Here is a 57671-nt window from a genome sequence, read left to right on the forward strand (position 1 = left end):
AGATCCGTGAATTGGTAATACTGATTTTGTACTTTTTGAAAAAGAAGTAGAAGAACTGTCCTACACATACTCTAACGAAGGCGACTGCTGTGGTAGGCGTAGCGATGAGACAAAGACAGGCGAACTTCCTGTCTCTGGCTCCTCGCGAAAGCCATCCACCAGCGCCGTAGTGGGGACAATGGACTTGCCACTTACACTGTCAGCTAAACCATAACCTCCTGGATTAAACAGGAACAGAAAAAGCACGTGCAAGAACCACAACTTAGTGCCGCTTATTACGTACTTTAAACAGAAGCGTAATCCGACAGCACTTTAACGAGTAAAAACAACTACTCGAACTGCCCTACACCCAATCCAACGAAGGCGCCTGCTGTGGTAGGCGTAGCGAAGAGACAAAGACAGGCGAACTTCCTGTCTCTGGCTCCTCGCGAAAGCCATCCACCAGCGCCGAAGTGGGGACAATGGACTCGCCACTTACATAGGCAGCTAAACCACAACCTCCTGATTAAACAGGAAAAAGAAAATGCACGTGCAAGAACTACAACCCAATGCCGCTTCTTACGCACTCTTAATAGAAATGTAATCCATGGTCACTTACGCACTAATTCCTTTTGAAAAAGCTACCCGAACTGTCCTACACCCAATCCGACGAAAACCCCTACATTTCACTGTACATTCTTTTTACAATCGTTCAGAATATACAACTATAGAAAGGAATGTATACCGTGCGTGAATTATCATTTCGTTTATTATCCGTTTGGATTATTTGTATTTTATTTACCGGCTTTTTCGCCTATATTGCCAGATCCATTCACTTGCAAACAATCTCTAGTTTTGATGAACCCATTATAGACTTCGTGCAAAGCGCAGAATCCCCAGGACTGACGTCTATTATGAAACTGTTTACTACCATCGGTTCTACAACATCGGTTACTCTATTGGCCATACTGACGCTCGGAGTTCTGTTATGGAAGAAACATCGTGCGCAAGCAGTACTATTCGGCATAGCACTGGCTGGGACAGGCATTCTTAATCAAGTACTCAAGTTCATCTTCAAACGAGAACGTCCTGATTTTAATCGGCTGATCGACATTGGTGGCTATAGTTTTCCTAGCGGACACACGATGATGGCGTTCAGTTTCTATACGATACTTGCTTACATCATATGGAGAAATTTAAAGACTACAGGAAGCCGAATCGCTATCACCATTCTTGCAGTTATAATGATTGCAATGATTGCAGTCAGTAGAATCTATTTGGGTGTTCATTTCCCAAGCGATATAGTCGGTGGCGTACTAGCTAGCTCAGTCTGGTTGTTCGCATCTATTGCCTTATACCAGCGTTTACAGCGCTAATAACTGGGTAAAAGACATAGAAAGATGAATAAAGGAGGTTATGTGAATGTGGAAGGATTTTAAGGAGTTTGCGTTTAAAGGGAATATTTTCGACTTGGCAATCGGTGTCGTAATTGGTGCGGCATTCGGCACGATCGTTTCTTCTTTAGTTGAAAATATCATGACACCACTTATTGGAATCTTATTAGGTGGTCTGGACTTCTCTACATTAAGTTATACAATTGGTGATGCTGCAATCAAATACGGTCTATTTATTCAATCTATCATTGATTTCTTGATTGTTGCAGGTTCGATTTTCGTCTTCTTACGAGTACTAATGAAGTTGAAAATGAAGCCAGCAGATATAGCTGAAGAAGAAGAGGAAGAAAAACCCTTAGATATAAAAGAGGAATTACTTACTGAAATTCGTGATTTATTAAAAAGCGAACGATAAAATTGCGAACACTCATTCATCTGGTCGTCCAGCCGCCACAGTTGTCTTACAAAGTCCATTGCAACGCGCCTGTCAAGGTGTTACAATTATAGGCAGGATACTGATCAAAGGAGTGGATATTCATGTGGTTCGTCTATATCATGTATGCATTGTTTGCATTTATTCTTGGTGGAACAGTACTTGGACTAGTCCGTACGTTCAGCAGTAATAACTAATACAACTTAACAGCAGTGAATGAGCGGGCTATGGCCTATTCATCCACTGCTGTTTTTATATACATGGGCATCACTGACGAAACAGAGAAATCATCCACGAGGTTGCATCTATTCCATATACATCGCGAATCTCATCGATTTCTTTATGGGCAAGAACTTGACCTTCTTTTAATACAATCAACTCATCCAACAACGGCTCTACTTCCTTGATCTCGTGAGTGGAGAGTAAAATAGTTTGCCACTCAGTATCCGTAAAACGAATGAGACCTCTCGCTATATCTTCCCGTACCATTGGATCCAATCCCGAAAACGGCTCATCTAGCAAATAATAGGCTGCATTTCTTCCAAGCGTTGCAGCAATCTTCACTCGACCCCTATTGCCCTTTGACAGTGTGCTGATTTTTACTTCTAGTGAGATAACAAGGTATTCAGCAATCTCTTGCGCTTTCTTCATGTCAAAATCCTCAAATTGCGAATCGTAGAATTCAAATAATTGTTTCACTGTAAAATAAGGATAAAACAAATCGGTATCCGGCATATAAGCTACAGACGAAGCGACTCTCCTCGTAATTTTATTATTATCTAAAATCGCGAGTCCAGTAGTAGGTTTCAATATTCCTGCTAATACCTTTAGCAACGTTGTTTTTCCACTGCCATTTTCCCCTACCAATCCAATGATCTTTCCACGAGGCAATGCAAGTGATACTCTGTTAAGTGCCCGTTTAGATCTATACTTTTTGGAAACCTCCTGCAATTCAATCATCCTGTTCACCCCTTCTCTGTAAATAGTGAACCATCTCGTTCGTCGTAAAGCCTAACGATTCCACATTTTGAATGAATGACTGGACGAGTTGTTCTTTCATTTCTTCACGAAGTTCTAGAATTCTCATCTTATTTTCCGTCACGAATGATCCCTGCCCCCTTCTCGTTTCAGTAATTCCCAAGTTTTCCAGTTCCTTATAGACCCGTTGCATCGTGTTGGCGTTCACACCTACTGAAACGGCATAGTCACGGACAGATGGCAACTTCTCCCCTGCTACAAGCGTGGCTCTTATGATGTCACCGATGATGTGTTCAACGAGCTGTTGGTAAATTGGTTTGTCTGGAAGAAACTCCATACCCATCGTTACACCCTCACTTTCTTCTCAAATAACGCAGATCCTATCATTAATAATACAAAGCTGATGATTAGATAAAACACTACATTCCCTAATGAAAAAGCAATACCATTTGGCACAAAGCCCATGAAGAAGTAGCTTGTATGTTCATTGTAAAATGACTCATTTGTTAATCGCACAGGCACTATCGTACGGAGCCAGTCAAAGAATCCATTCAGTCGTAGTTGTTCCCATAAAGTTAACGTGATTATAAAGAATATAAAAATGAGCGGTACAGAAAAGAAAAGGATTATCGAATTAACCACTTTATACACACTCCAGAAGAACCAGCCGACCATTGTTATAAAAACTAATTTAATGGATATCGCTAGCACTACACTAATTAAAGCCAATACCCCACTCCAAGCCAATTCCATCGTCCAATCTCCTATGACATAAAAGACGATACTTGCAAGAAAACAACTAAAGAACAAGCTACCAAGGGCTATCAAAATAGCAAACATCACTTTAGCTCCAACTAGTTGAACCATAGGATGCGGGGAGTGCAACCACATCTCCAAATTCTTCATTTCTTTCTTTAAACTGACGAACAACATAAAGGCACCGCTAAATACGTGCAGAGCAAACCAAGTGCCGACAATGATATGTGTATTGTCGTAAAGTGTATCCGGATTCCCTACAAAATTTGTAGTCAAAAGAGGCGCTAAGGTAATCATCACTACGTCCAACAGCAAGATCAAAGCCAGCAACCATTTCAACACAATCCACTCTTTATTCATTAATCCACCAAATACCGTATTCCTCATAAAACCAGCTCCCTTCGTTCTAGTGTATTAGTTATATAGTACACTATGCAAAAAGAATTAACAAGGTGATTACTTTAAATAAAAAACGCAAGGTAGAAACGAGAAATCCGTTTCTTCCTTGCGCTACTATTAATGTTTCATCAATCTCCGCTGCTTACGAAGTTCACGTCGTGCCGGTGCGGTATCGAAAAGACGTTTTTCTAATTCCGTTTCAGGATACACTTCCGCCACTGGTATCGGACGATTTGTGTCATCTACCGCTACCATGGTGCAAAATGATTCCGTCGTCAACCTCACTTCACCTGTTACCAAGTTTTTGGAATGAACGGAAATAAAAACTTCCATAGATGTGCGACCAACGGAAGTAACTACCGCTTCGAGTTCAATGACATCGCCAAGCAAGGCTGGAGAAACGAAATCGACTGAGTCGATCGAAGCGGTGATTGCAGCTCTCGTCCCTGCGTGTTTCATAGCAGAAATAGCTGCGATCTCATCGATATACGAGAGGACTTTTCCTCCAAAGATTGATTCAATATGGTTCGTGTCCGGCGGTAAGACCAGCTTACTTTGGATTGTTCTCGACTCGCTCATCGGTTTTGGTTCTGACATTACGACAACTCCCTTTTTAGTACGTTCATTCAAGTATACATAAAAGAAGGGAGTCAATGCTAATACTTGCTTGATGTGTTGCGTATTCGATTAAATAATCCTACGCACACTACAGACATTTCCGGCATATGCGGACTTCTTTAACTCGATTTGCTCAATTAATTTCCCAGTTGAAGGTGCGTGAAGAATTATTCCGTTACCCACATACATCGCTACATGATGAATACACTGCTCTTCATTCTTGAAAAAGATTAAATCACCTTTTTGCCAATCTGCAGAATCGAGTGAGACTGATCTACCCTCTTCTGCCTGATCAATCGCATCACGCGGCAAGCAAACTCCACACGCTTTCCATATAGTACGGATGAATCCTGAGCAATCAAATCCCCAGGCAGACATGCCACCCCATAAATACGGCAAGCCAATGAAGCGTCTTCCCACTGTTAGCGGACGGTGAATCGATTCTTCTCCCACGCGCTCGACATCAGATGCATTTAATAGTTTCCAACCATGCGGTGTCCATACACGTATCTTCTTGCCGCGTCGTTCAGCGAAAGGGAAAATTGTATTGAAAGAAACTCGTAAAAAGAAGGCACCTGATTCGTCAAACAGAGCTGCTTTTGAATTAGTTACTCTGACAAACTCTTCTGTCTGTAGTCGCTTCTTCATGGAAAGTTGTACTAGTGGCACCCAGCCAGGATAGCCTCGCGGATTTTTCCGAGTCGACTGAGAACTAGCAATGATACGTGCCCAGTCACCAACCACTTCTTCGACAATTACAGATTCACCGTATAATAATTGGGTTTGAATTTGATCCTTGTCACTCAGCGCTAGACGTTCTTCATAAGATAACTGGGATAGCCACCTATCGATTTGTACGGGATGATCCAAAGCAGGAAGATCAGCCACACGAGGAGAATCAGGATCAGTCCATACTGTCGCAACGCTTACCGCGCACATCCATTTCTCATTCACATGCATGCTCCTTCACCCATTGCATCATCCGTTTCGAATCAAATCCTAGTCCAGACTCCTTACTAAATTCCATATGCGATCCGTGATACAGCACGCCACCCGCAGAAAACTTCTCTGCCAATAATAGTGGTGCGTCTAAATCCACTCGCGTTATATTCGGCTGACTCGCTGCGATATGGGCAGCTGCCGTCACACCAATTGCTGTCTCCATCATACTTCCGACCATACACTCTACGCCATTTAGTTCAGCCAATGCATTGATTTTCAAGGCTTCGCGGATTCCCCCCGACTTCATCAATTTGATATTCAGTACATCCACTGCGCGCATCTCCAGCATTTTTTTTGCATCCCTTGCTGAAAATAATGATTCATCTGCCATGATCAGCGTGCTTGTCTGTCTCGTCACGTCTCTCAAGCCTTCTACATCATATGCGGCAACTGGCTGTTCTATTAATTCCAAATCTACTCCGTCATCTTCCAACTGGCGAATGAGGCGAATGGCTTCTTTTGGTTTCCAACCTTGATTGGCATCGAGGCGAATCGTGATATCTTGGCCGACGGTTCGACGAATAGCGTGAATCCTTTCTCTTTCCTGTTGAAAATTACCTGTACCTACTTTCACTTTTAGCGTATCGAAGCCTTTGGCAACATGTTCTGCCGCTTCCTTGGCCATATGAGCAGGTTCTCCGACACTGACTGTCAAATCTGTTTTCAAGTTTTGATGGTAGCCACCCAACACTTGTACTAAAGGTAAACCGCAAAGCTGTCCGAATAAATCATTCACTGCCATATCAACTGCAGCTTTTGCACTCGTATTACCTATAATAGCTCGTTGTATTCTCTCCGTTAATACTTCCCGCCGTGAGATGTCTTGGCCTATCAATATGGGCGTAAAAACGTGATGGATGACATAACGAATTCCACCTATGGAATCTCCCGTTATGACGTGTGTCGGCACCGCTTCTCCCCAGCCGATTAGGCCGTCGTCAGTTGTTAATTTGATAATAACCGATTGCACAGTTTGAACCTTTCGCAATGCCGTGATAAACGGTTTACGTAATAAGGATGACACGAGGAATGTTTCCACCGTGCGAATTTGCAATTACTCCACTCCCGGTAAAATAGTCAGCGTCTTACTATTTGCATCCAAACGTCCTTTCACACCAAATGGAATCGCTATATTCGGTTCGCAATGGCCGATACGGAATCCTTTTACGACAGGCTGATGTAGTTTGCCAAAATAATGGTCAAACACTTCATCCATTGTCAGTGAAGCATTCGGCTTCGTTGGTGTCGATTTCGCGAAATTACCAATCACGATACCTGCTGCTTCGCGAAGCTTACCTGCGAGACGTAATTGATTGAGTAAACGATCCACTTTATAAGGCTCTTCACCCACATCCTCAATAACAAGCAACCGATTATTCGTCTTTATCTCAAATTCACTGCCTAGGCTGTTGACTAATTGCGTCAAATTACCACCGACCACTTCGCCTTCTGCCACACCGCCTACAAGTGTTTCGAGTGGCGAGATAGCTTCAGAATAATGAACTTCTACAGGCGTAAATAATTGCCCGAACATTTTGCCTGACATTTCATGAAACTCTTCTTTTGCGACACATGATGCAAGCATCGGTCCGTGGAATGTAACGAGTCCTGCCCCCTGACGAATCGCGGTATGTAGATACGTAATATCACTGAACCCCCAAAACACTTTTGGATGGTCGTGGATCAAATCGAGATCCAGTTGTTCTGCGTAGCGCGCCGAACCGTAACCGCCACCCGCACAAAGAATCCCTTTCACTTCGGGATCTTTAAACATCCCATGCAAGTCAGCAAGCCGTTCTTCATCAGTCCCTGCCAAATAACCATGTTTCTTATACACGGACTGACCTACTTTATAGCGCAGACCCAATTGCTCCAAAAATTGAAATGAACGCTCCAATACTTCACGTTCTACAGGACTGGCAGGTGCCACGATCCCAATTACATCACCTTGTACTAAATGTGCTGGACGAATCATTCTACTCATCACCCTTTCTACGTCCTACTTTATCATATTCAGGAAACACTACCTTCATCACGAGATTTATAAGACATTTGAAATAGATTGTGGGTAATCTTTGAGTTATCCCCTTTATGAACAGCTAATCCCCAGATGTTGTGCATACATCATACAAAATTACTTAAATAACAGAAAAAGTTATTCACAATTCTCCTATTGTGGATAGTTTTATTTATACAAAAAAACGGACAACTGAAATGTATCAGTTGTCCGCAAAATGATTAGCTATTAGTCAGTTGATTTTTGGATGCATTAATTAACGTCCGAACCTTTTCGTATTCTCCTTCATGAAGTGCCGTCACGATCGCACTTCCAACGATGACGCCGTCGGCAAGTCCGCCAAGTGTGCGAACATGTTCCGGAGTAGAAATACCGAATCCTGCGAGAACTGGAACGGAACTTGCTGCCTTTAGACGCTCCAAGTGACCTTCAAGTCCTTCTGTAAATGATGAACGGACACCCGTGATGCCGTTTACTGTCACTGCGTAAATAAATCCTTCTGCTGCTTTCGCGATGGCTTCAATACGCTCAGCTGGACTGGTTAGAGAAACTAATTGAATTAACGCTACTTCGCTGTTTTTCAGTGCTTCTTTTAGTAAACCACTTTCTTCGAGTGGTAGATCCGGAACGATTAAACCGTAGACACCGCTTGCTTCACAATCTGCCGCAATTGATTGCAAGCCATAGCTAAGCACAGGATTCAAATACGTCATGATTACTAGGGGAATCTGAACTTCTTCTTTGAATGAAGCAAGTTCTGTCATAATCTTTCGTAATGTAATGCCTTCAGCTAACGCACGCTCACCAGCTTGCTGAATCACATCACCGTCAGCTACCGGATCGGAAAATGGTATACCTACTTCAATAGCCGTTGCGCCCGCTTCTTGCAGGAATAATATCGTCTTCTTTAACGTCTGTAATCCACCGTCACCCGCCATTATATAAGGTACAAATGCTTTATCTCCTTGTTCATTACATTGCACAATTGCTTGTGTCACTAGTTTTTTCGTCATATGGATTGACCTCCCAGCGCATCACGTACTGTTTGCATGTCTTTATCGCCACGCCCCGATAAACAGATAACGAGTAGCTCATCTTCCTTCATTTCTTTCGCTAACTGCACTGCATAATAAACAGCGTGTGCACTTTCAAGAGCTGGAATAATTCCTTCTACACGTGACAGTAATTGCACCGCTTCAAGCGCTTGCTGATCCGTGACAGAATCATACTGCACACGCTTGATATCAGCTAAATGGCAATGCTCAGGTCCTACTGCAGGATAATCGAGGCCCGCGGAAATGGAATGCGCTTCTTGAATAAATCCATCCTCGTCTTGCAATACGTACATATACGCACCGTGCAATACTCCTTCTTGTTTACCTGCAATGGCTGCTGCATGTTTGCCTGTTGAAATACCGCTACCCGCGGCTTCTACTCCGTACAACTTCACGTCTTGATCATCAACGAATGGGTGGAACATACCGATCGCGTTACTACCACCACCAATGCAAGCTACAACTGCATCAGGCAGACGTCCTTCGTGCTCCACGATTTGCTTACGTGTTTCATCACCAATCACTCGCTGGAAATCACGAACGATTTGCGGGAATGGATGCGGGCCTAAAGCCGATCCAAGAATATAATGTGTATCTTCTACATTGGAAACCCAGTAGCGCAATGCTTCATTGACTGCATCCTTCAATGTACCTGAACCTTTATCAACGGAAACTACTTTCGTACCGAGCAGTTCCATGCGGAAAACATTCAGTTCTTGACGACGGATATCTTCTTTGCCCATGAATACAACGCATTCGAGACCGAGTAACGCACAAGCAGTAGCTGTTGCCACACCATGTTGACCCGCTCCTGTTTCGGCTACAATTTTCTTCTTACCCATACGAATCGCAAGCAACGCCTGGCCAAGAGAGTTGTTAATCTTATGAGCACCTGTGTGATTCAAATCTTCACGCTTCAAATAAATTTTTGCGCCACCTGCATGCTTCGTCAAACGCTCTGCAAAAAACAATGGAGTTTCACGACCTACAAACTCTTTCAAATAATAATCCAATTCCTTTGAAAATGCGGGATCTTGCTGCGCTTCTTCGTAAGCAGTTTCTAACTCCTGCAATGCTGTCATCAATGTTTCCGGAACGAATTGACCCCCGAATTTACCGTAGCGTCCTTTAGTTTCTGTTGTCATGACGATCTCTCCTACCCTTCGCTGTATGAATAAACGTTTGAATGCGTTCCGTGTCTTTTTGCTTCTCTATCTCTACTCCACTTGATACATCGACCATATATGGTTTCACTTGCCCTAGCGCTTCCTGTACATTTCCTGCATGCAGTCCTCCAGCTAAAATAATTTGTTCTTTTGATACTCCTGCATTTTCAAGTAACGACCAGTCAAATGTTTTACCACTACCGCCTTTATATTCAACACCTGGTGTATCAAATAAATAATAATCCACGTCATATGTGGTAGCGAGTTTTACGTCGTCTTCATTTTCAATAGCAAGTGCTTTAATAGAAGGTAATCCTACTTGTTGAATGAAGGCAGGTGTCTCATCGCCATGATACTGGATGTAATCGAGCGGCACCTCATCGTAAATCTTTTGTAACTGCTCTTTCGTTTCATTCACAAAGACTCCGATCTTTAGTACGGACGATGGAATGAGTTTCGCAAGTTTCTGTGCCTGCTCTACTGTCACTTCCCTACGGCTTGGTGCAAATACAAAACCTATAGCATCAGCGCCCGCATCCACAGCAGCTTGTACATGTTCAGGCTTCATCAGCCCGCAAATCTTTACTTTTGTCATGGACGAGCCACGCGCTTTTCCACTTGTAATGCTTGCAGGGCTTCTTTTACTGAATCACTGCGCATCAAAGATTCTCCGACAAGTACTGCACTTGCTCCAGCTTTTGCTGCACGCTCTGCATCCTCAGGTCCCCAGATTCCGCTCTCACTGATGAACACACGCTCTTCATCAAACGGGAAGTGCGATGCGATCAATTCTGTCTGTGCTAGATCCACTTCGAATGTATGCAAATCACGGTTGTTGACGCCGATAATTCTCGCGTCAATCGATAATGCGCGTTGCAACTCTTCGATGCTATGCACTTCTACTAGCACATCCAAGCCTTCTTCGTTGGCATACGTATACAGGCTTCCGAGTGTTTCATCATCGAGTGCAGCCACAATCAATAATATGACGGATGCACCCGCGCTTTTCGCTTGGTCAATCTGTATTTTATGAATCATAAAGTCTTTGCATAATAATGCGATCGGTACAGCATCCGCTACTGCAGACAAGTCTTCAAATGATCCTTTAAAGAATTCCTTATCCGTCAATACGGAAATACACGCAGCACCAGCTTCATAATAAGCTGTCGCCTGTTCAACAGGGTTCGCACCTTCTGCAATCAACCCTTTAGAGGGAGATGCACGTTTCATTTCAGAAATGACTTGTAGTTGTTTCGCTTTCACCAGTGTTTGATAGAGTGACGGACGTGTAATTTCCCGTTCCGGAAACGTCACGTTACTCGCTAGCAATTGATCTACTTCTATTTTCTTCTGTGCAATAATTTTATCTAAAATCGTCATTGGATAACCGCCTTTTGCCGAATCTTTTCGCTGAATGCGACGACGGCATCTAGTTTTTCTAACGCTTTGCCTGACAGGATACTTTCCGTAGCAACTTTCACGCCTTCTTGGATTGTGGTAACTTGGCCATTTGCAAATAAACCAATTCCTGCATTCAACACCACTGTATCAAACTTCGGGCCTCGTTCCCCACCTAAGATTGACCGAGTAGTCGCAGCGTTTTCCACAGCGTCTCCACCTTTAATCGCTGACAACGGTGCATATTCAAGCCCTACATCATCCGCAGTCAATGAAAATGGAATTAAATCACCATGATCGAGTAATACAAATTCATTCTGGCCCGCAAGAGACGCTTCGTCCATTCCGCCTGCCCCACTCACGACAATCGCTCTTTCACGTCCTAGCATTCTGAGTACTGACGCATATTCCATAATGAAATCCGGACGGTTAATACCAGTGAATTGAGTTTCAAGTGATACGGGATTCGTTAAAGGTCCAACTAAGTTGAAGATGGTCGTCTTCCCGATTTTGTTTCGTATAGCTCCAATCCGTTTCATTTTCGGATGAATAGATGGTGCGAATAAGAATGCAATCCCTTGCTGTTCCAGTAAATTCTGCATATCAGGTATTTGGAAGTCGGAATGAATGCCAAGTGCATCCAGGACGTCCTGGCTTCCTGATGCGCTCGAAATTTTACGGTTACCGTGTTTCGCAACTTGGACCCCAGCACCCGCTAAGACGAATGCAGCTGTCGTACTAATATTGAACGTATTGACACCGTCTCCACCCGTTCCGCAGTTATCCAGATAACGCGCCTCTGTAGGCGTCAGGTCATTTGCATATGATTTCATAACAGCTGCCAACGCAGCTACTTCATGTGATGTTTCACCTTTTTTCGATAACGCGATCAAAAACTGTGCAATTTGATCTTCATCTGTCGCTTCATTAAACATCAGCTCAGCTGCTTCTCTCATCTCTTCATACATCAGGTGGCGTTGCTTCTCTACTATGCTTAAAAACCTCTCCATACTCATCTCTTCCCTTCTCGTCTGGATGTTTACGCGATCTCTCGATAAGGCTTGAGCCTGCCAATTACTTGGTCATTTCTGTTGCTTCTAGTAAAGAACGGGCTTTATTGGATGTTTCTTTATATTCTAACGAAGGAACAGAGGCTCCTACTATTCCAGCGCCTGCCTGAACATACGCTTTGCCTTCTTTTACGAGCATTGTACGGATCGTCAATGCGAAGTCGATATTACCGTTAAGACCAATATACCCGATAGCACCTCCGTAAATCCCACGATGCTGATCTTCCAGCTCATCAATCATATCCATAGCAACCGGTTTAGGGGAACCTGTTACAGTCCCTGCTGGCATTGTCGCTTTCAGTGCATCCAGTGCATGTAAGCCTGGCGCAAGGTCACCGGTCACTTCGGAAACTAAGTGCATAACATGTTCATAGCGAACGGTTTCCAAATAATTTGCGACTTCAATCGTTTCAGGACGACAGATTTGTTGCAGTTCTTTCTTGCTGACTTCCACTAGCATATCGTGTTCGGATAACTCTTTCGGATCATTGCGTAATTCGATTTCAAGCGCTTTGTCTTCCGCTTGATCTCGTCCTCTTCTGCGAGTGCCTGCAATTGGGTTCGTTAATACTTTATCTCCGGTTACACGCACGAGACTTTCGGGTGACGTTCCGATTACTGTATGATCTTCAAACTCCATGTAATACATATAGGGAGATGGATTACGGCGACGCAGTTTACGATACAACGCAAACGGATCACCTGTAATATCTGCTTCAAAGCGACGTGACAGAACGACTTGTTCCGCCTGTCCCTCTTTAATCGCATCTATGACAATTTGGACACGACGCTCAAACTCTTCTTTGGAAATGGCACAACGATAATCAGAAAGGGAAACACTATCTTCTTTATCGACTGAACCATTGACGATCATATCCTCGATAGCATCCAAGTCAGGTGCTTCGTATACTGGATTGATTTCTGTATGCAGCAACGTCACTTCGTGCAATTGATGGTCATAGATCACGATAGTATCGTAAATATTGAAGTAGACATCCGGCATCTGGAGGTCATCAGCTGTTCGCTGTTCACCATTTCTTGCTGCTCCATACCCCACATAACCAACCGCACCGCCTGTAAACGGGAAACCTGCATCTTCCGTAATACGTGGCATGAGACGCTTCAATAACGTATAAAGATCCCCTTCATGCGTATACGTTCTATTCGTTGAGTAGACAATCTCTTCTACCACACCATCCCGACCACGATAGGCTTTTTGAGGATTCAGTCCAATGAATGAATAGCGTCCTGACCCACCTGCTTGCGAAGAGCTCTCCAACAGGAACTTATGATTTCCTTTCAATCTTCTAAATATCAAAATAGGGGTTAAGGAATCTCCTTCAATCTTTCTCGTCGTTACCCGTAAGTTCTTCTGCTCTGTCATCATGATCATTCTCCTCTTCTCTATGGACTACCGTATAATTCATGTGATTAAATAGAAAAAGCCCTCTGCAAACAGAGCCAGTTAGCCTGTTGCAGAGGACGATTATGTAACCGCGTTGCCACCTCAAATTGAAGCACCGAAGTACTTCCACTTTATGTGTTTTCACACTGCCCTTAACGCGAGCAAACGTCTGTTTTTCATCAAAACAGCTGCCATAAGTCCATTCACGAACGATGTGTATCAGTTTTCACCAGCCACTGACTCTCTAGGAAGCACATGCAATCGCTACTCTTCTTATTCATATCTTTTCGCTATTCTCTTCTCTGCTAACTCATCTCATCTGCCGGGACGATTCCGCTATCGAAACCTTCTGTCCATCTAGTTATTATATTTATCTTAATATGCAGAATCTTTAATGTCAACAATTTCTTACGGAAAAAATGCTATAATTAGCTTATTGCGACAAGTGCGGGAGGAGAATCTTTATGCGAATCAATAAATTTCTAAGTGGTGCAGGAATTGTATCCAGACGAGGTGCAGATCAGTGGATTGCTGACGGTCGCGTGAAAATCAACGGACAACTCGCGGAACTAGGAAGTAAAGTCGAGGTCGACGATCAAGTAGAAGTCGACGGCAAGCTAGTCGAACAAGAAGAGCAGTTAGTTTATATCGCACTGAATAAACCAGTAGGTATCACTAGCACAACAGAACGTCATATTGAAGGCAATGTTATAGACTTTGTTAATCACCCATTACGTATTTTCCACATCGGACGTTTGGACAAAGATTCAGACGGTTTATTACTATTAACGAACGACGGCGATATCGTCAATGAAATCCTTAGGGAAGAATATGGTCACGAAAAGGAATACATCGTTACAGTGGATAGTCCCCTAACCGCTTCGTTTATTTCACAAATGGAAAACGGAGTGAAGATCCTCGATACTGTAACGAAACCTTGTACGGTGAAAAAGCTCGGGCCTAAAACTTTTTCTATCATCTTGACACAAGGTTTAAATCGTCAAATCCGTAGAATGTGCGCAGCGCTTGGCTATCATATACGTCGCTTGCAACGTGTACGAATACTTACTATTGAATTGGGTGATCTCCCAATTGGCGAATGGCGTGAACTAACAGATGCAGAGCGTAATAAGTTATTCAAAACACTTCATTACGAACCGAAAAGATAAAAAGATCATGGAAGAGCTTTACAAAGCCTTCCGTGATCTTTTTTACTATGCAAGCACTCAAATTCCAACACCTCTAATAACCTATATATATTCCCTTCAATAACTAGTTCAAAACTCTCTCATTCATGCTATAATCAGACAGTTAATATATTTAATTCTATCTATTAGGTATTTTTATTTAATTTCATAATACTTAGCATTCAAATAAAGGTCTATTCTATTTCCATAACTGCTTTTAAGAAAGGATGTGCATTTATGCCGTTACATACTCCTAGTATTTCTTCACATCTATCCACGCTACTTGATGAAAAGTTCTGCATATCACTCATTGACTTAAATGGTCATCTGACCTATGTAAATCAGAATTTTTGTGAGCTGACAGGTTATAGCGAAGAGGAGCTAATTGGTAGAACCTGGGCAATGTTAAATAGGGAATTCTCTATTGAAGAGACGCTTTATACGCTTTCGAAGCATTTTATCCATGAAACCGTCTATCAAGAATCTATACAGATTTACTCTAAGCCAGGCACAGTACACTGGTTGGATATTACTATTGTACCCATTTATGATACTGCCGGAAATTTAACTAGTTATCTCTCTCTTGATATAGATGTAACCGGATCGAAATTGGTCTCAAACGAGTATGACAAAACACGTGCCGACTTGCAAAACTTTAAATATGCACTAGATGAATCAGCAGTAGTCGTCATCACCAATCCACAGGGTGTAATTACGTATGTCAATAACCGCTTCTGTACCCTTTCGGAGTACTCACGTAATGAGCTGATCGGCAAAACACATAGGGTAGTCAACTCAGGCACACATCCTAAAAGCTTCTTTGCAAATATGTGGAAAACAATTCAATCCGGTCGAGTATGGAGAGGCGTAATCCGTAATAGGTCGAAGTCCGGAAATCTTTATTGGGTCCATACGACAGTCGTTCCGTTTATTGGTTCTGATGGTAGACCGTTCCAATACATTTCTATACGCCAAGACGTGACTTCCCAAATGGAAGCAGAAAAGTCATTAGAGTTAGCATTAAAAAATGATTTTACTACGACAGTGAAAAACCTTCAAAACGCTATTTTTAAATATTCTTTTGATGAAAATGATCAAATCAATATTACATTACTAGAAGGAAAAGTAGCCGAACAACTTGGAATTACTGCAGATATGCTTAATCAATTCACATCCAGTAAAAGTTTCACTTTGTCTACATTCAAACGACAGCTTCTTGGGGCTTTACTTGGCCGTGTTGGACAGTTTGAAATTGACTATCAATCTAGAACCTTTCTAGTTTATTTGTCTCCTATTTTCGAAGGTAAGAATGTAGTCGAAGTTGTCGGTACCGCCAGTGACATTACCGACCGGAAAGAAGCTGAACGTTTAGTCGAACATATGGCATTTCACGACCATCTAACCGGATTACCTAACAGAAGGTTACTTAAGCAGACAGTAGAAGACTTGATTAAGAATCGTTTAAACAACCGGGAACCTTTTGCTCTGCTTTATATGGACCTGGATCGATTTAAAAATATTAATGATTCTATGGGTCACTATGTAGGTGACCAATTGCTAAAAGCGGTTGGTGCAAGATTACAGACGCTCGTTAGACAAAATGACTTGGTCGGTCGACTTAGTGGAGATGAGTTTCTTATTCTATGTTCTTCCACGACGAAACAAGGCGCACGAATGGTCGCCCAGCGAATCGTCGATGAAGTATCAAAATCATTCCTCATTGATTACTTGGAAATCTTTATTGCGCCAAGCATCGGAATCAGCATGTTCCCAGACGACGGAGCCCAATACGATACACTTATTCGTAATGCGGACTCTGCTATGTATTTAGCAAAACAATCGGGTAAAAGCACATATCAATTTTTCACAGAAGAACTTTATAAAGACTTGATGGAACGAACTTTAATTGAGATGGAATTACGCCAAGTCCTTCATAAAAAGGAATTGTCTCTACATTACCAGCCGCAATATGAATTTAATACAGGAAATATGATTGGTGTAGAAGCATTGGTACGCTGGCAACACCCTTCGCGAGGGATGATACCTCCTGGTCAATTCATTCCGATAGCAGAAGAAACTGGGATGATTCTTGCTATTGGTTTGTGGGTGCTAGAGACTGCTTGTAGACAAGCTAAAGAGTGGCAAGACTTAGGCTACACTTCACTATTAATGAGCGTCAACGTTTCCTTACGGCAGTTTAAAAGTATTAGTTTTGTGACCGATGTCAAAGACACCCTTCATAAAACGGGTCTGCTGCCACGCTATTTGAATATCGAAATTACAGAGAGTATGACCTCCGATGTTGACTATTGCCAAAACATTTTACAAGATCTTCGTGAAATCGGCATTAAAATTAGTATCGATGATTTCGGAACGGGTTATTCCTCATTAAGTTATTTAACTAAGTTTCCTTTAACTCATCTTAAAATTGATCAATCTTTTGTTAGAGAATTACATTCAAATTCAGTTATTGTCAAAGCTATTATTGATTTGGCTAAGAACTTACACTTACGAGTGATTGCGGAAGGGGTCGAAACTCACGAACAGGCCGAATTTCTTCGTAAACTTGAATGTGATGAAGCACAAGGTTTCTTGTATTCGAGACCTGTGCCTCCCGATGAAATTTTACAGTTATTCACTACTATAAAACCATAATATGTAGCCAACAGACAGACGTCTGCTGGCTATTTTTTTATAATGACAGCTGATGAACTACTTTTCATCGACATATTACTAGAAATATTATTCTTCCTATTAATTTTGTGCTATAGTTTTCTTTATATTTAAATTATTTTGATATACATAGATAACTAGTTACAGGGAGTGATGTGAATGGGTACTACACAAATGCGGTATTCAATTACCGCATTGGCCGGATTTCAATGGCTATTCTTTATGTTCGCTAATACAGTTGTAATACCCATTTCAGTCGGTACTGCTTTTGAGCTTGAGCAGATTGAAATCGTTTCAGCCATACAGCGTTCATTTATTTTTACAGGAATGGCTTGTTTACTGCAAGGAGCACTTGGACATCGACTGGCATTGATGGAAGGTCAGTCGGGTTTATGGTGGGGTGTTGTACTTAGCTTGGCCGGAACTGCCAGCGCGATGGGCTTAAGTTTAGCTACGGTTGGCGGCAGTATTGCAGTAGGCGCCATGATTTCTGGTGGACTGGTTGCTACTCTCGGTATGCTCGGCATGGGTGAAATTCTGAAGAAATGGTTTACACCCGCTGTCATGTTCGTGTTTTTACTACTATTGGCCAATCAATTGATTACCATCTTCTTAAAAGGAATGATCGGTCTCAATGACGGTGAATTTATTAGTCTGTCGAAGACTATATTTTCATTCGCTCTAGCAGGCCTCACGATTCTGGTTCATGTCAAAGGAAAAGGGATCATCAGTAGCTTGAATCTGCTCATCGGTATGACGGTAGGTTGGATTAGCGCTGTGCTGATTTTCCCGCAAGCAGCTACTGAAACGATTAAAACCACGCCATTTATCCAATGGTTTCCTTGGGGTGAACCGACACTCGAAATCGGTATAGTGGTTACAGTGGTTATTACAGGTTTATTGAATACGACGAACACAATAGCCACTCTAAAAGGTGCGGAAGATATATATGAAAAAGAAACAACTAAAAGTCAGTATAAAACTTCGTTCCTCATTACAGGTGGACTGAATATCGGAGCGGGTGCGCTGGGCCTCGTTCCGTATGCGCCTTATGCGTCTTCCATTGGGTTTCTGCAGTCCAGCGGAATAAAGGATAGAGCTCCTTTCTTTATCGGTTCCATACTGTTCATAACCCTTGGGCTCGTACCGCCATTAAGTGCATTCTTTTCCACTATCCCTCAAAGCGTAGGAAACACGGTATTATTTGTAGCCTATTTACAGTTATTCCGTTCTGCCCTACGAAACGTGGAAGGATTAACTTTCGAACCTAAAACTATATATCGAATTGCATTACCTGCACTTCTCGGATTATCTATCATGACATTGCCAGCCACTGTATTTTCTACACTTCCTGAGCTAGTTCAACCTCTATTATCAAGCGGATTATTAGTGGGTATCCTAGCTGCGCTCTTGATGGAATTAATTTTCTGGATGGGTCAGCGGTTCAGTCATTCTACATGAATATACAAACAGCCTTGATCTACATGTTCAAGGCTGTTTGTACGTATAGACTAAAAAGCGCTCTGCTTTGTCATGAATTTGCAAATGTGTAATCGGTATCTCTGCCACTTTTTCGAATAATGGGTGTCGATGCATGAAATAGACATATTCATCAGTCGGATAATATAGAATGATTTCCAATGCGCGGGGGGTGTTTTCTGCTGACTTTAGAATCCGTTGAACAACAGATCGAAAAATGTCCAAAGAAAATGGATTGAAAAAATAGAACGTCACCGCATCTGCCGGAATGATGTAACTCTCTGCTATACAGCATTCAAATGAAATGGATCCAGGCCTCTTAGGGAAGGCTTGTCGATACTCCATTAGGTTAGTCATTGCATTTTGATGTAACACACCATTCATTTCTATACCTATCGTGTCCAAACAAAAAAGATGGTTTACATAAAAAGGAACTCTCCCTTTTCCACATCCAAAGTCGATCAAGCTCCCCTCTTTTAAAAGGTCATGTTCAGTAAATAAATAATCTAGCATCTCGTAAGGCGTCGCTTCATAACGATTATAATGAGATGACTGATGAATCCACTCTTTAACACCAAGTGTTTTGATGTGTAAGCGTTTATCCATAGATTGCTCTTGCATTATTCTAACCCCTTTCCATTCATCTACTGCTAAAGAAAACCTCGGCATATTACTCATGCCGAGGTTCTTCGGAAACGACGATGGTCTTATTACGTCCTGTACGTTTAGCTTCATACAGGCTTCGATCAGCTAACTCGATAAGTCGTGCTGGGTGGTTTGCGTGAAGTGGGTACGCGACTACCCCAGCTGAAATTGTAATGACTTCACCACAAGGACTAACTGTGTCCTCCAACTTTTCACGAAGGCGTTCCGCCCTTAGATACGCAGTGACTTTATCCGACTTCGGCAATAAGATGACGAATTCTTCTCCACCGTAGCGACAACAGATATCTTGCTCGCGAACGGTTCGTTGCATCAAGTCCGCCAAGTAAATAAGTACTTCATCTCCTACTGCATGACCGTAGCGATCATTGACACGTTTAAACTTGTCTATATCAAAAATAATTAGAGCGAATGGCGTCCCATCGTCCACCCATTGCTTCATGTAACTATCCATCATTCGGCGATTCATTAACTTCGTTAAAGGGTCCGTTGTTGATTGATGAATGAAATAGTTCATCTCGTTCTTGAAGTAATCCAAACTATGTAACATAGCTCCTTTTAATTGTCTCACTTCATAGTACCAATCAGAGATTCCTTCCATCTTTTCTTTTTGATCAGACTCTGTACTACTTTCCGTATAGTATGCCAACTTCTGGAGAGGCAGAGCGATCTTTCTTGAAAGATAGCTCACTAAAAAGAATGAAAGGAGTAGTAACGGAAGAGACTTTACTGCCATCTCCAGCACCATTTTTTTTGCTGGAGCAACAGAAATATCTAGTTGTCTTTGCGCTACGATTCCCCATTCAGCAATGGGTACATAGGCATATCCGGCTAACATAGGTATCCCCTTTGTGTTGACTAGCTGTGTAAAGTCACTTTCCCCTTTAATTACTTTTTGAACCGCTAAGTTGCTCGAGACATCCTCTTTCAAACGCTCTTTTTCTTGATGATAAATTAGTTTGCCTGCATAGTCTACTACATATACATATGAACCATTTTCATAATAATGGTTTCCTAAAAGCTTCTCTAATATATTGGGCTTATCGAGATAAATGGCGCCTCCTAAAAATCCTTTATACTCGTCACCTTCAAAGAGTGGAACACTGATGAATATAATTGGTTCTCCTTCAATTCCAACGTAAGGGTGAGAGACTATTTCCCTCTTTTCCTTAATTGCTTGCATTGCTCCAATCGAAGTCAACTTTTCCCCAACCAACTCAAGACTCGGAGAGGAAGCACCTAGTATGGTGCCTTCTGGAGAGGCAATCGCGACAGAATCAAATGTATTCGTTTCTAATCTAATCCGCTCTGCCACTGCATTTATTTGCGTTTGTGAAGAAGGGTCATCCAGGAGAGTTAACACTACTTCCGCATTAACTTCTAATGTGTTTAATATTTCACGTAAATAAGTATCTGTAGTAGAAGTCAATTTTTGGACATATGCGTAGTTCGTTTCTAAAGTTGAATTGATTAAGGTTTTTTTATGCACTTGATATGCTACCGTAGTACTCGTTAGAAAGGTCAACACAATTGCCAATATTGCCATGACTTGAATTAAGTTTTTCAAGGACCATCTCATCTGTCTCCCAATCTCCTTTTCCCTGTGGTGCTATCCTCCTATTATATCATAGAGTAAAGAGATTTTATGGGATATTTCAAGCTTTATAACATAATATACCAATACCTGCTGTTCACTCTTACTTTGATTGACATTACTTAATAGGATATCCCAACTCTATACCCCTTATGATCTTGTTTACATAGTTCATCATAAGCGAATGCAGCAGTATCACCAGTAGAGATCTGGGCACCATCAATCGGCAAGTACTCTCTTTCCGTCCGATAATTGCCGACCGCTTCCCCGTCAGGTAAATAGGTTGGGCAAACTATCGTCCAGTCTAAGCCGGAATCTTTCAACATAGTAAATACTTTATGGTGCTCCTCTGCGGCAAATGTCAACTTTCGATGAGATTCATTCGATTGGTAACGTAACTTGGACGGTTCTGTTCTGCTATTTAATATACCCGCTGTTCCAATCGTTACGATTCTTTTGATCCCGTGTTCTTTCATCCCTTCAATAATAGCCGGAATCGCTTCTGTCAGTGTGGTTGTTTTATCAGTGCCAAGCGCACTAACGACTGCGTCAGCCCCAACCAATGTATTTTTCACTACAACCGGATCCCGTACGTCACCTGCAATGATCGTCAATTTTTCTTGAGGTTTGCACTTCTCAGGCGATCGAACTACTGCCGTGACCTCGTGATCGTCAGCTAATGCACGACGAACGATCTCACTTCCTGTACGGCCTGTTGCTCCAAATATTACAATCTTCATCTACTACATCTCCTATGTTCAATTTATTGTTAGAAACTTCTCATACTTTATACTTTGTGCTATGAGAAAAAACTAGTGAAACCCCGCAACGATAAGCGGTGCTTCTCTAATTTTAATATGATGTAAGCTTCGCCCAGCGTTGCAATGCGTAAATTCCTCGTTGGAAGAATGTCAGGTTATTTTGGTATTCTTCTACGTCTAGAGTATATAGCGCGTCTTCGTTTTTCCATATACGATCGAAATAGGCGTTGATTTCATCTGTCAGCTCGCTGTCAGTTGGTGCTATAATACGCAGATTCGCTTCCAAGTTGTAATCACGTAACGTGCGCTCCGTTATATTCGAAGAGCCATTTGTAATATACGTATCTTCTGCGGTCTGTACGGTTACCAACTTAGTGTGATATTGACCGATTACGGTATTGTACCAACGTACTTTGATTTTATCGTCTGTGTTTTCTCTTATTTCTTGAACAACTGGACGATTAGGTAAACCTGATTTTTTACTACCGAATGAATTTTCGTTCGGATCCAAGACAATCTCTACATTTACACCCCGATTGGCTGCTTCTTCTAAAGGCTGGATTACTTGTTGCTCAGAAAGATAAAACATGCCCATACGGATCATATCATCTTTTTTCGCTTTTTTAATATCGCTCACTAAGGCATCCATTACCTTACTTTCGGTCAAGTACTGGACTTGATAAGGTCCCTTTTGCTCTTCCGCTTCGATACGTGGCAACTTTCCACCCGATGAATACTGAAGCACAGCTTCTTCCGATTCCAATATATCATTCTGGATTGGGCCTTTCACTTTAAATGCCACATTGCCGTGACGGCCACTCGCTGCGTGAGGATTAGAAGAGGTAACTAACGCTGCTTGTTCTGTCACGAGTGTCTTTCGATGATTGGCTTTAACATTCAACAACTTCAGATAAGATGAAAACTTCACGTCAGGCGCTTCACTTGCCAAGAAGTTGGGGAAACGGTTTTTCCCATTAAAATCAAACCACTGAAGAAAGATGCGATATACCCCAGAATATAGGGGCATCGAATCACGCAATGGCTCCAAGTCTGTATACACTACTTGTACGCCTGCTTTTTCCAATGCTTTAAACCATTCCGACTCATAGGATTCATAGCCGGTATTCACTGGATCCGTTATGTAGACGATCGGCATATCAGGAAACTCTTCTTTTTTCTTCACTAATACATCTGTTAGTTGATCTGCAATTTGAGGAAAGTCTTCCTTTTCATCATAGTAATCATCCATTAAAAAGAAGTCGAGTACGACAAACTCTTGTGCATCTTCAATCATTTGAAATACTTCTTTGAATATGCGAAGCTCTGATTGGTAGTGATCTTTTAACTTCGTCTTGGAGTATGTCAAATCATAAATGAACTCTACATCTTCTACTTGATGAAGGTCTCCTTTATAGGAAATACCAGGTGGCAATGGCTTATATGTTTGCCAAAGCATGACACCTGCATAAAGTAATGCAACAAAAAGCAATACATAGGAAGCTATGCGCTTTTTGGTCATTTTACGTTTCTCTTTCGCCACAAGCTCTCTCCTCCTTTCATTAGTCCATTTGATTTATGTGTCCCTGAACACTTCTTATTGCGATATTATGCTTTATATAATATCCCCTCTCTATCTTGCAATAAACTGTATAAATCTACTTATTTCATTGAAAGATAAGGCCGTTCAGCATGCCACTCGATCGTTACAGGAACCTGATACGTTTCGGATAGCAGTTCATCCGTCAAAACTTCTTTTTTAGGGCCACTCGCTACAATTTTTCCTTCTTTTAATAATAATGCGTGAGTAATTTCGGGAACGAGCTCTTCTATATGATGTGTGACATAAACAAGATGCACATTACTTTTTGTAGCCGTTTCAAGCGCTTCAAGAAATTGTTCTCTTGCCAAAATGTCCAACCCCGAACACGGCTCGTCCAAAATCAATAAATCTGGATCACCCATTAAAGCCCGCGCGATCAGCACACGACGTTTTTCACCTTCAGAGAGCAGTCTGAATTTCTTGCCTTTGACATGCCCCAATCGAAATTCCTTCACTAAATAATCCGCACGTATCCAGTCTTCAGCTATTATTTTATCGTAGATGCCAAAGCTCGCAAATTTACCACTGATGATGATCCGCTCGATCGATTCATTCCAGAAATAGTCCGAGAACTTTTCTAAAGAACTACTGACAAAGCCAATTTTTTTACGTAATTCAGGTAAATAGGAACTCCCAAACCGTTTGCCGAGTACTTCCACCTCACCACTGGAAGGAATTTCATATGTAGAAATAATGGATAATAGCGAAGTCTTACCAGAACCATTAAGCCCAAGCATCCCCCACTGCTGCCCTTGCTCAATCTCCCAAGTTATGTCTTGTAAGATTTGATTGTCTTCTCTTTTGAACTGAACGTCTTTAACTTTTACAATCGCCACGTACATTCTCCTCTCTATGATAAAAGACCGGTTCGCGCTAAATGCTACGAACCGGCCTTTTCTTCTATTCGTTCTTTTCTTTTTCTACTTCACGATACTTTTTCTTTTCAAGCTCTTGATATTTTCTGTCGTTTTTTTCTTTTATCCTTCTCGCTTTTTCTGCTTCTCTACGCTCTTTCTTTTCTTTTTCACTTTCTTTCCGTTTACGTCTCTTTTTGACTTCGCCCTCTACGTGTTCAAATTGGCGAATATCCGTCGGCCTGACAGTAATCGGTTCTCTAGCCAGTAGCTTGGCCAACGAGAAGATCAGTAATAGAAGAAGTAAGGTAAACGGTAAGGCAGATACGAGTGACGCTGATTGCAAGGCTTCTAATCCGCCTGCATATAATAATACAGCCGCGATTGCAGTCATTAAGAATCCCCAGACAAATTTCACGATTAATGGAGGGAACAAACTACCACGCGTTGTCATACTCGCTAGAATATACGTTGCTGAGTCAGCAGACGTGATCAAGAATGTAAAGATTAGCACTATAGCCAGAAACGATACGATACCTGTCATCGGCAAGTGTTGAAGCGTCGCAAAAATGGCCGACGTAACATCCTTGTCTACTTCTTGTGCGATTTGCGTACCATTACGCAAGTCGCTATAAAGTGCAGTTCCACCAAGCGTAGCAATCCACATACAAGAAAATGCAGGCGGGATGACCATGACCCCCATGATAAATTCTCGGATTGTTCGTCCCTTCGATACACGTGCAACGAATGCACCGACGAAAGGTGACCAAGCGATAGTCCAAGCCCAGTAGAATATGGTCCAGTCTTTCACCCAAGTGCCGCCTTGATAAGGTTGTAAACGTAAACTGTACGTAATAAAATTATTAATATAATCCCCAATTGCTAGCGTAAAGGTTTCCAATATAAATACTTTTGGTCCTACTATAAAGAAAAATAGCAATAACGCAATCGCCATACCCAAGTTAAAGTTACCTAGATATGCGATACCTTTACTCAAGCCTGTAGAAGCACTCGTCATGTAGGCGACGAACACAACAGCAATAATTAGTAGTTGAATCGTAAACGTACTCTTAATATTAAAGACATACTCCAGTCCACCACTCATTTGTAAGACACCCATACCTAATGAAGTGGCAATACCCATGACAGTTGCTATAACCGCAAATGAATCGATGCCCGTCTTCACATGGCGATTACTTCCGATCAAAGGCTCAAGCGCCGTTGAAATCAAACCATCCTTCTTCTTTCGGAATTGTAGAAACCCAATAACCAGCCCTACTAAACCAAAGATGGCCCATTGTGAAACACCCCAGTGGAAGAATGAATAACCCATCGCAACACGTGCTGCTTCTTCCGTCTGTGAATCAACACCTGCAATAGGCGACTTGAAATAGTGACTCATTGGTTCCGCCACGCCCCAGAACACCAACCCTACACCGAAACCAGCAGAAAAGAGCATGCCGATCCATGTGAAAAATGGATATTCTGGACGTTCTGTATCTCCACCCAAACGAATAGCCCCGAATTTACTAATTGCCAGTCCTACTAAAAATATAATGACAATAAATACAGTAAGTAGATAGAACCACCCAAAGTTATCTGTCGTGAAATGATAGAGCCTTTCGGAAACCACACCAAAGGGACCCGGTATCGTTGATCCTAATATGACGAGGATCAATATAAATACGGCAGAAATAGAGAACACGGGATTTTTCCAGAACTTTTTGTCCAAACTTATCGACTCCTAGTGTTCATTTGGTAACTCTCTTACTACACTCTTTACCCCAATTTCAAGAGATATAACGTTCTTCTGCCTATATAAATTACAGAATAAGAAATTACCAAATAGATTATAACTGTCTATCTTACACATCAAAAAAGACATCTTCAAGAGAAAATGTCTTTTCCATATGTAATCAATTCATTTCATGCTCTATTCCACGCGACCAGCGCAAGGCTTGTAGAAAGATATCGCTTAACTCTTTTTTAGGAATTGCTAGTTCACGTGAAAGCCGCTCGACTGTTTGCCATTCAAAACGCTCTACCGATTCTATCAGTTCCATATATGGACTCATTTCAGTTTGTTTTCCATTTAACGTATCCATAATGACGTCGGATAAAGAAAGTAATGTCAATATATCTTCCCATTTACGCCGCATCACTGCATCGATCAATGAAAACATACCGGTAAGAAAGTACTCGTCTTTATTTGGCTTTCTTTTATACTTCGCTAGCAGTTCACATGCTCGTGCACGACGAAGTGATAATTCAACAAGTGCTTCCACACGACCATCTTGTAGATCTGAACCTAAATCATGCAACATCAGGACTTGTAGCCACTTCTTCGTTTCATTTAGCCCAATAAACATAATCGCTTGCTTGATGGAGCTAATTTGACGCGGTATATCAAATGCTAATGAGTTGATAAAGCGTAATAGTTTATAGGAAATTGATACATCCCGCATAATTAGATCGGATAGCTGATTGATAGACTGAGAATCCTGTTGGAAATAATCAATAATTTGCAGATGTATTAATGTGTTGGATGGAATTTCAGCACTTTTAATAATGTCAGGTTTCGCAAAAAAATAGCCTTGGAACAAATCATAGCCACTCTTTAATGCAAGCTGATAATCTGCCTCTGTCTCTACCTTTTCCGCCAATAAAATAATCGATGGATATCTTTTCAAAAATGTGGTGATGCGATGTTTCTCCGCTATGCTCGTTTGTATGAAATCCACTTTAATAATGTCCACGAGTTCAAATAACTGAGCATTTGTGACATATTGATCTTGTAGAATAAAATCATCTAGCGCCAGCGTGAATCCCGCTTCCTTAAACATCCGCAGCCGACGCAACAGAGCAGGTGTTATTTCCACATCTTCCAGAATCTCAATCACTACTTGATCAGGATTCAGACTCATAAATATATCCTGCGCAAGCAGTTCACCTGAAAAGTTTATGAAGGAACGCACACCGCTCGTTACCTGATCTATTCCAACGGAGAGAAAAGTATTGATTAATAGACCGATTGTAGCCTGTTCAGGATTTATATCAGGAAAAAAGTTTTTTTCACTATTTCGGTACAGTAGTTCATATGCATAAATCTCTCCTAATCTGCTTAGGATCGGCTGTCTTCCGATAAATATGGAGTAATCATTCATTTATTCCATCTCCGCGTTTCATTTGAACGTCTCCTTCATTGTATGTATTCATCCTAGCGTATTACCGAAGCTGCATATCCCCTCAATTCATTCAGTTAGACATTAATTACTCCTTCCATTGTACTAGAATACTCTCTATTAATAAATATATTAATTAGATATAACTATTATATTACATAAACTTTAGACTACTAATGTTCATTTATTTGTTGCACAAAGTAATTATGTTTAGTCATACGACATTAGAAAGTTACATATCTTGCGTAGAGGAGTTGATAACGAATGGATTATACGTTCACAGGCAGTTATGAACCGTATATTTCTCCATGGGATCCGTGTCCACCTGTCAAAGTCAAAACGTTTTCCTTGCCGCCTCAGCTGTTTATGAATTTCCAGCCCGCTTCACTTCCACAATTTTCACCTGCTGAAGCTTTACAACACGGGTCGCTGTGGCCGGCCCTAGTCGATGGCTATTCAAAAAGGGAGGGGATCTCCTGATGGATGCAACTGAGCGAAGAGACATGTTAAAGAATGTGCAGCAAGCCGATTTTGTAGTAGTTGAACTGACTCTCTATACCAACACGCATCCTGACGATCAAGAAGCTCTTACGCAATGGCGACTTGCTATTAAAGAAGCGGCTAGGCTACGAAAGTTGTATGAAAAGCATTTCGGACCGCTTTCGTTGCATTCCATACCGTCGGAACAGGCAATTGATACAGGTTGGCGGTGGAATCAAGCGCCTTGGCCATGGCAAATGTAGTTCTAAATACACACTAGGTTACTGGAGGGAATATGGATGTGGGTCTATGAGAAAAAGTTATTGTATCCGGTAGAAGTCAAAGAGTGTAACCCAAAACTTGCGAGGTATATTGCCGAGCAATATGGTGGTGCAGACGGCGAACTCGCTGCTGCATTACGCTATATGAATCAGCGCTACACCGTTCCTGACAAAGTGATCGGCGTACTGAATGATATTGCAACCGAAGAGTTTTCCCATTTAGAAATGCTAGCTACCATGATTTACAAATTAACGAAAGACGCTACACCAGAACAACTTGAAGAAGCTGGTCTTGGTGCACATTACGTCAATCACGGTCATGCGCTGTTTTATGAAAATGCGGGTGGTGTACCCTTTACGACAACGTACATCCAAGCAAAGGGAGATCCGATAGCTGATTTGTACGAAGATATAGCAGCGGAAGAAAAAGCGCGCGCTACGTATCAATGGATTATCGATATTTCAGACGATGCATGGATTAATGATTCTCTAAAGTTTCTAAGAGAAAGAGAGAACGTCCATTCACTGCGTTTCCGTGAAGCGGTCGAAGTTTTGAAGGATGAACGTGACAGGAAAAAAATCTTCTAAAATAGAAGGGTCTCCTATTCTCTATTCAACAGAGAAGACGGAGACCTTTTTAGTGTTTAATTATACGAGTTCAATGGTATCTTTTGTAGAGAGGGTAGATACGGAGGTGTTCTTTTTGTTAAAACGAAGAATGAAAAATGCACAACGTTCACAAGAAATCATCAATGTCTTTTTAAGAAATGGATTTAGTCACATCTTATTTCGTCTTGGACTGACAGATCGTAAATTTGCTTCTGCAGATGAACAAGTTGATTTGAATTTGTATCATGTCGGTAAAAAATTACGAACTGCATTAGAACAACTTGGACCGACTTTCATTAAGCTTGGACAAATTGCCAGCGGCCGTCGGGATTTAGTGCCTGAGGAAATTGCTTCAGAGCTTGAGAAACTACAAGACCACGTAGAATCTTTTCCATTTGAAGTCGTGAGGGAAATCATCGAGCATCAATTAGGTGGAACGATTGAAGAGCTCTTCTTGGAATTCAATGAAAAACCACTCGCTTCAGCTTCTATAGGTCAAGTGCATACCGCTCGTTTGCCTAGCGGTGAACACGTAGCGGTGAAAATCCAGCGACCTAATATCCAACGACAAATAAATACTGACCTAGCCATCTTGCACGACTTGGCAGGGTTTCTCGAGAAGAATATGGACTGGGCGAAAGCATATCATATAAAAGATTTAATCTATGAATTCTCTCATTCACTACGGGAGGAACTAGATTACCAACTGGAAGGCCGTAACGCTGAACGGATCTCGCAGCAATTTGTGAAAGATCCTACGATTCAAGTCCCAGTAGTCTACGATGAATACACTACACGTGTTGTCCTAACAGCGGGACTGGTCACAGGTATTAAAGTGAGCAATGTCGGACAACTAGACCACGAAGGGTATGATCGTAAGGTGATCGCAGAAAGAATTGCGAATTCTATGCTTTCTCAAGTAATGGAAAACGGCTTTTTCCACGGCGATCCCCATCCCGGTAATATCTTCATTGCACCTGGAAACGTTATTCATTATTTAGATTTCGGTATGGTCGGTCAACTAAGTAAGGAAATGACTTATCATTTCATTTCCTTACTCGTCGCCTTACAAAGAGGAAATATCGCTCGATTAATCGATGTATTCGAAGCTATGAATATCTTACATGAAAAAACTAACACAGATGCATTGTATCGTGACTTGCAGATTATTCAGCGGAAATATTATGAAACATCACTTACAGACTTAAGATTAGGTGATGTATTCATGGAGATTTTCTCAATTGCTTATCGACACCGCATACGTCTGCCGAATGAAATCGCCATTCTTGTAAAAGTGATTCTTACACTTGAAGGTGTACTAGGAAAGCTGGATCCTTCTTTCAGTATTATGAAAGCCATCGAACCGTATGGTAAAAAGATGGTGTTCAAACAATTCGACCCACGCTACTTACTCGAAAACGGTTGGCATACCTTTGTAAAGAATGCTGAAATTTTATCCGAGTTACCAAACGATATGAAAAAAGCTATCAAAACTATACAAAAAGGTAAAGTAGAATTAGACGTCGGCTTGAAGCAAACGAACATTATATTCCGCCGTCTTGATAAGATTGCCAATCGCTTATCCTTAAGTATTGTGTTGTTGGCATTTAGTATTCTCATGGTTGGTCTCATTATCGGTTCTGCCATTGCTGGACAAACTGCTCTCTTCTTAAAGTTACCCCTCATTGAAGTCGGCGCGGTCATCGCAACCTTAATGTTTACTTACTTATTATTTTCCATCATACGTTCCGGTAGAATATAGTCTTCAGTTTATCCTCTCATAATTGGGGAATAGGAAAGGCAGACTACTATTTTACGATGGGAGGATTTTATGTGAAGAAAGATCACCAAGTAAATGAAGAAAGTAAAAACAAACAATTGGAGACGTTTCGCGCATATGATGGCGAACACGCTATGACAACGAATCAAGGTTTAAAGATTTCAGAAGATGAACACTCCCTAAAAGCAGGGACGCGTGGTCCGACGTTGATGGAGGATTTCCATTTCCGAGAGAAAATGACGCATTTTGACCACGAACGGATTCCGGAGCGGGTAGTTCACGCACGAGGATTTGCAGCGCATGGTGAATTCGAAGTGTACGAGTCCATGAAGAAATATACGAAAGCAGGTTTCTTACAGGAGCCAGGTATCAAAACGCCTGTATTCACTAGATTCTCTAGTGTAGCAGGGAGTAAAGGTTCCGCTGAAACCGTACGTGACGCGCGAGGTTTTGCTGTAAAGTTTTATACACAAGAAGGAAACTACGATCTAGTCGGAAATAATATACCGGTATTCTTTATTCAAGACGCTATTAAATTTCCTGACTTAGTACATGCTGTGAAGCCTGAGCCTCATAATGAAATGCCGCAAGCCGCTTCAGCACATGATACATTTTGGGATTTTGTTGCGAACAACCAAGAATCTGCACATATGGTCATGTGGCAAATGTCCGACCGCGCCATTCCTCGGAGTTTCCGAATGATGGAAGGTTTTGGTGTTCACACGTATCGCTTTGTAAACGATCAAGGTGAAGCGCACTTTGTGAAATTCCATTGGAAACCAAAACTCGGTGCCCACTCATTAGTTTGGGATGAAGCGCAGAAGATTAACGGAAAAGATCCTGATTTCCATCGTCGTGATTTATGGGAATCAATTGAAAATGGAAACTTCGTGGAATTTGAACTTGGCGTACAATTGCTAGAGGAAAAAGATGAATTCAAATTTGATTTTGACATTCTAGACCCTACTAAGCTATGGCCTGAAGAAGATATTCCGGTAAAGATCATTGGGAAAATGACTTTAAACCGCAACGTAGACAATGTATTTGCTGAAATGGAGCAAGTAGCATTCCACCCGGGTAGCGTAGTACCTGGAATTGATTTCTCGAATGATCCATTGCTACAAGGAAGACTGTTCTCTTATACAGATACGCAGTTGATCCGTCTAGGCGGACCTAACTTCCATGAGTTACCTATCAACCGACCGGTCTGTCCATTCCACAATAACCAACGTGACGGATATGGCAGACAAACGATCAACGTCGGACAGACTCACTATCATAACAATTCATTATCCAATAATAAACCGGACACGAGTTCCGAGGAAGATGGCGGTTATGTACATTACCAAGAGAAGGTAGAAGGTCGCAAAATACAAGCCCGAAGTGATTCCTTTAAAGATCATTTCTCACAGGCCCGTCTATTCTGGAATAGTATGTCCGACGCGGAAAAAGAGCATATCATCGCAGCGTTCAGCTTTGAAATTGGGAAAGTGAATGATATGAATGTGAGAAAACAAGCGGTAGATATGTTTGCTAATGTTGATATGGATATGGCGACTCAAGTTGCAGACGCGGTCGGTGTGGATGCACCAACAGATGTTACGCAGTCCACCGAATCCAAGTCATCCCCAGCCCTTAGTCAGGAAAACATGGCGAAAGTGCCTGATACGCGTACAGTAGCCGTATTAATTGCAGACCAATTTGACGATGAAGCGCTTGAGCCATTTTTGAAGGCTTCACTGGACGCGGGTATGACGGTTGATATTGTGAGCGAGAAGTTCGGCAAGCTGACCGGAAAAAACGGAGCGACAGTCGATGTCGACGAAACGCTACTGACAGTACATTCGGTTCTTTACGATGCGTTGTATGTTGTGGGCGGAAAAGCGAAGCAACAACAGAAGTTCGATGCAGATGTCGCTGATTTCGTTAATGAAGCGTATATGCATTTCAAGCCAATCGGCTCTGCTCCAGCGGCAAAAGAGTTGATGGACAAGTCGAAGGTAAAACCAGGTCCTGGTATTTTGAAGGACTTGACGGTTTCAGGCGAAGGCGAGCAATGGGTTGAGGCTGTTGCACACCACCGTTTCTGGGATCGTAATATTTATGCATAATCAAACGAAGGCTTTCGCAAGAAGATTCACTTCTTGCGAAAGCCTTTTTATGGATAGTTATAAGTTAATGATTAATAAACGTGTGTTCATAAATAGTAAATTAGTGAGTACGCGTTGGGAACACATCTATGCATTACAAAATCCCACCCCAACACCACTGCCAGCCTATCTAGTTCCTCTCCAATATCCCAATAAACTTTGAAGCCGCTGGTGATAGCGACACTCCTTTTAGATAGCACACGCCGATGCTACGCTTCGGTATGGGCTGTAGAAATTCTACTTCCTGAAGCATGCCACGTTCCAAATACTCTTCCGAAAACTCTTTTACCACACACGCAATGCCCAAATTAATTTGTGCAAATTCCAGCAACAGCTCATGTGATCCCAATTCAAATTCAGGATAAATCTTTACACCTTCCTTTAACAGAAAGCCTTCTACATATTGGCGCGAATTGGATTTAGACTCCAACAGAATTAACGGTAATCTTGAAAGCTCCTGCAGAGGCACAGGTTTTAAGAAAAGTTTTCGGAACCGTTCTCCGTATACAAACGTGTCTTGCACGTCAAAACATGCACGCTTCTCTAGAGAATCATCTTCAATCGGAAAGTTGCAAATGGCAATATCCACTTCGCCTGATTTTAGCGCAGCAATTAGCTCTAAAGTTGTGCCATTAATTATTTTGAATCGAATACCCGGAAAACTCGTATGGAAAGCTTCCAAATAAGGTAGCAGATAATAACGGGAAATCGTGTCCCCTACCCCTATTTTTAATTCACCTGAAGATAGATTCTTCAACTCCTGCAACTTTTCATTGCCCGCATCGATTAAATTTAATGCCGAATTGACATACTCGTATAACAAGGAGCCTTCATCGGTCAATGTCACCCCTTTGGATGTACGATTGAACAGACGTGTATCCAATGCTCCTTCTAGCTGCGATATGATTTGACTGACAGCTGGTTGTGTCATAAATAAACTTCGAGCGGCTTTCGAAAAGCTTTCTTTATGAACGACGGTACGGAAGACTTTATACCACTCTAAGTTAATTGACATATAACCTCTCCTTATACCACCTATTAAGTATATTAATTTTACTTATACCATAAATGAACGTTATAATACAAAGAAGAGTGATCAAATTGAGTTTCACTAAGGAGCGATTGTTTTGGGAAGAGTTGTAGGAACGGTTGTTAGAGGATTACGTTGCCCGATTATCAATGAAGGTGACAATATTGAGCAAATCGTAGTGGATAGTGTATTAGAAGCTTCTGAAAAAGAAAATATTACGTTTCAAGATAAAGATATCGTATCCATTACGGAGTCGATCGTAGCACGTGCACAAGGAAATTATGCAACAATCGATGATATCGCAAAAGATATCGAAGCGAAATTCGGTGATGATACTGTTGGTGTCATTTTCCCTATTCTTAGCCGTAACCGTTTTGGAAACTGCTTACGCGGTGTCGCAAAAGGTGCAAAGAAAATCGTTTTAATGCTTAGCTACCCTTCCGATGAAGTCGGTAACCACTTAGTTGAACTAGATCGTCTAGATGAAAAGGGAGTTAACCCTTGGACTGACGTATTGACTGAAGCTGAGTTCCGCGAGCACTTCGGTGATAACAAACACCCATTCACAGGCGTTGACTATATTGAATACTATAAATCATTGATGGACGAGTTCGGTGTAGAACATGAAGTCATTTTCTCCAATAATGCGAGAACGATTTTAGATTACACAAAAACTGTATTGACTTGCGATATCCATACACGCTTCAGAACTAAGCGTATTTTGGAAGCAAACGGTGCCGAAAAGATTTACGGTTTGGATGATATCTTAGCTACTTCTATTAATGGCAGTGGCTATAACGAAGAATTCGGCTTACTTGGTGCAAACAAAGCTCAAGAAGATAGCATTAAACTGTTTCCTCATAGCTGTCAGCCTATAGTAGATACTATTCAGGATATGTTAAAAAAAGAAACAGGCAAACATATCGAAGTAATGATCTACGGAGATGGCGCGTTCAAAGATCCTGTAGGCAAGATTTGGGAACTGGCCGATCCAGTCGTATCTCCTGCCTATACCGATGGACTTGACGGTATACCAAATGAAGTGAAACTGAAGTACTTAGCTGATAATGACTTCTCTGAATTACGCGGAGAAGAGTTAAAGAAAGCTGTGTCAGACTTCATTGAGAATAAAGATACTAATTTAATGGGCTCCATGGCTTCCCAAGGGACAACTCCTCGCAAGCTAACGGATTTAATCGGTTCGTTATCCGATCTAACTTCAGGTAGCGGAGACAAAGGTACACCTATTGTCTTCATTCAAGGATACTTTGATAACTTTACAAACTAAGAAGTTACACCTGTGAGAATACTCACGGGTGTTTTTTATTTTACCGTCTAAATATAATAAACGAATCTTTTTTCTATGCTACAATGGTAATAATTTACGTGAAGTTTAGAAGAAGGGAATGAAGTTTATGAAGCTAGATATTAATAGAAGAAATGCTGTACATATAACAGGATCGGGTGAACAAACCATAGTCTTTGCACATGGTTTTGGCTGTGATCAAACGGTATGGAATCATGTCGTTCCTGCATTTGAAAAACACTATCGGGTTGTGACGTTTGATTATGTGGGCTCTGGCCAAAGTGATAAAACGGCATATACAGCAGAGCGCTATGCAGCATTACCTGGCTACGCACAAGATGTGATCGAGGTATGCGATGCACTAGAACTAAAAGATATTATCTACGTGGGTCACTCAGTAAGTGGAATGATTGGTGTGCTCGCTTCCATCCAAAGACCTGACTTGATGCAAAAGCTTATCATGATCGGTCCATCACCTCATTATTTGAATGAAATCGATTACCATGGTGGATTTGAACGTGAAGATATTGATGAATTACTCGATATGATGGAGATGAACTATAAAGAGTTCACTAAATACTTAGCACCCATTGCGATGAAAAATGAAGATCGCCCACATCTATCTGAAGAGTTCGAGTCTATGCTATGTACGAATGACCCTCGCATCGCGCGTCGCTTTGCAGAAGCAACATTCATGTCAGATGTTCGTGAGGAATTATCTAAGGTTCTAACAAGAACGCTTATTTTACAACCAACTGAAGACTCTATTGTACCGCTCGAAGTGGGTCATTATATTCGAAAACACATTCCGGATAGTGAACTAGTCATCATGGAGGCAAAAGGACATAATCCACACATCAGTCATCCTCAAGAAACAATGGAAGAGATTAAGCGTTTTATCGAAGAGGATAGGAGCGTATAAATTATGGACGAGCGGTTGGACTTATTGCCTTGCGGATATTTCGTCTTAACAAGTGACTGGGAGTTTGTTGAAATGAATAAGACGATGCGAGACGTATTACGCCTAGACAAAATGCCGCGACATATGCATGACGTGCTAACAGTCCCATCTAAAATCTATTTCCAAACCTACTTTGTGCCGTCCATTTCTGTGCACCATGAAATACGGGAAATGTATTTGAACTTTAAAGTAGATAAACGACCCCTCCCTGTACTAATGAATGTCAGTAAACGTAATGGATTGTATGAAGGGATTGTTGTCCAAATTAAAGTACGAGATGAATATGAGAATCAGTTATTGAAATCAAAAAAAGAAGCAGAGCAGATTCAACAACAGACAGATGAAGCGTACAATAAATTACTTGGATTGCTTGAGGAAGTGGAATACAAGCAACAGCAACTTCTGGCATTGAATGGAGAACTTCAGGAACTAGCTACTCTTGATGAATTGACAGGTCTTTATAATCGTCGTGTATTCCGAAGAAGTCTAGATGCTGCGATTGATCGTGCAACACTCTTTAAGACACGTTCATTCTCTTTATTACTGTTTGATATTGATCATTTCAAAACAGTCAATGATACATATGGTCATCAGGTAGGAGATGATGTACTGAGGGAATTAGCACGTAAATTGGAGCACAAAATTTATTCCCCTGACATGGTTGCTCGGGTTGGCGGAGAAGAGTTTGCAGTACTATTTGATGATCCAGATCATCAAAAGAACTGTGTGAGGGCAGAAGAACTTCGATGCCATATAGAGAACTCCGAATGGAATAGCATCGCGATAACCGTCAGTATGGGAATCACAAGTTTCCAAGAAGGCGACCAATCAAGGCATATTTACGGCAGAGCCGACGAAGCCCAGTATACTTCAAAACGTAACGGCAGAAATTGTTTAACACATATATAAAAAGACACTCCATACTGAAATGGTAGTGTCTTTTGTATAGTTTATTAATTTTGTTCAATTATAGGACGTTGGCGCGTCCGACTGAATAACATGAAAAAGCCGAGTGCAATCAGCACTATTACCATGAGAACCAAATACAGTTGCTGATAGCCAATAATCGGTATAAGTAATCCGAGTACATACGGACCAAAGCCAAAACCAAAGTCTAAGAAAATGAAGAACGTTGACGTAGCCACACCTAAACGCTCAGGTTTCACACCTTGTAAAGCAATAGCTTGTGCACATGATTGGAAGTTACCAAACCCAAGCCCAAGAATGCCACCTGCTAGAAGTAGCATCCAACCTGCATTTGCCCCGCTTAATAATAACAAACCACCTGCAAATAATAATAACGAAGGATAGACAACAAACTTGTTACCCTTTACATCCAATAACTTACCGGTATAGGGTCTCGATAGCAGTACAGCAATGGCGTATACTAAAAAGAAGAAACTAGCTGCACTGACTAAGTCGATTTCCTCGGCATAGAACGAAATGAATGAAAGCACACCAGAATAAGCAATAGCAGCTAACAACGTCACGAACGCGATCGGTAATGCTTGCACTTCCAATAATCCGCGAACTCCAAATTTCTTCGCTGTCGTCTCATTCTTTTTAGGCATGACAGCAGGTTTTTTCTTAACAAAAAAGAACATAGCCGCACAACTTATACTGATTGTCAGACAAAACATAAAGAGTATGTTGAAATGATAATGCTGACTTAAGAATATGCCTAAAAAAGGTCCCACTGCTGTAGCAAGAACTGTACTTAAACTAAAATACCCAATCCCTTCACCTCTACGTGAAGGTGGAAGCATTTGCGCTACCATCGTACCTGTTGCGGTAGAAGAAATACCAAGCCCAATTCCATGAAAAAATCGGTTCGCCATCAATAACGGTAAGTTTACTGCACCAAAATAAAAGAAAGATGCCAATACAGTGACTGACAATCCTATCAATAGAATATTTCGGCTTCCGATTTTTTCTATTAACCCACCTATGGCAAGGCGGGCAATTAATGTTCCAATGATGAAAATACCCGATACAAGACCTGCAACACTTGTTGATATACCATACTCTTTTACCGAATATGGCGCTATCGTAACTATAAGTAAATACATAACTAACATTAAAAAGAAGTTAATAATTGATGTAACAATAAAGTCCTTTGTCCATATTTTTTTATTATCCATTTAACCACTCTCTCATTTATGAAGATTCTTATTTGCTAATTGTAATATGCGAATTCCTGCTTCAAGATCTTCTTCACTTGCCCCTTTAAGTAAATCCTCATAAAACACTTCCAAATCAGCCATAATATTTGCTACTGTAACTTGTCCTTGTTCTGTCAGACCAATCCATTTTTCCCTACGATCTGTTCCCGGACGAATGCTTACTAAACCCATTTCCAATAGACGCTGGACAATTTTAGTGACACTTGGCTTTTCCACTTGCCTACGTATAGCAATTTCTGCTGATGTCATTTCACCGTCTATCCGTAATAGCTTCAGTATTCCCCATTGTGAGTGAAATAATTGATACGGAGCCAGTAAATTATTTAATCGATTCAACAATGGACGATAGAGTTGAACGTATTCTGCAAAAAACTGTTGTGATTGCTTCATAAATTTACACCTCTTATACATTTAGTTAGTCTGGCTAACCATTAATTTTATATTAAATCTTTTCTAATCGAAAGTAAAGCAATATCAAGATACTTAACGCAACCAATTTATACGGATATGATATGATAAAATAATATTCTCGCACCGTAATTCACTAACTGAGGGAATAAGTAACGAACAGGAGAGTGATACCCATTTGGAATAAGTATAAGAACGTACCTTTTGTCGTCAAAATCACAATTGGATTTATTGCGGGCACATTGCTCGGAATATTTTTTCACGAATACACGACTTTCCTGAAACCATTCGGAACATTGTTATTAAATTTACTCAGCTTGATTGCTATTCCTGTCATCTTCCTGACGGTTGTATTAGCTGTTAATCAAATGAATTTAGCCCAACTAGGGAAAATGGGCGGTAAATTAATTCTCTATTATACGGCAACTACAGCCGCCGCTGTATTAATCGGACTTTCTTTGGCGATGTGGATCAAACCAGGTAAAAACTTAACTTTACCAACTGACGCAGTAGTAGAGCCTCCACATGCACCTGGATTTTCAGAAATCCTATTGCAAATTGTGCCAAAGAACATCTTCGAAGCTTTTACGTCTGGAGATCTGATGGCCATTTTATTCGTAGCAGTCATCATTGGTATGGCCATGTCTTCTATGAAGTTTTCCAAAGATACGAAACTCGTTGAAATGGGCGATGTTCTTGATCATTTCTTTAACGCACTAAATACGATGTTCTATAAAATTCTTGAAGGTGTATTGTTATATGCTCCAATTGGTGTTTTCGCGATCAGTGCTACCGCATTTGGTGAGCAAGGATGGGAAACATTACTTGGATTGCTATCATTCGTCGGCGTTTTCTATCTTGGCGTTTTGATTCTCTGGTTGTTTGTCTACAGCGGGTTCCTAAAACTTTTCGGAAATCCAGTATTGCCTTTTTATCGTAATACGAAAGATGCCTACACAACGGCATTCTTCACTTCTAGCAGTATTGCGACGTTGCCAATTGCGATTGAATCTGCTAAAAAAGCGGGTGTCTCCGAGAATACAGCGAACTTCGCTTTACCACTAGGCGCAGTCTTTAATTCCGACGGTGGTGCATTGCGCATGGGTATTTCTCTCGTCTTCGCAGCGAATATTACGAACTTGAACTTATCTGCTGTAGATTTTATCGTCATCATCGCAATTGGAACTTTGCTTTCTATTGGAACGGCTGGCGTTCCTGCTGCCGGATTGGTTACGCTATCTGCAGTACTTACTATGTTCGGATTACCGCTCGAGATCGTCGCCCTGATTGCTGGAGTTGATGCATTGATTGGTATGGCGGGTACCGCTTCCAATGTCATGGGGGATATCGTCGGTGCCGCTGTGGTGGATAAGAAAACACCACGTAAGAAATTTGCATAAATCGCACTCTTGATCGAAGTTCGACTAGTGGCTATTCCTGAAACTGAACAAACACTAAAAGGCAAACCTCAATGTGAGGCTTGCCTTTTAGTGTTTACTTTATTATTGTGCAATAGCCTCCATTGAATTCACGATCATCTTTGCTGCATGCGCTCGCGTCGTGGAATGGTTTGGCATGAATTGCCCATTATCCCCTGTTGCGATATTCAATTGGTAAAGGCCTGCTATTGCCCACTGCGTGTCTTTTGAGAACTTCTTAATATCCGTAAATGGTGCAGCTACTGTTGGTGTGAAGGGCTTTCCAGTTGCTACTTCATACGCTCGGCTAAGCACTAATGCTAACTGTGCACGAGTAATGGGCTTGTTTGGCATGAAGTGACCATTTACTCCACTTACTAAACCATGATCATAAGCCGCTTGTATATCCGTCTTGGTGCTGTCCGCATAGTCTGCTAAATCAGTAAAAGTCCATTTTGTGCTTTTAGGCTCTAAATCCAACGCACGGACGATGATTGATGTAGCTTGTGCACGTGTCAGTGATTTTTCCGGTCGGAAAGTATGATCTGAATAGCCACTAACGATACCTTTCATTGCCGCCATTTCAATTACATCTTTAGCCCAGTGATCTGTAATATCTGTAAACATCACTGTTGGTCCTTTATCTATTGTGTAATTAGTAGTTAAGTTCTGCATACTCTTTTTGCCGTTCTGATTAACAGCTTGAACAGAGAAGTGATACTCTTTATTTGGCTCGAGATCTGTAATTTCATAAGATAATACAGGTGACAATACTTCGCCCACCATTTTATCCTCATTAAAGATTTGATACGTCGAGATCATACCCGTATCAATGACAGGTTTCCAATTTAGTTCTACCGTCGTCTCATCTTTAGCCGTGACAGTAAGTGTATCTTTAGCAAACCATGAATAGTTCTCCATCAATGATTTGTGAAAAGCCTCCATGACTACTTTATAGCCCGCTTGACTTAAATGAATATTTTCAGGATTAGGCAGGTACGTATAAGGATCTTCAGCGATTTCCTTCGATGTGTCTACAAACTGCGCTGTAGTGCCTGTCATACCTTTTTTAATCGCATCGTTTAACATTACGACAAGCTGATTTACTAATGGTTGATTTTGTGGACTCAAGTAAGGGAATGGATTGTAATAGCCCATTATATATACTTGTGCACTCGGGTTCAGTTGATAGATTTTAGCCAATATTTTTTGCGTGTTCATCCCGACTTTCATAATAGCTGCCTGTAATTCTTCCGAGTTGAATTGCGGCGTACCTTTGTCATCAAATGTAAACTTCGGCAACACGTCATTTGCACCAATTGTTAACGTAATGAGATGTGCTTCTTTCACAGATTGGTGAAGAGTAGCTGTTTTGTCGGAATGTCCGATTCCTACAATCGGCTTCGTGACGTCCATCTCAAAATCCTTCAAGACATCGTCTGTCTTATAGCCCGGGTACGAAAACCCTTTATTGCTTGCCTGTAACACTTCACTTTTAGCCAGTTCCTCCGCTAAAAAGTCTGTATAGCCTTTACCCAGTTCGTTATTTGGTGTAACACCTGCTGCTAATGAATCCCCTAGCGCTAAGTAATTAATAGGAGTAATCCACGTAGGTGCTTTTTCAGTATCCGCAGCAGATGCTTGTAACGGCATAACAGCAATTTGCAAAACTAAGACAAATGCCATCAAAACATAGCTAATCGACTTTTTGGTCATTATACATACCACCTTTCCATTTTTCGGATTATTGTAAATTTAATCATAATTGCTAGCTTGCCAGTCTGTCAAATTTTAGTACGGACGTCCCATAGTTCTGGAAAGAAGCGATGATCAAGCACAGATTTCAGATAGTGAACACCCGAAGATCCGCCTGTGCCTTGCTTAAAGCCGATAATGCGCTCGACTGTTTTCATATGCCTAAAACGCCATTGCTGATGGCTGTCTTCAATATCCACTAACTTTTCTGCCAATTGATATAAATCCCAATAACGATCTACATCACGGTACACTTCAAGCCATGCAGCTGCTACACTCGGATCTCCCTCATAAGTAATTGAAAAATCGCGTACTAGTAAGTCCTTATTGATAGCAAAGCCTGCACGTGCCAAAGCTTGGATCGCCACATCATAAATTCCCGGTGCCTCATACGCTTTCGCCAGTCGTTCTGATAGCTCGGAATCCTTTTCATAGATTTTAATGATTTGTGGTTGCTTATAACCTAAGGCAAACTCAATCAAACGGTTTTGATAGGATTGAAATCCGGAGGCCTTCCCTAAACTGTCGCGAAACTCCATATACTCGGCAGGCGTCAACGTAGCCAAAACATCCCACGCTTGAATTATCTGAGTCTGAACTTTTGAGACACGAGCTAGCATTTTGAACGCTTCCGGCAACTCATCTTGTTGAATCGATTCGATTGCTGTCTCTAACTCATGTAAAATCAGCTTCATCCACAATTCATTTACTTGATGGATAATGATGAACAGCATTTCGTCATGATGTCCGGACAGACGCTCTTGGCTCGATAGCACCTGATCTAAATGTAAATACTCTCCGTACGTCATCGATTCACGAAAATCGATGTGAATCCCCTTTTCCTTCATGACTGCAACCTCCTGACGACTGCACGGACAGGACTTCCATCCGCATCTTCCAATGCTAAAGGCAATGCAATCAACTCATAATTTCCTTCTTCCAACGAATGCAATACTAGATTCTCGATGATGATCACATCATTGCGATATAACGAATGATGACCTAGTAAATCTTTACTAGTCTCCGAATCAACAGATGGCGTATCTACACCGATTAGACGTACACCCCGTTCTTTCAATAAAGGTCCGACATCCTCCCCGATGACAGTGAAGTTCTCAGGAAATTTCGTGGGTGTAGGGTGGCTTCCCGTTTTCAATAAAAGTCGTTCTGCACCGTCGAAGTCAAATGGCTCCAAATCCGCGCGTGTCACACAACTAACCCCTGTCACGTCTACCAAACAAGCTTTGCCTATATACAAATCCACCGGCAACTCCAAGATTTTCAATCCATTATCATCATAATGAAAAGGAGCATCCGTATGCGTGCCGATATGCGTACTCATCGTTAATTTACCAATGTTGACCGAACCAGACTGCTCTTTCGAAATGGCTACTTCATAGCTAAACGGTGTGTCTCCTGGCCATTCCGCAATACGTTGATTCAATGGTTGTGTAATATCGATCCACTGATTCGTCATGCCACCACCCCGCGTTCATTCGGAAATTGTTTGTATATATCTTCTTGCATTATATTTTTGAGGACTTGTATCGTTTGCCAGACGTCTTCGAATGAATTATACAATGCAACAGGCGCTAATCGAATACCGTCAGGCGCACGAAAGTCTGGCACGACACCTTGTGCTTTCAATGCTTGACATATTCTTGCGGCTTCCTTGTGCTGTAGTAATAAGTGACCCCCACGTGAATCGTCTAGTGGGTTCCCAATACCAAACGAATACTCACCTAGTTCATTCTCTATGCAACTCAACATAAAGCTTGTGAGTTCCAATGACTTCTGACGAATTTCCTCCATTCCGATTTCCTCAAACATTTCGAGTGAACCGAGTAGCGGAGCCAGGCTCAATATATGCGGTGTTCCGATTTGGTATGCACCTGCATCTGTTGCAGGTGTCATCGTATGATGCATATCAAATTGCTTGTTCTTATCAGAGCCGAACCATCCTGCAAGCCCTGCTTCTTTACCGAAATGTCGTTCATTGACGAATAAACCGCCAACAGATCCAGGTCCGCCATTCAAGTGTTTATATGTACACCAAAAAGCAAAATCTACGTCCCATTCATGAAGTGCATGCGTTACGGATCCAACCGAATGGGATAAATCGAATCCAATCGGGATCCCTCTTTCTCTCGCCTCTCGCGTAAGCGTTTGCATATCTAGCACCTGACCACTGCGATATAAAACGGATGGCAGTACAATCAGCGCGACGTCTTCTGTCATTGCCCCAATGATTCGACTTTCATCTAACGTCAGGCCATCGTCACTTTTAACACGAATGAGATGCTCGTCGGGATCAAGCCCCTGTATACGAATCTGACTTTGTAACGCATAAATATCTGAAGGGAAATTCAATTCATCTGCTAGTATTTTCGTTCGTTTCCCCGAAGGTCGATAAAATGTGGAAATCATTTGATGTAAATTTGTCGTAGTAGAACCGGTCGCAATTACTTCAGACTTCTTTCCCCCGACTAGCGGTGCCATTCTTCCCCCTATTTGTTCTGTCATGTAATACCACGGATGCGTTCCTTCCGTCCAGCCGTCAATCGCAAGTGTTTTCCAAGTGTCTAACAGTTCGAATAGCTTCTTTTCTGCGCGCTTTGATAATAACCCAAGTGAATTACCATCCATATAGATTTTCTCTAGCGGTAAATAAAATTCCTCTCTGTAAGGCGCAAGTGAATCTTGCTGATCTAGTACTTTTGCATACTCTAGTGTAGTGGAGCTCATATACATTCTCCTTTCTATCTGTATATAAATAATACCATACTCGCATTCGATGTCTTCTGACTACTAGCATAACGTGTCCTATATTCTATGCTAGACTTTATTAAAAAGGAGGTTCTCACCACTATGGAAAAGTTTACTGAACAGGCCGTAGCCATTATTCAAGCAATTCCTCCGGGTAGGGTAATGACATACGGACAAGTAGCTGCAGAAGCCGGAAACCCTCGTGGCGCACGACAAATCTCACGTATTTTACATTCGATGAGTGCTAAATATGAATTACCTTGGCATCGCATCATCAATGCACAAGGTGGAATTTCGACTCCCGAAAATGCAGAAGGTAAAGGCGAGACGCAACGTGAGCGATTGATCGCCGAAGGGGTTCAATTTAATGCAAACGGCCGCGTCTCACTCGATACGTATCGCTGGCATCCCGACTAAATGGAAGTAGGTTACTGGGATATGAGCGGTTAGGACGTCGCTTTGAGCACTTCAGCAAGCCGATTGAGCGCTCTCGGCGATTGATAGAGCGCTTTCTCGGCCGCATGGAGCGGTTAAGGACGAACTATGATCACTTATAAGAAGTTATGAGCGCATAAGCTGATTTCCACTAAGCTCAACACAGAAAAACGCTTGGCATATTAGATGCCAAGCGTTTCGTCTATCTATACTTGTAATAAACTCAAAAACTTTTTCGTTCGCTCCTGCTTTGGATGATTGAAGAGCTCAGCTGGTGCACCTCGTTCAACGATGACACCATCATCAATAAAGATTACTTCATCAGCCACTTCCTTAGCGAACCTCATTTCATGTGTAACGACAGCCATTGTCATACCTTCATGTGCTAGATCCTTCATGACTCGAAGTACTTCTCCAACAAGTTCAGGGTCTAGAGCGGAAGTCGGCTCATCAAACAACATGACTTTCGGATCCATCGCAAGTGCCCGCGCAATCGCAACACGCTGCTGCTGACCGCCGGAAAGTTGGAAAGGATGCTTGTCCTTATGATCAGCCAGTCCTACTTTATCTAGTAGCAGTTCTGCCTTCTTCACGGCTTCCTTATGTGATAATCCTTTGACTGTAGTGAGTCCTTCCGTCACATTACCTGTTGTTGTCAGGTGCGGAAATAGGTTATAGCTCTGAAATACCATTCCTGTCAATCGTCGAAAAGCCCCGATAGCTTTTTTCGAAACTGATGAATTAAAGTCTAGCTTCTGGCCGTCTATAGACAGTACGCCACCATTTGGTGTTTCGAGCACATTCAAACAACGTAACAACGTGGATTTACCAGAACCTGATGGGCCGATAATTACGACCACTTTTCCTTGCTCGATTTCTAAGTCTACATTTTTCAGCACTTCTTGCGATCCGAAAGACTTTTTCAATCCTTGTATAGAAATCATGATAATCCCCCTGACTTACCGACAACACGATCAAGGCGTAATTCAATTCTACCTTGGATGATCGACAAGATGAAACAAATCACCCAATAAACAAGAGCTGCCATGATATAAACGAATAAAAACTCATAGTTCATAGAGGCAATTTCTTGCGCCCGTCTAAATGTCTCAGCCACTAAAATTGTAGCTGCGAGCGAAGTATCTTTCACCAGTCCAATAAAGGAATTTGAAAGAGGTGGTACGGAAACTCTCGCAGCTTGTGGCAAAACAATTTTCCGCAATGCTTGCGAGTAATTCATACCAATGGAATATGCTGCTTCCCACTGTCCTTTTGGAATAGACAATATAGCCGCTCGAATGATTTCCGAGGCATAGGCACCGACATTCAAGGAAAATCCTATGATGGCAGACGGGAAAGGGTCAATCGTAATACCAATTGTCGGTAGCCCGTAGAATATGATAAATAGTTGTACAAGCAAAGGTGTTCCTCGAATGATCGATACATACACCCGTGCGATTGCTCGCAATAATTTATTAGATGAAATTCTCGCTAATGCAGTAAAGATTGCAATGATCAATCCAATACTAAATGCGATGATTGCTAGGGGAATCGTATACTTGATAGCCCCTTCAATCAATGGCCCGATGGATGTTGATGCGATTTCTTGGAATCTCTGTATCCGTTCGGGACTTAGTGCAATCGTATTAAGATACATCTTCGCCGAACCATTTTTCGGAGATCTTCTTCAATGTACCGTCTTCACGCATCGCATCCAACGCTTTGTTTACTTCTTCTATTAAGTCTTCATTATTTTGTCTGAACAAAAAGGCGCTCTCTGATTGATTGTCTTCAGAGATTTCTTCTTCCTCAACTACTTTTATAGGTGCATCAGGTTTTTGTTTTAAGTAATCGAGTGCTGAAAGTTTATCATTGTACGTTCCATCTACTCGTTTTGAGATGACTAAGTCAACGCCCTGGTTAAATCCATCAATTTTTATGATTTCAGCACCATTAGCTTTTGCAAGTTCTCCATAGTTACTTGTCAATGTTTGCGCAGCTTTCTTTCCTTCCATTCCATCAAACGCGATATCTGCGTCTTCACGAACGACTAAGACTGAGTTCGAATGCGTATAGGCTTGAGAGAATTCATACTTCGCTTTGCGTTCTTCATTTACACCAACCTGGTTAGCAATCATGTCAAATCGTTTCGCATCTAATCCTGCGAAAACAGCATCCCACTGTGTTTCAAAAAACTTTGCTTCCACGCCTAAACGTTTAGCAACTTCTTGTGTAACTTCCACATCATACCCTGTGAGCTTTCCTGATTCATCATGAAAAGAGAAAGGTGCGTATGTTCCTTCTGTTCCTACGTTGAGCACTCCGTTTGCAAGAACTTCTTCTAGCAGACCGTCTTGCTCTGCCGGTTTTTCAGCGGAGTCGTTGGGCTTACTTTCTTCTTTACCACCACATGCTACCAATACAGCAGCCAATAAAACGATCATAAATGGTAGAAGTACTTTCTTCATCTATAAAACCCCACTATTCTTATAAGTATTTGTTGTTTAGAATCATAAAAGATTGTGCAGACTCTGTCAACATGTAAAGCTTGCATCATATGTTATTACACTATACAGAATCCAACGTCAAAACTAAATACTTCTGTCTTACGATAGTAAAATAATAATATGGCGCCTGATACGTTTCAAATGACTAAAGAAGGGGCATACAATCGCTATACTACTAACTTAGGGGTTGGATCGCATGGATCAAGGATCTGAAAATGCACGAAGGAAATTAAATAAAACATTAAAACCATCATGGGTGTTTGCTATCGCACTCGGCTCATCTGTTGGTTGGGGAGCGTTCATCTTACCAGGTGATTGGATTCAATCTTCAGGACCATTAGGCGCAGTCATCGGGTTAGGAATCGGTGCACTCGTGATGATGATCATCGCCTCCAGTTACGGTGTCATGATCAAGAAGTTTCCAGTTTCTGGAGGCGGATTTACATATGCTTTTATAGCAGCAGGCAAAATATGGGCGTTCATTTGCGGTTGGTTTTTGTCACTTGGATATATATCAATCGTTGCATTGAATGCTTCTGCACTCACTTTATTATTGAAGTTTTTAGCACCTGGATTTATGAAACAAGGGTTTCTATATAACGTCGCAGGTTGGGACGTGTACATACCGGAAATTATTGTCGCCAGTTTACTGATTTTAGCATTTGCGTTTATTAACACGACCGGAACAATTATTTCAGGTCAAATCCAATTTTATTTCAGCGTCTTGCTTGTTGCTGGTGTCATCGTACTTGGTATCTTCACATTCGCTGGAGCTGAGCAACCGCTTGCCAATTTGCAACCATTGTTTAAAGGTAACCAGTCGATTATTACTTCTATACTTGTAGTATTGGCCATTGCACCATGGGCATACGTCGGATTCGATAATGTCCCACAAGCCGCGGAAGAATTCAACTTCTCTCCCCGTAAAGCAACTATGCTAATTGTTGCTTCCCTATTCACTTCTTTCATCATCTATGCCATCATGATCGGTTTAACTAGCTGGACATATCCCGCATCGGCTAATATTGGAAGCGGTGATTTATGGGTAACTGGTGATGTGGTCCGATCCGCATTAGGAGTTGGTGGATTAGCTGTGATGGCAGTAGCGATTGTCATGGGAATCTTCACTGGTTTGAATGGATTCTTCATGTCCTCGAGTCGTTTATTATTCTCTATGGCGCGCGCACGGGCATTACCGAACTTCTTCCGTGAGATGACGGCAAACCAAACGCCTAAATGGGGGATCTGGTTCGTAGCTTTAATTACTTTGCCTACGCCATGGTTTGGTCGCCAAGCATTAACATGGATCGTTGATATGTCTTCTACAGGCGTATCCGTAGCCTACTTCTTCACTTGTCTCGCAGCATTTAAAGTACTGGCTTGGGGTAAAGAAGAAATAGGTCGCGAAATTGCACCTTTGAAAAAGTTTTTGGCATTACTAGGTATGGTGGCAAGCGGATCGTTCTTGGCATTACTACTTGTGCCAAATTCTCCAGCAGCACTTACAACGCCTTCTTACTTGTTATTGCTCGTCTGGGCGATCGTAGGTGTGATCTTCTACCTGTCTATACGTAAGCGCTACAACAGCCTGACGCAAGAAGAGACCGAGTACTATGTATTAGGTAAATCCATCGATTCAGAAGTAATGGATGCAGCGACTGTAGAACCAGATACCGATCTGCCCGTTCCAGAAGCTACTCGTTCATAAGCGTACTAAATAAAAGGACCGCCACAAGAATGCACTTCTTGTGGCGGTCCTTTATTTCGAGTAAAAAGCAGAGACAGTTGCGGTCTCTGCTTTTATTACGTCTAGTCTTATAGAAGTCCAATCCACTGCCAGTAAGTCGCACTGAGTAGCAAGATGAGCAAGTAACCAATAATTGTTAGCGGAACACCTGTCTTCAGGAAGTCCTTCACTGAGAAAGCACCCGTTCCATATGCCAACATGTTCTGTGGAGCACTGACAGGCAACAAGAATCCGAAACTGATGACGAACTGCTGAATCAAGACAAATCCGACTTCATTAACATCAAGTGAAATCGTTGTGGCCAATGCAATAAATATCGGGATCAGTGCAGATGACAAACTCGTCGCACTGGCAAACCCGAGGTGAATCAAAATATTAAACAGTGACAGCAAAGCAATGGTTGCGAGTAATGGCATCGTATCCAAGCCCATTGCGCCGAACACTTTATCAGACAGCCACTGTGCACCTGTTGTATCTAGTAATAGTGTACCCATTGAAATACCTACTGCGAAGACGACGATTGTCCCCCATGGAATCATTTGCTGGACAGTTTTCCAATCGAATACACCAATCTTCGGTGTTAGTAAAATTGCAATAGCGACAATGGTGACAGTCGTTGTATCAAATGGGTGTAATTTTTCTTCCGTTGCCCATAAGAAAAGTAATGAAACGGCAACGATAATCAAGCGAAGTTCGGAAGCTTTGATTTTGCCTAGTTCTTTTAATTGGCCTTGAATCAATTCCTTACCGCCTTCTACTACTTGTGTTTCCGGTTTAATAACCAGTTTCATGATGAAGAATAAAGCGATCGACATGAGAATAGACCATGGAGCTGCATACAAGAACCAAGAACTCCATGCGACGGATACACCAAACTCTTTCTCGATAAAGCCAAGTGCGACCATATTCTGTGCAGCACCGGTCTTAATACCAACGTTCCAGATCGAAACAGATTGAACAGCCGTAATGACGAGCAATGCTCCTAGTCGACTGTTTGTCGGCAATCCGAATGCAGCGACCATACCAAGCAAAATCGGCACGACCGCTCCGGCACGTGCGGTTGCACTTGGTACGAAGAACGCCAAGACAATCGATACGACGATGGAACCAAAGATAATAGCACCCGTCTTAACGCCAACTTTCGACAGAATGAAAAGTGCCAATCGTTTATGTAGATTGGTGGTCTGCATGGCGGTTGCAAGGAACAATGCAGCTGCAACCAACGCTACAGCAGGACTAGAGAATCCGGCCAATGCCATTCTCAAAGCGTTTTTCGTTCCAAGCAGTTCTTCAGGGTTTTCCATATTTGGAGCGAGTCCAAGAAGCACTGCAGCTAACCCAAGAATCATAGCCGCACTGACAGGATACGGGACGGCTTCAGTCACCCATAAGATTACCGCGAATGCTAGGATGGCTAGAGCTCTTTGTCCCACGACAGGTAGATCAGCAGGGTTAGGAAGTAAAACGATAGTTATGAGTGCAACGAAAGCCAGGAGTATCCATAGCCCTTTCAAATTACGTTTCTGCTTTTCTGGCTGAGGAGCTACTTCTTGTGTTGTTGTCACAAACATTCATCCCTTTCTATATGTAGTTATATTTTAATAATACCCTAAATATTTTACAAATAACTATGTACGCGAAATATGTTGGAAAAAGAATGTACAAGGAAAACGACAGATTGCCGTTACACTGCGTTCTAGTCTGACACAGTGAACCAATTTGACGCTACATATACTCTGAACGCTTCACTCTTGCTTGCAAAATCCGTTCTTGGTATTGTCATTCACACCATGACTTTCAATCCTCAGTACGTACTTACGTGCTATCGCTGAATCGTTAAGTTTGGATCAGAACTCGAACTTTATTCACTAAAAAACTGTCATCAGAGTTGGATCACTTCTAACAACAGCCGAATACTTGTAATACTATCTATTGCTCCACACCTTTCTACGTGGAGATAATCTGTCTATTCCTCTATTGACTTATCTTTCTGACGTGATAAAATTCAAAACGGTAACTATTTATATAAGTAAAGAGCAATCTATTATATAATGAATCAATATCTTCTATGTTTTATTCGCAACAGCAAAGAGACAGAGCGGAGTACTCCTTCGTCCTTTAAGGGGATGACAGGAGTTTTTCTACATTTACAGGAGGTCATGAGCATGTTTCCAATTAAGGCGATTCACTCGCCAACCGTTAAAGCGTCGGTCATACTGACTGTGCTAATCGTGGCGATGATCAGTGCTAGCATTATAGTATTTGATTCTGTACCACATGTACCTATTTTATTTGCTATTCTTTTATTATTTGGCTACGGATTATGGAAGAAAATTTCTTACAAAGAGTTGGAACGCGGTTTAGTGGAAGGTGCAAGTTCTGGTATGAGCGCGGTGTTCTTGTTCTTCTTCATCGGTGTTCTCGTGAGTAGCTGGATGATGGGTGGAACGATTCCAACCCTAATCTATGCAGGACTTCAAATTATTACGCCTACGTTCTTCTATGCCATCGTGTTCATCGTCACAGCTATTATCGGCTTATCTGTCGGTAGTTCATTGACAACTGTCGCTACGATTGGTGTAGCGTTCATCAGTATGGCGCATATTTTAGAGCTTTCTTTGCCTATTGCGGCAGGTGCGATTGTCTCGGGCGCATTTTTTGGAGATAAGATGTCACCGTTGTCTGATACAACCAACTTAGCCTCTTCAATTGTCGGTGTAGACTTATTTGAACATATACGCAATATGGGATGGACAACATTTCCCGCGTTCTTCATCTCACTTATCTTATTTGGTGTGTTATCGCCCAATGTAACATCAAGTGATTTTACGACAATCGAGAAATACAGTGATGCACTAATCGGCACTAACTTAATACATTGGTATACGTTGATCCCTGTAGCCGTGCTGATCATTTTGACATTCGTCAAAGTACCAGCAATTTTGACACTGGCTGTCAGTGCATTGTCCGCCATTATCGTTGCCTATATTCATACATTTTATGGAGCGTCCGAAGTATTAAGGATCTTATTTAGTGGTTATGAAGGATCCACAGGCGTTGCAGTTGTGGATGAATTACTATCACGCAGTGACGGAATGGAAGGCATGATGTTCACGATCTCGCTTGTGTTGCTCGCTCTTAGTATGGGCGGCATGCTGTTTACGTTAGGTATCGTGCAGTGCTTACTTGCGAAAATCGAAAGTGCGTTACGTAAAGTGTCGTCAGTTATTTTGACGTCTGCACTTACTGCAATCGGCATCAACGTTTTGATTGGTGAACAGTATTTATCTATCTTATTAACCGGTCAAGCATTCCAATCTAGCTACGAAAAGGTTGGACTGGCAAATAAAAACTTGAGCCGTGTAATGGAAGATGCCGGGACCGTTATTAATCCCCTTGTTCCATGGAGTGTCGCAGGGATTTTCATCACGACTGTACTTGATGTTCCAACAATCGCTTATTTACCCTTTGCGTTCTTCTGCTTATTAAGCCCAATTTTGACTGTGCTTTTTGGCTATTTAGGGAAGACGCTGACACGCATTTAATTAACGTTACGACATAATAATATCATCTTGCTGCTGGTCAAGTCGCCGGATTTCTTCTTCTAAAGCTGCACGTTTTCTTGCAAGTCGGTCCTGTATACGACGGACGTCTTGCATGACTGCGTGTAGCTTCTTTTTACCCTCTGTAATTCGTGTGTGGACCATCCAGTCAGAGAATATATTATCGAAAAACACATCTGTGAATGTAAAGATATCGTTTTTATTTACTTGGAATGAATCTGTCGCAGCATCTTGCACATCCATCAATTCCGTCTCATAATGACGTAGTGCTCGTTGTGCTTGATGAACATGATCATCTGAACTATTGATTTCGGAATACTTTAATGCGGAAACAAACATGCCTCCTCCTAAAAATGTATCCCACATCGAAATCCCTTCTGCTGAATCCAACTTCTTCATTGCACCTGCCAACGCGTATTCCGCCTTCTCCCCCGCTTCGAACGCTTCTCCTATTTCACGCAACATAGAATAGACACGTACACGATCGTCCGAAATCTTCTGGAGCGTTTGATTGGCTACAGAATCATTTAAACGAATCCATGACTCTTTTTCCTTCAAGAAGTATTCCCAATCCTCAGCAATATGCATATAGTCCGGTTTCTCCAGTTCATTACGCAAACCATCTACTTCTGCAGTCAGATCTAGTACGTTTTTTTCTGCTTCATTATATTGCAATTCAACTTCTGCGGCTTCTTCCATCTCCTTTTTCACCTTTTCATCCCATCTACCCGTCCACTCACTGATTTTGTTCGCAAATGAAAACTTGCCAAGCTTCACAACATCCTGCTGTTCTTTCGTCAACTGACGGTGAAGTTGATCACGTTTTTGTTTCATAGTGAGTAGCTTTTCGCTCGTCTGCTCTAAACGTTTCATTAAACGTCGCTGATTCACTCGTTTTTCCTGTAGACTATTTTGTCGTTTCTGAATATCTTGCCGCATGTTAATCACTCCTTTCTTCATATACGAAGATGTATCAAATAAGGATTCATAGTTTTCATGCATATTATTTACTAATTATCTCATATTAAAGATAAACGTATGAAAGACGTGAGCATAATGGAATTCGATTCAATTTGGAAAGCGGTACTCATTATTGTGGCAGGCATTGTTCTGTTACATATTTCTGGCCGCAAGTCGATTTCACAAATGACAATTGGTCAAACCGTATTAATGATTGCGGTCGGTACATTACTGATTCAGCCTGTAGCAAGCAAGAATTTATGGCAAACCTTACTTCTTTCATTTATTTTAGTGCTGACACTTTTTTTGTTTGAACTATTGGCATTAAAGTGGAACTTTTTCGAAGGTGTTTTACGCGGAAGATCTAAAGTGGTGATTGAAAATGGCATCCTTAAAATATCTACTATGAAAAAACTACGCTTAACCGTGGATGAATTGGAAATGCATTTGCGACAAAGTGGGATTGAAAGAATTGATGATGTGAAATGGGCGACTATTGAAATGAGTGGACAGCTTGGTTATGTCTTAATTGATCGCAAGCAATATGCAACAAAGGAAGACATCGCTCGAATCCAGCTGACGTTAGAACAAATGAGCAATAAACTAGAACTTGATATTCCATTCACACCTAAAACTACGCCTATTACCAATAGTTCTAATCTGTTTACAGAAATAGAACGACCCACTCCAGTTCCTAAATCTCTTGAATAATAGTTTAATGCGCACGTTAAAAGGGGAAGTAACTAATAACAACTCCAAAATCGAGAGGAAGAAGCATATATGATAAGAGTTATAAAAAAATTAATAAAATGGGGAATGGTGTTATATCCTGTCGCAAAAACTGTAATGAATGAAAAGAAGAAAAAAGAGGCATATTCAGGCAGTAAAGGCCGTAGGTAAAACATAAACAACCGATACCAACTATTCGCTTGGCATCGGTTGTTTATATATTATAATGAAAAAGTAAAACTTATTTTATAAAACAGGTTTATTTCTCACTAAAATAAGTGTATACTAAGTGTGAGGATTTTTTTCTGACCTCTTTTTTCCTCACATTGTTTGATCACCAAACAAAAAGCTCCGGGTACATTCATTACCTATGGAGGAGAATTTAACACATGCATTGGTACAACAAATTGAAAGAGTATTTTCCAATTGAAGAGATGAAGTCACAGGAACATATGGAGACATTACTGAATGACAAAGGCAATGTCTACTATAAGGAAGAAGGGCCAAAGCACGTATTGATGTACGTGGAAACGGAGGACTTCGTTTTTGTAGACTATCTTTTCGTATCTTCAGCCGCACGTGGTGAAGGGTTAGGAAAAAAACTGCTGGATTCGTTGAAAACCAAGAATAAACCGATCTTACTGGAAGTTGAACCAGTAGACGAATCCGAACCAGATACTGAGAAACGACTGAAGTTCTATGCACGTGAAAAATTTACGCACGCACAGAAAATCGGCTATAACCGTCGTTCATTAGCTACTGGCGAACAGACTATCCTCGAAATTCTATACTGGGCACCCCCGCAGTCATCACAAGCGGATGAACAAGATGTATTCAACGCGATGAAAACAACCTACGAAGAAATTCACACCTACAAAGACCAAGATTTCTATGGAGATTCATACGATTCCACTGACAAAGTTCTGCAATATCAAGCGAAACCAAAAAAGAATATTTTAGAAGCTTTCGAATCAGTAAGCGTATGACGTGAAGCCGGTCTTTCATAGACCGGCTTTTTTGTGTACTAATACATAATATCTTGTTAGTTGACTCCCCTTCTAAATAATCGCCTAACAGTTGATTGAATCAACAATCGTTTAACCTTACACTGAATATATGAGAAAGGTGTGAGGTTATGTTGCAAATAGGTACTGTGATTCTACAACAACGAAAGCGACTTCAAATTACTCAAGATATACTGGCTTCGTATTGCCAAGTATCGAAAGCCTCGGTGTCGAAATGGGAAAAAGGATTAAGCTACCCTGATATCACACTGTTACCGAAAATCGCTTCCTATTTCGAATTAACCGTCGATGAACTACTTGGCTATGAACGGCACCTTTCTAAAGAAGCCATCCAACACCACTACTATGAATTCGCATCCCGTTTTGGTAAAGAATCTTTTGAATCGGTTTTTATCGATGTAGAAGAACAAGTTAAGTTGTACTATCACGATCCTGCATTCCTACTACAGATGAGTATATTGCTGATCAATCATCATATGTTGAGCAGTGATAGTCCCTCTATTTTACAGAAAACCAATCATTTGTTGGAGCGCATTCGACAAGTAAGTGAAGATGTATGGATTTTACGTCAAGCAAACTCCTTACTGGCAACCATTTCACTTATGCAATCAAATCCTGAAACTACATTGGAATTATTAGACGGAGTGATTAAACCGAGTATCGGAGACGAGATTTTGCTGGCCACTGCTCACGAACAACTTGGTGATCAAGAAGAAGCGATGCGCGTCATCCAAGTTATGATGTATCAAAATGTTATTCAACTTGTCGGCAGTAGCCCACTCTATTTACGACTTTCCGCTTCCAATAAACAAGCATTTGATGAAACAATCCACCGAATCGAAGGATTAATTGAGTTATATTCAATGCAGGCACTTCATCCAAATGTGTGCTTACAATTTTATTTTAGCGTAGCACAATGTGCAGCCCTTTCATCTAACCGGTCGTTACTATATGCATACTTGAAAAAGTATGTGGATGTATGTGTTCATCATCTCTTTCCTCTTTCACTACGCGGTGATGAATACTTCGACTTGCTGGAAGGTTGGCTAAAACAATTGGATTTAGGCACACATGCACCGCGCAATAATGAAATCATTAAGCAATCCATCCTAGAGTCAATGGATGCGCCATTCTTTGATACATTTAAACAAGACGACGAGATGCAGGAGTTACGACAACGATTACGCTTTGGATTGGAGGGAAGCTCTTGAATAACGACATAGCTTTACTTATGGAATATCTACCGTTTTTAATTCCTCTTATTATTTTGCAACTGGGATTGGCCATTTTCTCGGCAATACATGTCATTCGCCATCCCCACTACCGCTTCGGCAACCAAGTCATGTGGCTGTTGATTGTGTTATTAATCCAATTTATCGGACCATTAATCTATTTCGTTTTTGGAAGAGGTGATCACAATGGTCGTACAAATTAATGGGGTGACGAAGCGTTTCGGAGATCATGAAGTATTAAAAGATATTCATCTTGATATTCCAGAGCATACCGTTTTCGGATTTGTCGGTGCAAACGGTTCCGGCAAAACGACCCTGATGAAATGCATGCTCGGCTTATTGCCACTCAATGCAGGTTCCATTACTATTGCAGGCCAATCTGTCACCTTTGGCGAGACCAAGTCCAATCAATATGTTGGATATTTACCCGACGTTCCTGAATTTTATCCATTCTATACTGCGACACAATATTTGGAGTTATGTGCAGTCATTACGAATATGACGAAAACAGAACGACAAGGACGGATCCACGAACTATTGGAATTGGTGGGATTAGCCGATACGACCTCACTCATTAGCACCTATTCAAGAGGAATGAAACAACGTCTAGGTATCGCCCAAGCACTTCTAAACCGCCCTAAATTATTGATTTGTGATGAGCCTACCTCCGCTTTGGATCCAGC

General features: G+C 41.5%; 54 protein-coding genes and 1 other annotated feature (1 of these 55 running past the window's edge). Of the genes, 22 read left to right on the plus strand and 32 right to left on the minus strand.

Annotated elements, in window-relative coordinates; all coding sequences use genetic code 11:
* Nucleotides 1-725: 725 nt before the first annotated feature.
* On the plus strand, nucleotides 726-1355 hold the full coding sequence (locus tag CSV68_RS12800) for a phosphatase PAP2 family protein (RefSeq protein WP_158233043.1): 630 nt from the start codon (nucleotides 726-728) through the stop codon (nucleotides 1353-1355).
* A 46-nt stretch (nucleotides 1356-1401) separates the two neighbouring features.
* Entirely contained in the window at nucleotides 1402-1788 is a 387-nt protein-coding gene (mscL, locus tag CSV68_RS12805) for a large conductance mechanosensitive channel protein MscL (RefSeq protein ID WP_099662338.1), read from the plus strand.
* A gap of 285 nt (nucleotides 1789-2073) precedes the next feature.
* Here mscL and CSV68_RS12810 read toward each other — a convergent pair whose 3' ends face one another.
* From CSV68_RS12810 to CSV68_RS12870, 13 genes are all read right to left on the minus strand, one after another.
* Nucleotides 2074-2766 carry an ABC transporter ATP-binding protein gene (locus tag CSV68_RS12810; protein ID WP_099634912.1) on the minus strand — a complete coding sequence of 231 codons (693 nt, stop codon included), beginning with the start codon at nucleotides 2764-2766 and terminating at the stop codon, nucleotides 2074-2076.
* A complete protein-coding gene (locus CSV68_RS12815) occupies nucleotides 2759-3127 on the minus strand; it encodes a GntR family transcriptional regulator (protein WP_099634913.1) in 369 nt (122 codons plus the stop codon). The genes CSV68_RS12810 and CSV68_RS12815 overlap by 8 nt, the downstream gene beginning before the upstream one ends.
* Before the next feature lie 2 nt (nucleotides 3128-3129).
* Entirely contained in the window at nucleotides 3130-3927 is a 798-nt protein-coding gene (locus CSV68_RS12820; protein ID WP_099662339.1) for a hypothetical protein, read from the minus strand.
* A gap of 129 nt (nucleotides 3928-4056) precedes the next feature.
* Nucleotides 4057-4536: an acyl-CoA thioesterase gene (locus CSV68_RS12825; RefSeq protein WP_099634915.1), complete on the minus strand. Its 480-nt coding sequence runs from the start codon at nucleotides 4534-4536 to the stop codon at nucleotides 4057-4059.
* 90 nt (nucleotides 4537-4626) lie between these two features.
* Nucleotides 4627-5511 carry a C40 family peptidase gene (locus CSV68_RS12830; RefSeq protein WP_158233044.1) on the minus strand — a complete coding sequence of 295 codons (885 nt, stop codon included), beginning with the start codon at nucleotides 5509-5511 and terminating at the stop codon, nucleotides 4627-4629.
* Nucleotides 5504-6613 carry a mandelate racemase/muconate lactonizing enzyme family protein gene (locus CSV68_RS12835; protein WP_099634917.1) on the minus strand — a complete coding sequence of 370 codons (1110 nt, stop codon included), beginning with the start codon at nucleotides 6611-6613 and terminating at the stop codon, nucleotides 5504-5506. The genes CSV68_RS12830 and CSV68_RS12835 overlap by 8 nt, the downstream gene beginning before the upstream one ends.
* On the minus strand, nucleotides 6614-7543 hold the full coding sequence (locus tag CSV68_RS12840) for a S66 peptidase family protein (protein WP_099634918.1): 930 nt from the start codon (nucleotides 7541-7543) through the stop codon (nucleotides 6614-6616).
* A 254-nt stretch (nucleotides 7544-7797) separates the two neighbouring features.
* Nucleotides 7798-8589, minus strand: coding sequence for a tryptophan synthase subunit alpha (gene trpA, locus CSV68_RS12845; protein WP_099634919.1), 792 nt, complete (start codon nucleotides 8587-8589; stop codon nucleotides 7798-7800).
* Entirely contained in the window at nucleotides 8586-9776 is a 1191-nt protein-coding gene (trpB, locus tag CSV68_RS12850) for a tryptophan synthase subunit beta (RefSeq protein ID WP_099634920.1), read from the minus strand. The genes trpA and trpB overlap by 4 nt, the downstream gene beginning before the upstream one ends.
* Nucleotides 9760-10392 carry a phosphoribosylanthranilate isomerase gene (locus CSV68_RS12855; RefSeq protein ID WP_099634921.1) on the minus strand — a complete coding sequence of 211 codons (633 nt, stop codon included), beginning with the start codon at nucleotides 10390-10392 and terminating at the stop codon, nucleotides 9760-9762. The genes trpB and CSV68_RS12855 overlap by 17 nt, the downstream gene beginning before the upstream one ends.
* Nucleotides 10389-11177, minus strand: coding sequence for an indole-3-glycerol phosphate synthase TrpC (gene trpC / locus CSV68_RS12860; RefSeq protein ID WP_099634922.1), 789 nt, complete (start codon nucleotides 11175-11177; stop codon nucleotides 10389-10391). Before trpC ends, CSV68_RS12855 begins: the two co-directional genes overlap by 4 nt.
* Nucleotides 11174-12205, minus strand: a complete 1032-nt coding sequence (gene trpD / locus CSV68_RS12865) for an anthranilate phosphoribosyltransferase (protein WP_369823532.1) — start codon at nucleotides 12203-12205, stop codon at nucleotides 11174-11176. Before trpD ends, trpC begins: the two co-directional genes overlap by 4 nt.
* 64 nt (nucleotides 12206-12269) lie before the next feature.
* Nucleotides 12270-13652: an anthranilate synthase component I family protein gene (locus CSV68_RS12870; protein WP_233190462.1), complete on the minus strand. Its 1383-nt coding sequence runs from the start codon at nucleotides 13650-13652 to the stop codon at nucleotides 12270-12272.
* An 88-nt stretch (nucleotides 13653-13740) separates the two neighbouring features.
* Nucleotides 13741-13960 (minus strand) — a binding site (T-box leader).
* A gap of 174 nt (nucleotides 13961-14134) precedes the next feature.
* Here CSV68_RS12870 and CSV68_RS12875 point away from each other — a divergent pair.
* The 3 genes from CSV68_RS12875 to CSV68_RS12885 all read left to right on the plus strand — a co-directional run bounded on the left by CSV68_RS12875 (nucleotide 14135) and on the right by CSV68_RS12885 (nucleotide 18991).
* On the plus strand, nucleotides 14135-14839 hold the full coding sequence (locus CSV68_RS12875; RefSeq protein WP_099634925.1) for a pseudouridine synthase: 705 nt from the start codon (nucleotides 14135-14137) through the stop codon (nucleotides 14837-14839).
* A 255-nt stretch (nucleotides 14840-15094) separates the two neighbouring features.
* Nucleotides 15095-17512: an EAL domain-containing protein gene (locus tag CSV68_RS12880; protein ID WP_099634926.1), complete on the plus strand. Its 2418-nt coding sequence runs from the start codon at nucleotides 15095-15097 to the stop codon at nucleotides 17510-17512.
* Nucleotides 17513-17689: 177 nt separating this feature from the next.
* Entirely contained in the window at nucleotides 17690-18991 is a 1302-nt protein-coding gene (locus CSV68_RS12885; protein WP_233190463.1) for a uracil/xanthine transporter, read from the plus strand.
* A 27-nt stretch (nucleotides 18992-19018) separates the two neighbouring features.
* Here the strand turns inward: CSV68_RS12885 and CSV68_RS12890 are convergent, their stop codons facing one another.
* The 7 genes from CSV68_RS12890 to CSV68_RS12920 form a co-directional block, all read right to left on the minus strand.
* Nucleotides 19019-19630 (minus strand): SAM-dependent methyltransferase, encoded by a 612-nt coding sequence (locus tag CSV68_RS12890; RefSeq protein WP_099634927.1) that lies wholly within the window; start codon nucleotides 19628-19630, stop codon nucleotides 19019-19021.
* Between the two features lie 49 nt (nucleotides 19631-19679).
* Nucleotides 19680-21251, minus strand: a complete 1572-nt coding sequence (locus CSV68_RS12895) for a sensor domain-containing diguanylate cyclase (RefSeq protein WP_099634928.1) — start codon at nucleotides 21249-21251, stop codon at nucleotides 19680-19682.
* 137 nt (nucleotides 21252-21388) lie between these two features.
* The gene (locus CSV68_RS12900; protein ID WP_099634929.1) at nucleotides 21389-22006 is read right to left on the minus strand and encodes an NAD(P)-dependent oxidoreductase; all 618 of its coding nucleotides are present in this window, start codon (nucleotides 22004-22006) and stop codon (nucleotides 21389-21391) included.
* 112 nt (nucleotides 22007-22118) lie between these two features.
* Complete coding sequence (locus tag CSV68_RS12905) at nucleotides 22119-23567, minus strand: phospholipase D family protein (protein ID WP_099634930.1); 1449 nt, start codon at nucleotides 23565-23567, stop codon at nucleotides 22119-22121.
* 119 nt (nucleotides 23568-23686) lie between these two features.
* On the minus strand, nucleotides 23687-24463 hold the full coding sequence (locus CSV68_RS12910; RefSeq protein WP_233190464.1) for an ABC transporter ATP-binding protein: 777 nt from the start codon (nucleotides 24461-24463) through the stop codon (nucleotides 23687-23689).
* Between the two features lie 64 nt (nucleotides 24464-24527).
* Nucleotides 24528-26213: a BCCT family transporter gene (locus CSV68_RS12915; protein WP_099662340.1), complete on the minus strand. Its 1686-nt coding sequence runs from the start codon at nucleotides 26211-26213 to the stop codon at nucleotides 24528-24530.
* A gap of 184 nt (nucleotides 26214-26397) precedes the next feature.
* Entirely contained in the window at nucleotides 26398-27645 is a 1248-nt protein-coding gene (locus CSV68_RS12920; RefSeq protein WP_099662341.1) for an EAL and HDOD domain-containing protein, read from the minus strand.
* A gap of 282 nt (nucleotides 27646-27927) precedes the next feature.
* On the opposite strand from CSV68_RS12920, the gene CSV68_RS12925 reads away from it, so the two are divergent.
* The 5 genes from CSV68_RS12925 (at nucleotide 27928) to CSV68_RS12945 (ending at nucleotide 32924) form a co-directional block, all read left to right on the plus strand.
* A complete protein-coding gene (locus CSV68_RS12925) occupies nucleotides 27928-28143 on the plus strand; it encodes a spore coat associated protein CotJA (protein WP_085427534.1) in 216 nt (71 codons plus the stop codon).
* A complete protein-coding gene (locus CSV68_RS12930) occupies nucleotides 28143-28406 on the plus strand; it encodes a spore coat protein CotJB (RefSeq protein ID WP_099634934.1) in 264 nt (87 codons plus the stop codon). Before CSV68_RS12925 ends, CSV68_RS12930 begins: the two co-directional genes overlap by 1 nt.
* A gap of 36 nt (nucleotides 28407-28442) precedes the next feature.
* The gene (locus CSV68_RS12935) at nucleotides 28443-29012 is read left to right on the plus strand and encodes a manganese catalase family protein (RefSeq protein WP_099624866.1); all 570 of its coding nucleotides are present in this window, start codon (nucleotides 28443-28445) and stop codon (nucleotides 29010-29012) included.
* 106 nt (nucleotides 29013-29118) lie between these two features.
* Complete coding sequence (locus CSV68_RS12940; protein ID WP_233190469.1) at nucleotides 29119-30795, plus strand: ABC1 kinase family protein; 1677 nt, start codon at nucleotides 29119-29121, stop codon at nucleotides 30793-30795.
* A gap of 71 nt (nucleotides 30796-30866) precedes the next feature.
* Complete coding sequence (locus CSV68_RS12945; protein WP_099634936.1) at nucleotides 30867-32924, plus strand: catalase; 2058 nt, start codon at nucleotides 30867-30869, stop codon at nucleotides 32922-32924.
* 169 nt (nucleotides 32925-33093) lie between these two features.
* Here the strand turns inward: CSV68_RS12945 and CSV68_RS12950 are convergent, their stop codons facing one another.
* Nucleotides 33094-33978 carry a LysR family transcriptional regulator gene (locus CSV68_RS12950; protein WP_099634937.1) on the minus strand — a complete coding sequence of 295 codons (885 nt, stop codon included), beginning with the start codon at nucleotides 33976-33978 and terminating at the stop codon, nucleotides 33094-33096.
* A 112-nt stretch (nucleotides 33979-34090) separates the two neighbouring features.
* Here CSV68_RS12950 and CSV68_RS12955 point away from each other — a divergent pair, with 112 nt between their 5' ends.
* The 3 genes from CSV68_RS12955 (at nucleotide 34091) to CSV68_RS12965 (ending at nucleotide 37169) form a co-directional block, all read left to right on the plus strand.
* Entirely contained in the window at nucleotides 34091-35281 is a 1191-nt protein-coding gene (locus CSV68_RS12955; RefSeq protein ID WP_099634938.1) for a coenzyme F420-0:L-glutamate ligase, read from the plus strand.
* Nucleotides 35282-35408: 127 nt separating this feature from the next.
* Nucleotides 35409-36221 (plus strand): alpha/beta fold hydrolase, encoded by an 813-nt coding sequence (locus tag CSV68_RS12960; protein ID WP_099634939.1) that lies wholly within the window; start codon nucleotides 35409-35411, stop codon nucleotides 36219-36221.
* Nucleotides 36222-36224: 3 nt separating this feature from the next.
* Nucleotides 36225-37169 carry a GGDEF domain-containing protein gene (locus CSV68_RS12965; protein WP_099634940.1) on the plus strand — a complete coding sequence of 315 codons (945 nt, stop codon included), beginning with the start codon at nucleotides 36225-36227 and terminating at the stop codon, nucleotides 37167-37169.
* 44 nt (nucleotides 37170-37213) lie between these two features.
* Here the strand turns inward: CSV68_RS12965 and CSV68_RS12970 are convergent, their stop codons facing one another.
* Together CSV68_RS12970 and CSV68_RS12975 are read right to left on the minus strand one after the other, a co-directional pair.
* On the minus strand, nucleotides 37214-38401 hold the full coding sequence (locus CSV68_RS12970) for an MFS transporter (RefSeq protein ID WP_099662342.1): 1188 nt from the start codon (nucleotides 38399-38401) through the stop codon (nucleotides 37214-37216).
* 12 nt (nucleotides 38402-38413) lie between these two features.
* Nucleotides 38414-38833 (minus strand): MarR family winged helix-turn-helix transcriptional regulator, encoded by a 420-nt coding sequence (locus CSV68_RS12975; RefSeq protein ID WP_158233045.1) that lies wholly within the window; start codon nucleotides 38831-38833, stop codon nucleotides 38414-38416.
* A 185-nt stretch (nucleotides 38834-39018) separates the two neighbouring features.
* Between CSV68_RS12975 and CSV68_RS12980 the strand changes: the two genes are divergently transcribed.
* The gene (locus CSV68_RS12980) at nucleotides 39019-40251 is read left to right on the plus strand and encodes a dicarboxylate/amino acid:cation symporter (RefSeq protein WP_233190465.1); all 1233 of its coding nucleotides are present in this window, start codon (nucleotides 39019-39021) and stop codon (nucleotides 40249-40251) included.
* A gap of 102 nt (nucleotides 40252-40353) precedes the next feature.
* Here CSV68_RS12980 and CSV68_RS12985 read toward each other — a convergent pair whose 3' ends face one another.
* From CSV68_RS12985 to kynU, 4 genes are all read right to left on the minus strand, one after another.
* On the minus strand, nucleotides 40354-41985 hold the full coding sequence (locus tag CSV68_RS12985) for an S-layer homology domain-containing protein (protein ID WP_099662343.1): 1632 nt from the start codon (nucleotides 41983-41985) through the stop codon (nucleotides 40354-40356).
* A gap of 68 nt (nucleotides 41986-42053) precedes the next feature.
* Nucleotides 42054-42872, minus strand: a complete 819-nt coding sequence (kynA, locus tag CSV68_RS12990) for a tryptophan 2,3-dioxygenase (protein ID WP_099634944.1) — start codon at nucleotides 42870-42872, stop codon at nucleotides 42054-42056.
* Nucleotides 42869-43501, minus strand: coding sequence for an arylformamidase (kynB, locus tag CSV68_RS12995; protein WP_099634945.1), 633 nt, complete (start codon nucleotides 43499-43501; stop codon nucleotides 42869-42871). Before kynB ends, kynA begins: the two co-directional genes overlap by 4 nt.
* Nucleotides 43498-44769 (minus strand): kynureninase, encoded by a 1272-nt coding sequence (gene kynU, locus CSV68_RS13000; RefSeq protein ID WP_099662344.1) that lies wholly within the window; start codon nucleotides 44767-44769, stop codon nucleotides 43498-43500. Before kynU ends, kynB begins: the two co-directional genes overlap by 4 nt.
* Nucleotides 44770-44892: 123 nt before the next feature.
* Here kynU and CSV68_RS13005 point away from each other — a divergent pair, with 123 nt between their 5' ends.
* On the plus strand, nucleotides 44893-45207 hold the full coding sequence (locus CSV68_RS13005; RefSeq protein ID WP_099634947.1) for an MGMT family protein: 315 nt from the start codon (nucleotides 44893-44895) through the stop codon (nucleotides 45205-45207).
* Nucleotides 45208-45431: 224 nt separating this feature from the next.
* On the opposite strand, the gene CSV68_RS13010 is transcribed toward CSV68_RS13005, so the two are convergent.
* Genes CSV68_RS13010 through CSV68_RS13020 form a run of 3 tightly spaced genes read right to left on the minus strand, consistent with a single transcriptional unit; the run spans nucleotide 45432 to nucleotide 47693 of the window.
* Nucleotides 45432-46169 carry an amino acid ABC transporter ATP-binding protein gene (locus CSV68_RS13010; protein WP_099634948.1) on the minus strand — a complete coding sequence of 246 codons (738 nt, stop codon included), beginning with the start codon at nucleotides 46167-46169 and terminating at the stop codon, nucleotides 45432-45434.
* Nucleotides 46166-46882, minus strand: a complete 717-nt coding sequence (locus CSV68_RS13015) for an amino acid ABC transporter permease (RefSeq protein WP_099662345.1) — start codon at nucleotides 46880-46882, stop codon at nucleotides 46166-46168. Before CSV68_RS13015 ends, CSV68_RS13010 begins: the two co-directional genes overlap by 4 nt.
* Nucleotides 46872-47693 (minus strand): amino acid ABC transporter substrate-binding protein, encoded by an 822-nt coding sequence (locus tag CSV68_RS13020; protein WP_099634950.1) that lies wholly within the window; start codon nucleotides 47691-47693, stop codon nucleotides 46872-46874. Before CSV68_RS13020 ends, CSV68_RS13015 begins: the two co-directional genes overlap by 11 nt.
* Before the next feature lie 235 nt (nucleotides 47694-47928).
* Here CSV68_RS13020 and CSV68_RS13025 point away from each other — a divergent pair, with 235 nt between their 5' ends.
* A complete protein-coding gene (locus CSV68_RS13025) occupies nucleotides 47929-49440 on the plus strand; it encodes an APC family permease (protein WP_099662346.1) in 1512 nt (503 codons plus the stop codon).
* A gap of 107 nt (nucleotides 49441-49547) precedes the next feature.
* Here CSV68_RS13025 and CSV68_RS13030 read toward each other — a convergent pair whose 3' ends face one another.
* Nucleotides 49548-51044 (minus strand): DASS family sodium-coupled anion symporter, encoded by a 1497-nt coding sequence (locus tag CSV68_RS13030; RefSeq protein WP_233190466.1) that lies wholly within the window; start codon nucleotides 51042-51044, stop codon nucleotides 49548-49550.
* A 600-nt stretch (nucleotides 51045-51644) separates the two neighbouring features.
* Here CSV68_RS13030 and nhaC point away from each other — a divergent pair.
* Entirely contained in the window at nucleotides 51645-53024 is a 1380-nt protein-coding gene (gene nhaC / locus CSV68_RS13035) for a Na+/H+ antiporter NhaC (RefSeq protein WP_099662347.1), read from the plus strand.
* A gap of 6 nt (nucleotides 53025-53030) precedes the next feature.
* On the opposite strand, the gene CSV68_RS13040 is transcribed toward nhaC, so the two are convergent.
* Complete coding sequence (locus CSV68_RS13040; RefSeq protein WP_099662348.1) at nucleotides 53031-53981, minus strand: hypothetical protein; 951 nt, start codon at nucleotides 53979-53981, stop codon at nucleotides 53031-53033.
* Nucleotides 53982-54098: 117 nt separating this feature from the next.
* Here CSV68_RS13040 and CSV68_RS13045 point away from each other — a divergent pair, with 117 nt between their 5' ends.
* From CSV68_RS13045 to CSV68_RS13065, 5 genes are all read left to right on the plus strand, one after another.
* Nucleotides 54099-54713: a DUF421 domain-containing protein gene (locus CSV68_RS13045; protein ID WP_099634955.1), complete on the plus strand. Its 615-nt coding sequence runs from the start codon at nucleotides 54099-54101 to the stop codon at nucleotides 54711-54713.
* A gap of 407 nt (nucleotides 54714-55120) precedes the next feature.
* On the plus strand, nucleotides 55121-55717 hold the full coding sequence (locus tag CSV68_RS13050) for an N-acetyltransferase (RefSeq protein ID WP_099634956.1): 597 nt from the start codon (nucleotides 55121-55123) through the stop codon (nucleotides 55715-55717).
* Nucleotides 55718-55866: 149 nt separating this feature from the next.
* The gene (locus CSV68_RS13055) at nucleotides 55867-56967 is read left to right on the plus strand and encodes a helix-turn-helix domain-containing protein (protein ID WP_099662349.1); all 1101 of its coding nucleotides are present in this window, start codon (nucleotides 55867-55869) and stop codon (nucleotides 56965-56967) included.
* Nucleotides 56964-57191, plus strand: coding sequence for a PLDc N-terminal domain-containing protein (locus tag CSV68_RS13060; protein WP_233190467.1), 228 nt, complete (start codon nucleotides 56964-56966; stop codon nucleotides 57189-57191). Before CSV68_RS13055 ends, CSV68_RS13060 begins: the two co-directional genes overlap by 4 nt.
* Nucleotides 57175-57671: the 5' portion of an ABC transporter ATP-binding protein gene (locus CSV68_RS13065; RefSeq protein WP_099634958.1), read on the plus strand. 400 nt of this gene lie beyond the right edge of the window; 497 of the gene's 897 nt are visible here — the first part of the coding sequence; the start codon lies at nucleotides 57175-57177; its stop codon lies off the right edge, out of view. The genes CSV68_RS13060 and CSV68_RS13065 overlap by 17 nt, the downstream gene beginning before the upstream one ends.

This window comes from Sporosarcina sp. P29 (assembly GCF_002743265.1).
Taxonomy (GTDB): domain Bacteria; phylum Bacillota; class Bacilli; order Bacillales_A; family Planococcaceae; genus Sporosarcina.

Coding starts and splice junctions, on each gene's coding strand:
- mscL (WP_099662338.1), top strand. CDS start 1,402: ATGTGGAAGGATTTTAAGGAGTTTGCGTTTAAAGGGAATATTTTCGAC.
- CSV68_RS12810 (WP_099634912.1), bottom strand. CDS start 2,766: ATGATTGAATTGCAGGAGGTTTCCAAAAAGTATAGATCTAAACGGGCA.
- CSV68_RS12815 (WP_099634913.1), bottom strand. CDS start 3,127: ATGGGTATGGAGTTTCTTCCAGACAAACCAATTTACCAACAGCTCGTT.
- CSV68_RS12820 (WP_099662339.1), bottom strand. CDS start 3,927: ATGAGGAATACGGTATTTGGTGGATTAATGAATAAAGAGTGGATTGTG.
- CSV68_RS12825 (WP_099634915.1), bottom strand. CDS start 4,536: ATGTCAGAACCAAAACCGATGAGCGAGTCGAGAACAATCCAAAGTAAG.
- CSV68_RS12840 (WP_099634918.1), bottom strand. CDS start 7,543: ATGAGTAGAATGATTCGTCCAGCACATTTAGTACAAGGTGATGTAATT.
- trpA (WP_099634919.1), bottom strand. CDS start 8,589: ATGACGAAAAAACTAGTGACACAAGCAATTGTGCAATGTAATGAACAA.
- trpB (WP_099634920.1), bottom strand. CDS start 9,776: ATGACAACAGAAACTAAAGGACGCTACGGTAAATTCGGGGGTCAATTC.
- CSV68_RS12855 (WP_099634921.1), bottom strand. CDS start 10,392: ATGACAAAAGTAAAGATTTGCGGGCTGATGAAGCCTGAACATGTACAA.
- trpC (WP_099634922.1), bottom strand. CDS start 11,177: ATGACGATTTTAGATAAAATTATTGCACAGAAGAAAATAGAAGTAGAT.
- trpD (WP_369823532.1), bottom strand. CDS start 12,205: ATGGAGAGGTTTTTAAGCATAGTAGAGAAGCAACGCCACCTGATGTAT.
- CSV68_RS12870 (WP_233190462.1), bottom strand. CDS start 13,652: ATGATGACAGAGCAGAAGAACTTACGGGTAACGACGAGAAAGATTGAA.
- CSV68_RS12875 (WP_099634925.1), top strand. CDS start 14,135: ATGCGAATCAATAAATTTCTAAGTGGTGCAGGAATTGTATCCAGACGA.
- CSV68_RS12880 (WP_099634926.1), top strand. CDS start 15,095: ATGCCGTTACATACTCCTAGTATTTCTTCACATCTATCCACGCTACTT.
- CSV68_RS12885 (WP_233190463.1), top strand. CDS start 17,690: ATGGGTACTACACAAATGCGGTATTCAATTACCGCATTGGCCGGATTT.
- CSV68_RS12890 (WP_099634927.1), bottom strand. CDS start 19,630: ATGCAAGAGCAATCTATGGATAAACGCTTACACATCAAAACACTTGGT.
- CSV68_RS12895 (WP_099634928.1), bottom strand. CDS start 21,251: ATGAGATGGTCCTTGAAAAACTTAATTCAAGTCATGGCAATATTGGCA.
- CSV68_RS12900 (WP_099634929.1), bottom strand. CDS start 22,006: ATGAAGATTGTAATATTTGGAGCAACAGGCCGTACAGGAAGTGAGATC.
- CSV68_RS12920 (WP_099662341.1), bottom strand. CDS start 27,645: ATGAATGATTACTCCATATTTATCGGAAGACAGCCGATCCTAAGCAGA.
- CSV68_RS12925 (WP_085427534.1), top strand. CDS start 27,928: ATGGATTATACGTTCACAGGCAGTTATGAACCGTATATTTCTCCATGG.
- CSV68_RS12930 (WP_099634934.1), top strand. CDS start 28,143: ATGGATGCAACTGAGCGAAGAGACATGTTAAAGAATGTGCAGCAAGCC.
- CSV68_RS12935 (WP_099624866.1), top strand. CDS start 28,443: ATGTGGGTCTATGAGAAAAAGTTATTGTATCCGGTAGAAGTCAAAGAG.
- CSV68_RS12950 (WP_099634937.1), bottom strand. CDS start 33,978: ATGTCAATTAACTTAGAGTGGTATAAAGTCTTCCGTACCGTCGTTCAT.
- CSV68_RS12960 (WP_099634939.1), top strand. CDS start 35,409: ATGAAGCTAGATATTAATAGAAGAAATGCTGTACATATAACAGGATCG.
- CSV68_RS12965 (WP_099634940.1), top strand. CDS start 36,225: ATGGACGAGCGGTTGGACTTATTGCCTTGCGGATATTTCGTCTTAACA.
- CSV68_RS12970 (WP_099662342.1), bottom strand. CDS start 38,401: ATGGATAATAAAAAAATATGGACAAAGGACTTTATTGTTACATCAATT.
- CSV68_RS12975 (WP_158233045.1), bottom strand. CDS start 38,833: ATGAAGCAATCACAACAGTTTTTTGCAGAATACGTTCAACTCTATCGT.
- CSV68_RS12985 (WP_099662343.1), bottom strand. CDS start 41,985: ATGACCAAAAAGTCGATTAGCTATGTTTTGATGGCATTTGTCTTAGTT.
- kynA (WP_099634944.1), bottom strand. CDS start 42,872: ATGAAGGAAAAGGGGATTCACATCGATTTTCGTGAATCGATGACGTAC.
- kynB (WP_099634945.1), bottom strand. CDS start 43,501: ATGACGAATCAGTGGATCGATATTACACAACCATTGAATCAACGTATT.
- kynU (WP_099662344.1), bottom strand. CDS start 44,769: ATGAGCTCCACTACACTAGAGTATGCAAAAGTACTAGATCAGCAAGAT.
- CSV68_RS13005 (WP_099634947.1), top strand. CDS start 44,893: ATGGAAAAGTTTACTGAACAGGCCGTAGCCATTATTCAAGCAATTCCT.
- CSV68_RS13010 (WP_099634948.1), bottom strand. CDS start 46,169: ATGATTTCTATACAAGGATTGAAAAAGTCTTTCGGATCGCAAGAAGTG.
- CSV68_RS13015 (WP_099662345.1), bottom strand. CDS start 46,882: ATGTATCTTAATACGATTGCACTAAGTCCCGAACGGATACAGAGATTC.
- CSV68_RS13020 (WP_099634950.1), bottom strand. CDS start 47,693: ATGAAGAAAGTACTTCTACCATTTATGATCGTTTTATTGGCTGCTGTA.
- CSV68_RS13025 (WP_099662346.1), top strand. CDS start 47,929: ATGGATCAAGGATCTGAAAATGCACGAAGGAAATTAAATAAAACATTA.
- nhaC (WP_099662347.1), top strand. CDS start 51,645: ATGTTTCCAATTAAGGCGATTCACTCGCCAACCGTTAAAGCGTCGGTC.
- CSV68_RS13040 (WP_099662348.1), bottom strand. CDS start 53,981: ATGCGGCAAGATATTCAGAAACGACAAAATAGTCTACAGGAAAAACGA.
- CSV68_RS13045 (WP_099634955.1), top strand. CDS start 54,099: ATGGAATTCGATTCAATTTGGAAAGCGGTACTCATTATTGTGGCAGGC.
- CSV68_RS13050 (WP_099634956.1), top strand. CDS start 55,121: ATGCATTGGTACAACAAATTGAAAGAGTATTTTCCAATTGAAGAGATG.
- CSV68_RS13055 (WP_099662349.1), top strand. CDS start 55,867: ATGTTGCAAATAGGTACTGTGATTCTACAACAACGAAAGCGACTTCAA.